36 protein-coding genes and 10 pseudogenes (1 of these 46 only partly in view) are annotated in these 57671 nt (G+C 72.1%); 29 read left to right on the top strand and 17 right to left on the bottom strand.

All coding sequences use genetic code 11. The features are described from left to right. The 5 genes and pseudogenes from BM536_RS01160 to BM536_RS01140 form a co-directional block, all read right to left on the bottom strand. Positions 1-816: the 5' portion of a TauD/TfdA dioxygenase family protein gene (locus BM536_RS01160; RefSeq protein ID WP_073491517.1), read on the bottom strand. 69 nt of this gene lie to the left of the window's left edge; the window shows 816 of its 885 coding nt (coding positions 1-816); it begins with the start codon at positions 814-816; its stop codon lies beyond the left edge, outside the window. A gap of 28 nt (positions 817-844) precedes the next feature. Next, positions 845-1663: an ABC transporter ATP-binding protein gene (locus BM536_RS01155; protein WP_073491516.1), complete on the bottom strand. Its 819-nt coding sequence runs from the start codon at positions 1661-1663 to the stop codon at positions 845-847. Further along, positions 1650-2701 (bottom strand): annotated as a pseudogene (locus BM536_RS01150) (taurine ABC transporter substrate-binding protein). Before BM536_RS01150 ends, BM536_RS01155 begins: the two are co-directional and overlap by 14 nt. Before the next feature lie 38 nt (positions 2702-2739). Further along, positions 2740-3614, bottom strand: a pseudogene (locus BM536_RS01145) (ABC transporter permease). Between the two features lie 521 nt (positions 3615-4135). Then, positions 4136-4975, bottom strand: a complete 840-nt coding sequence (locus BM536_RS01140) for a GntR family transcriptional regulator (RefSeq protein ID WP_073491514.1) — start codon at positions 4973-4975, stop codon at positions 4136-4138. A 268-nt stretch (positions 4976-5243) separates the two neighbouring features. On the opposite strand from BM536_RS01140, the gene BM536_RS01135 reads away from it, so the two are divergent. Genes BM536_RS01135 through BM536_RS01115 form a run of 5 tightly spaced genes read left to right on the top strand, consistent with a single transcriptional unit; the run spans position 5244 to position 11528 of the window. Beyond that, entirely contained in the window at positions 5244-6506 is a 1263-nt protein-coding gene (locus BM536_RS01135; protein ID WP_073491513.1) for an extracellular solute-binding protein, read from the top strand. A 36-nt stretch (positions 6507-6542) separates the two neighbouring features. Continuing rightward, positions 6543-7538 carry a carbohydrate ABC transporter permease gene (locus tag BM536_RS01130; protein ID WP_094102375.1) on the top strand — a complete coding sequence of 332 codons (996 nt, stop codon included), beginning with the start codon at positions 6543-6545 and terminating at the stop codon, positions 7536-7538. Further along, entirely contained in the window at positions 7535-8380 is an 846-nt protein-coding gene (locus tag BM536_RS01125; RefSeq protein ID WP_073491512.1) for a carbohydrate ABC transporter permease, read from the top strand. Before BM536_RS01130 ends, BM536_RS01125 begins: the two co-directional genes overlap by 4 nt. A 51-nt stretch (positions 8381-8431) precedes the next feature. Next, entirely contained in the window at positions 8432-10105 is a 1674-nt protein-coding gene (locus tag BM536_RS01120; RefSeq protein ID WP_245873210.1) for a beta-N-acetylhexosaminidase, read from the top strand. Beyond that, complete coding sequence (locus BM536_RS01115; RefSeq protein WP_073491511.1) at positions 10077-11528, top strand: cellulose binding domain-containing protein; 1452 nt, start codon at positions 10077-10079, stop codon at positions 11526-11528. The genes BM536_RS01120 and BM536_RS01115 overlap by 29 nt, the downstream gene beginning before the upstream one ends. A gap of 216 nt (positions 11529-11744) precedes the next feature. On the opposite strand, the gene BM536_RS01110 is transcribed toward BM536_RS01115, so the two are convergent. From BM536_RS01110 to BM536_RS01090, 5 genes are all read right to left on the bottom strand, one after another. Then, positions 11745-13181, bottom strand: a complete 1437-nt coding sequence (locus BM536_RS01110; RefSeq protein ID WP_073491510.1) for a DUF2252 domain-containing protein — start codon at positions 13179-13181, stop codon at positions 11745-11747. Positions 13182-13417: 236 nt separating this feature from the next. Beyond that, a complete protein-coding gene (locus BM536_RS42175; protein WP_245873209.1) occupies positions 13418-13603 on the bottom strand; it encodes a hypothetical protein in 186 nt (61 codons plus the stop codon). A 1316-nt stretch (positions 13604-14919) separates the two neighbouring features. Continuing rightward, a complete protein-coding gene (locus tag BM536_RS01100; protein ID WP_073491509.1) occupies positions 14920-15498 on the bottom strand; it encodes a hypothetical protein in 579 nt (192 codons plus the stop codon). An 83-nt stretch (positions 15499-15581) separates the two neighbouring features. Beyond that, positions 15582-16373, bottom strand: a complete 792-nt coding sequence (locus tag BM536_RS42170) for a GlsB/YeaQ/YmgE family stress response membrane protein (RefSeq protein ID WP_094102374.1) — start codon at positions 16371-16373, stop codon at positions 15582-15584. A 685-nt stretch (positions 16374-17058) separates the two neighbouring features. After that, positions 17059-18366, bottom strand: coding sequence for a helix-turn-helix domain-containing protein (locus tag BM536_RS01090; protein WP_073497749.1), 1308 nt, complete (start codon positions 18364-18366; stop codon positions 17059-17061). A gap of 865 nt (positions 18367-19231) precedes the next feature. Here BM536_RS01090 and BM536_RS42165 point away from each other — a divergent pair. Together BM536_RS42165 and BM536_RS42160 are read left to right on the top strand one after the other, a co-directional pair. After that, complete coding sequence (locus BM536_RS42165; protein ID WP_245873207.1) at positions 19232-19567, top strand: PAS domain-containing protein; 336 nt, start codon at positions 19232-19234, stop codon at positions 19565-19567. Further along, positions 19561-19794: a LuxR C-terminal-related transcriptional regulator gene (locus BM536_RS42160; protein WP_245873206.1), complete on the top strand. Its 234-nt coding sequence runs from the start codon at positions 19561-19563 to the stop codon at positions 19792-19794. Before BM536_RS42165 ends, BM536_RS42160 begins: the two co-directional genes overlap by 7 nt. Before the next feature lie 130 nt (positions 19795-19924). Here BM536_RS42160 and BM536_RS01080 read toward each other — a convergent pair whose 3' ends face one another. Continuing rightward, positions 19925-20443 carry an RNA polymerase sigma factor gene (locus BM536_RS01080; RefSeq protein ID WP_073497750.1) on the bottom strand — a complete coding sequence of 173 codons (519 nt, stop codon included), beginning with the start codon at positions 20441-20443 and terminating at the stop codon, positions 19925-19927. 60 nt (positions 20444-20503) lie between these two features. Next, positions 20504-21835 carry a phthiocerol/phthiodiolone dimycocerosyl transferase family protein gene (locus BM536_RS01075; protein ID WP_094102420.1) on the bottom strand — a complete coding sequence of 444 codons (1332 nt, stop codon included), beginning with the start codon at positions 21833-21835 and terminating at the stop codon, positions 20504-20506. A gap of 469 nt (positions 21836-22304) precedes the next feature. Here BM536_RS01075 and BM536_RS01070 point away from each other — a divergent pair. From BM536_RS01070 to BM536_RS01055, 6 genes and pseudogenes are all read left to right on the top strand, one after another. Beyond that, a pseudogene (locus BM536_RS01070) lies at positions 22305-31034 on the top strand (amino acid adenylation domain-containing protein). 49 nt (positions 31035-31083) lie between these two features. Next, positions 31084-32148: pseudogene (locus BM536_RS42155) on the top strand (beta-ketoacyl [acyl carrier protein] synthase domain-containing protein); the annotation flags it as partial. After that, a pseudogene (locus BM536_RS44195) lies at positions 32088-32387 on the top strand (hypothetical protein); the annotation flags it as partial. The pseudogenes BM536_RS42155 and BM536_RS44195, both read left to right, overlap by 61 nt. Positions 32388-32440: 53 nt before the next feature. Continuing rightward, positions 32441-34735: pseudogene (locus tag BM536_RS42145) on the top strand (alpha/beta fold hydrolase); the annotation flags it as partial. Positions 34736-34913: 178 nt separating this feature from the next. Further along, a pseudogene (ccrA, locus tag BM536_RS01060) lies at positions 34914-36142 on the top strand (crotonyl-CoA carboxylase/reductase). Positions 36143-36264: 122 nt separating this feature from the next. Next, positions 36265-36459 carry an antitoxin gene (locus BM536_RS01055; protein WP_073497927.1) on the top strand — a complete coding sequence of 65 codons (195 nt, stop codon included), beginning with the start codon at positions 36265-36267 and terminating at the stop codon, positions 36457-36459. Between the two features lie 897 nt (positions 36460-37356). On the opposite strand, the gene BM536_RS01050 is transcribed toward BM536_RS01055, so the two are convergent. Together BM536_RS01050 and BM536_RS01045 are read right to left on the bottom strand one after the other, a co-directional pair. Further along, entirely contained in the window at positions 37357-38841 is a 1485-nt protein-coding gene (locus tag BM536_RS01050; RefSeq protein WP_073497929.1) for a class I adenylate-forming enzyme family protein, read from the bottom strand. Further along, positions 38841-39089, bottom strand: coding sequence for an acyl carrier protein (locus BM536_RS01045; protein ID WP_073497931.1), 249 nt, complete (start codon positions 39087-39089; stop codon positions 38841-38843). The genes BM536_RS01050 and BM536_RS01045 overlap by 1 nt, the downstream gene beginning before the upstream one ends. A gap of 405 nt (positions 39090-39494) precedes the next feature. On the opposite strand from BM536_RS01045, the gene paaA reads away from it, so the two are divergent. The 15 genes and pseudogenes from paaA (at position 39495) to BM536_RS00975 (ending at position 52702) form a co-directional block, all read left to right on the top strand. Next, complete coding sequence (paaA, locus tag BM536_RS01040; RefSeq protein WP_245873222.1) at positions 39495-40592, top strand: 1,2-phenylacetyl-CoA epoxidase subunit PaaA; 1098 nt, start codon at positions 39495-39497, stop codon at positions 40590-40592. After that, positions 40589-40900, top strand: coding sequence for a 1,2-phenylacetyl-CoA epoxidase subunit PaaB (gene paaB, locus BM536_RS01035; protein WP_073497933.1), 312 nt, complete (start codon positions 40589-40591; stop codon positions 40898-40900). The genes paaA and paaB overlap by 4 nt, the downstream gene beginning before the upstream one ends. 37 nt (positions 40901-40937) lie before the next feature. Next, positions 40938-41753 carry a 1,2-phenylacetyl-CoA epoxidase subunit PaaC gene (gene paaC / locus BM536_RS01030; protein ID WP_211362802.1) on the top strand — a complete coding sequence of 272 codons (816 nt, stop codon included), beginning with the start codon at positions 40938-40940 and terminating at the stop codon, positions 41751-41753. Positions 41754-41785: 32 nt separating this feature from the next. Beyond that, positions 41786-42261 (top strand): annotated as a pseudogene (paaD, locus tag BM536_RS01025) (1,2-phenylacetyl-CoA epoxidase subunit PaaD). Between the two features lie 8 nt (positions 42262-42269). Then, a complete protein-coding gene (locus tag BM536_RS01020; protein ID WP_073497941.1) occupies positions 42270-43448 on the top strand; it encodes a 2Fe-2S iron-sulfur cluster-binding protein in 1179 nt (392 codons plus the stop codon). 52 nt (positions 43449-43500) lie between these two features. Further along, entirely contained in the window at positions 43501-44277 is a 777-nt protein-coding gene (locus BM536_RS01015) for an SDR family oxidoreductase (RefSeq protein WP_094102372.1), read from the top strand. A gap of 121 nt (positions 44278-44398) precedes the next feature. Beyond that, positions 44399-45253, top strand: a complete 855-nt coding sequence (locus BM536_RS01010; RefSeq protein WP_073497937.1) for a tryptophan 2,3-dioxygenase — start codon at positions 44399-44401, stop codon at positions 45251-45253. Beyond that, a pseudogene (locus BM536_RS42140) lies at positions 45243-46090 on the top strand (alpha/beta hydrolase family protein). Before BM536_RS01010 ends, BM536_RS42140 begins: the two are co-directional and overlap by 11 nt. Continuing rightward, entirely contained in the window at positions 46087-47346 is a 1260-nt protein-coding gene (locus tag BM536_RS01000; protein ID WP_094102371.1) for a kynureninase, read from the top strand. Before BM536_RS42140 ends, BM536_RS01000 begins: the two are co-directional and overlap by 4 nt. Before the next feature lie 560 nt (positions 47347-47906). Further along, on the top strand, positions 47907-48323 hold the full coding sequence (locus tag BM536_RS00995; protein ID WP_073498975.1) for a nuclear transport factor 2 family protein: 417 nt from the start codon (positions 47907-47909) through the stop codon (positions 48321-48323). A gap of 302 nt (positions 48324-48625) precedes the next feature. Then, positions 48626-48844: a hypothetical protein gene (locus BM536_RS00990; protein ID WP_073498974.1), complete on the top strand. Its 219-nt coding sequence runs from the start codon at positions 48626-48628 to the stop codon at positions 48842-48844. 784 nt (positions 48845-49628) lie between these two features. Then, positions 49629-50303, top strand: a complete 675-nt coding sequence (locus tag BM536_RS00985; RefSeq protein ID WP_073498973.1) for a LysE family translocator — start codon at positions 49629-49631, stop codon at positions 50301-50303. 244 nt (positions 50304-50547) lie between these two features. Further along, positions 50548-50682: a hypothetical protein gene (locus BM536_RS43820; RefSeq protein ID WP_281258527.1), complete on the top strand. Its 135-nt coding sequence runs from the start codon at positions 50548-50550 to the stop codon at positions 50680-50682. Between the two features lie 526 nt (positions 50683-51208). Further along, positions 51209-51631 (top strand): hypothetical protein, encoded by a 423-nt coding sequence (locus tag BM536_RS00980; RefSeq protein ID WP_073498972.1) that lies wholly within the window; start codon positions 51209-51211, stop codon positions 51629-51631. Between the two features lie 141 nt (positions 51632-51772). Continuing rightward, positions 51773-52702 (top strand): M23 family metallopeptidase, encoded by a 930-nt coding sequence (locus BM536_RS00975; protein ID WP_073498971.1) that lies wholly within the window; start codon positions 51773-51775, stop codon positions 52700-52702. 6 nt (positions 52703-52708) lie between these two features. On the opposite strand, the gene BM536_RS00970 is transcribed toward BM536_RS00975, so the two are convergent. The 3 genes from BM536_RS00970 to BM536_RS00960 all read right to left on the bottom strand — a co-directional run bounded on the left by BM536_RS00970 (position 52709) and on the right by BM536_RS00960 (position 56584). Continuing rightward, on the bottom strand, positions 52709-54334 hold the full coding sequence (locus BM536_RS00970; RefSeq protein WP_073498970.1) for a serine/threonine-protein kinase: 1626 nt from the start codon (positions 54332-54334) through the stop codon (positions 52709-52711). Beyond that, on the bottom strand, positions 54331-55128 hold the full coding sequence (locus BM536_RS00965) for an FHA domain-containing protein (RefSeq protein WP_211362797.1): 798 nt from the start codon (positions 55126-55128) through the stop codon (positions 54331-54333). Before BM536_RS00965 ends, BM536_RS00970 begins: the two co-directional genes overlap by 4 nt. 847 nt (positions 55129-55975) lie before the next feature. After that, positions 55976-56584 (bottom strand): ABATE domain-containing protein, encoded by a 609-nt coding sequence (locus tag BM536_RS00960; protein ID WP_094102370.1) that lies wholly within the window; start codon positions 56582-56584, stop codon positions 55976-55978. 93 nt (positions 56585-56677) lie between these two features. On the opposite strand from BM536_RS00960, the pseudogene BM536_RS00955 reads away from it, so the two are divergent. After that, a pseudogene (locus tag BM536_RS00955) lies at positions 56678-57465 on the top strand (MBL fold metallo-hydrolase). Positions 57466-57671 lie beyond the last annotated feature (206 nt).

Raw genomic sequence — 57671 nt, 5'->3', positions numbered from 1 at the left:
CCGGTCACCGTAGTCGCGGTTGGCGTAGTGGGCGGTGCTGCGGTTGTCCCACAGCGCGACGTCGCCCGGCTGCCAGCGGTGCCGCACGACGTGCTCGGGCTTGGTGAGGTGGGCGTACAGGATGTCGAGGATGCCCCGGCTCTCGTGCTCCGAGACGCCCGCGATGTGCGAGGTGAAGCCGGGGTTCACGAACAGGCCCTTGCGTCCGCTCTCGGGGTGCACCCGCACCACCGGATGTTCCACCGGCGTCAGCTGGGTGAACACCTCGCCCTCCCACAGGTTGCCGCGGCCCTGCCGGCGCTGGGCCAGGTAGTAGCCGAACTCGCGGGTGCCGTCGTGGACGGCGGTCAGCGTGTCGACGTACGCCCGCAGACCCGGCGACAGGGACTCGTAGGCGAGTTGGCTGTCGGCCCAGTTGGTGTCACCGCCGTTGGGCGGCAGGACCACGGCCCGGAGCACGGAGATCGCAGGCGGCCTGCGCACGAACGTCACGTCCGTGTGCCACACGTCGGCGAACCCGTTGTCCTGACTGTCCAGGGAGTACACCTCGGGGGCCACGTCACCGGAGTCGTGGACGGGATGCCCGACGGTGACCTCGCCCAGGCGCCTGCCGAAGTCGATCTGTGCGGCATCGTCGAGGCCGTGCTGTCCGCGCACGAACAGCACCTTGTACCTGACGAGTGCCTCGCGCAGGGCGAGGACCTGGTCGTCGTCGAGGCGGGCGAGGTCGATGCCGTGGACCTCGGCACCGAAGTGGGGACCGAGTTCGACGACCGGAAGCGTCGCAGCGGCGGGCCTCTCGCTGAGGATGCTCACCTACGTGTCCTTTCGTTTGCTATGGGGATCAGGCCGCCGCGGCGGCCTTGACTGCGTGGGAGACCTGCGCGCGCAGCTCGGCGAACTCCCGGGAGACGCGCAGCTCCTCCGCGTCGATGTCGCCGCGGGGCAGGGTGATCGGCAGATCCAGGGCGACGGTTCCCGGGCTCCTGGTCAGCACGACGATGCGGGAGCCGAGGAAGACCGCCTCTTCCGCCGAGTGCGTCACGAACACCGCGGTCCGTCCGGTCCGGTCGGTCACCCGGCGGACGTCCTCCTGAAGCCGCTCCCGGGTCAGCGCGTCCAGCGCCGCGAACGGCTCGTCGAGGAGAAGCAGCGGGTTCTCCGCGGCGAGCGCCCGGGCGATCGCGACGCGCTGCTGCTGGCCGCCGGAGATCTCCCAGACGCGCCGCTTCTCGGTGCCTTCGAGGCCGACCCGGGCCAGCAACTCCGCGCGGCGCTCGGGCCACCGCGCGCGGTCCACCCCCGCGTACCGCAGCGCCAGGTCGATGTTGCCGCGCACGGTCCGCCACGGGAACAGCCGCGGTGTCTGGAACACCACGCCGGCCGTCCTGCCGGGCCGCGGCTCGGCCCCGGAGACCCGCACCGAGCCGTCGGTGGGCCGTTCGAATCCGGCTATCAGCCGCAACAGGGTGCTCTTGCCGCAGCCGGAGGCGCCGACCAGGACCAGGAACTCCCCCGACGGCACGGTCAGGTCGACCGGGCCGACGGCGGTGAACACCTCGCCGCCCTGGCCGTACCGGTGGGTGACGTGGTCGAGGCGGACGGACCCGGCACGCGCAAAGTCCACCTCCTCCCGTGTGCCGGTGAGTTCACTTGACGGCATCGGACAGCCCCTTGAGGTAGAAGGCCTTGCGGACGACGTCCCCGGACGGTGCGGCGTCGATCTGCTTCTGGTCGGCGAGGAACCGGCCGGTGTCGGTGACGTAGGTGAGCAGCTTGCCCGGGCTGTCGTCGGTGCCGAGCCAGTCGGCGGAGGCCACCTGCTCCGGGGTGAGGAACACGCCCTGCTGCAGCTGCGCCCCGGCGTCCGCGGCACTGATGCCCAGTTCCGCCGCGACGGCCTTGACGGAGCCGTCGGGGTCGGACTTGAGCAGGCGCAGGGCTTCGGCCTCCGCCTTGCGCCAGGCGCCGATGGCTTGCGGGTCCCTGGCGATCAGGTCGTCCGAGACGACGGCGAGGTCGAGGGTGGGTCTGCCCGCCCCACCGATCTCCTTGCTGCTGGTGAGCTGGGTGCCGCTCTTGCGCAACTCGTCCAGGGTCGGCAGCCAGACGTAGGCGGCGTCGATGTCACCACGCTGCCAGGCGGCGAGGATGGCCTGCGGCTGCAGGTCGACGAGCTTGACGTCGGACGCCTTGAGCCCGGCCGTATCCAGCGCGGCCAGCAGGCTGTAGTGCGAGGTGGAGGCGAACGGCGTGCCGATCGTTCTGCCCTTGAGCCCGGCGACGTCGGAGACACCGGTGTCCTTGCGCACCACCAGGGCCTCGTTCTCCCCGGCGACGTCGAGGATCCAGGCGACCTTGTACGGGATCGGTGAGCTGCCGGACACCCCGCGCGCGAACGGGCTGGAGCCGAGGGCGGCGATGTCGAGGGACTTGCCGATGAAGGCCTGGTTGACACTGGCGCCGGAGTCGAACTTGATCCAGGTGATCTTGTAGTCGGGCAGCGCCCTCTCCAACAGCTTCTTGTTCTTCACGAGCAAGTCGCCGCTGGGGAAAGCGAAGTAGCCGATGCGCAGCCGCTTGGAGCCGCCGGACGGGGAGGCCTCGCCGTCGAGGAGCAACCGGTGACGGCCGCGGAGACAGCGGCCAGGGCGCCGGCGAGGAGGAGGCGGCGGGACGGACTGTGCGGGACACGGGACATGGCGGAGCCGTTTCTGTGCATAGGGAGGCGAGAGGGTTCTACGCGCGACCGCGCCAGGGAACGACGGCGCGTTCCAGCCGCAGCAGCAGGCCGTCGATGATCAGGCCGGAGACGCCGATGGCGATGATGCCGACGAGCACGACGGGGGTGTTGTTGTAGTTGGCGGCGTCCTTGACCATGCCGCCGATGCCGGGCAGGCCGTTGACCAACTCGGCGGCCACGAGGGAGGAGTAGGCCACACCGACGGCGAGCCGGACACCGGTGAGCGTCTCCGGCAGGGCGGACGGCACGACGACGTCCCTGACGACGTCCCACCGGGAGGCCCCGAGTGCCCGGGCCGCCTCGATCAGGCTCTTGGGCACGGCGGCGACAGCGGTGGTGGTGGAGACCGCCACGGGCGGGAACGCCGCCACCGCCAGCAGGGTGACCTTCGGTTCCTCGTTGATGCCCAGCCAGATGATGAGCAGCGAGAAGTACGCCAGCGGTGGCAGCGTCCGCAGGAAGGTGATCCAGGGCTCGAACAACGAGCGCAGCCAGCCCACGGTGCCCATGAGCAACCCGAACAACACCCCGAGTGCGATGCCGAGGCCGGCTCCGATCGCGATGCGGCGCAGGCTGATGCCCAGGTGCTCGACGAGGTGGTGCCGTTGTAGCCCCGCACGCCGTCGTGGGTGGTGGACACGGCGACGAACGCGTCCCACACCTTGGCCGGTGACGGAACCAGTGTCTCGCTCCACGTCCCGCTAGCCGCCAGCAGCTGCCACAGGAGGAGGAACAGCAGCAGCGAGCCGAACGGCAGCGCGGCATGGCGCACTCGTGCCCGCGCCCTTCCGGTCGTGAGGCGGCGTTCGGGCGGAACGTCGGCGGGTGCCGTCTGTGTACCGGGCTTGAGCAGGCGAGAAGTTGTGGACATGGGGCGTCCTCCATGGGGCGCCGGGACATGGGCAATTGCCGTCGGCCGACACAGGGGCGGCCGGCCCCGAGCGAAAGTGATGCTGGACGAAGGAGAGGGAGCACCCTGCGGCCAGGGTGCGAGAAGGGCCCCCGGCCGGGTGACATCACCGGACGACGGAGCGCGTCAGAATGCCTGGATCAACAACAACACGAGCCCGCGCGTCGGCACAGGTCAATGACCAGGCGTCGCACCAAGGGCTCGGGAATCATGGCCCAGTTCTACAACAGCCCCGGCTCCGCACCAAGAGGCGTCCCACCTGTTGGAACAGCGTGTCCGTCAAGGCGGTGACCAGGGGTGTCCCACCACCACAACGGCCGGGCGCGCACAGGGCGGCAGAGGAACCCGTCAAGGCCCCGGCAGGCACTTCGTGCGCGGGTTCGGCTGCATCGGATGTGCCCGTCATCCTGATCGTCGAGCCCCGAAGGACGAGAGGCGCAACCGGGGGTTACGCCCTGTACGACGCCGGTCGGGGCATAGGCTCAGGCCCCCGCCTGGACGTCCCCCCTGGTCGAGGAGGTGATCGCGTCACCGTGCGCGAAGTCGCCCGGCGGGATGCCCGGGTGGTGACCCTCCCGGTCCGGGGCGAACTCGGCGGCCGGGCCGAGGGCGAGGCGGGAGACGATCCGGTAGCGGTCGCCCCGGTAGAGCGAGTGGACGTACTCCACCGGGCTGCCGGTCGTGTCGGAGGTCAGCCGTTCGAAGAGCAGGGCCGGGGAGAGTTCGGGCACGTCGAGCAGTTTCGCCTCGGCGCGGGTGACGACGGTGGGCTCGATCGCCTGGACCGCCTCATGGACGTGCACGCCGTGGGAGGTGCGCAGATGCTCGTACAGGTCGCCGCTCTCCAGCTCCTGGGCGCTGAGGCCGGGCACCAGCTGGGCTCGGATGTGCAGGTGCTCGATGGCCATCGGCGCCCCGTCGACCAGGCGCAGCCGGGCCACGTAGACGATCTCGGCGGCCGGTGACATCCGCAGTTTGCGGCCGACCCGGGCTCCCGCCTGGAGGGTGGTGAACTCCAGCAGCCGGCTCGACCATGCGCCCGCCGCCTGCGGCACGGTCAGCGACCGGTCCCCCGCCACCAGCTCCTGGGTGATCTTGGCGGGCGCGACGAACATGCCCCGGCCGTGTTCGCGCACCAGGAGCCCGGCGGCGACCAGTTCGTCGACGGCCGCACGCACGGTGGGCCGCGATACGCCGAGCAGGGAGCACAGGGCCCGCTCCGAGGGGATCGCGTCGCCGGGGCTGCGCGACTCGATCAGCTCCAGCACGGCATCGCGCGTCCGCTCCCGTTTGAGCACCGTCCCCGGCACATCCTCGTCCATGCGTTCCCCTCCTGGCAGGCCAACATTTCTTACCAGTTGACCGGGGCGTCGACCCAACTGGCCTGCTGGTCAGGCGAAGTGTAGCGCTTAGGGCAGGCCGCCAAGGTGGCCGCGCCACGCGCACATCATCAAATCCCCCTGAAACGCAAGGGGTTGACGACCTCATTGGTCTATGCCACCTTCAACCCCCACCGAGAGGTGAGCTGTCCAGTGGGGATCACTGGTCAGGTGGTCAGGTCGGACTCAGTTCTGCTTTCCGAGGTGAACCGTGAAGTACCGCTTGCTTGCCGGTGGGTCCGTGCTCGTCCTGGCCACCGCGCTCAGTGCCTGTAGTTCGCCGTCCGACTCCGCGAACGGGGACGGACGGACGACGGTGGACGTCTGGCTGATGCGCGACAGCGTCTCGGACGCCTTCCAGAAGGAGTTCACCGCGGACTTCGAGAAGCGCCACCCGAAGATCGACGTCAAGATCCAGATCCAGGAGTGGGACGGCATCGGTCAGAAGATCACCGCCGCCCTGGCCAGCAACGACGCCCCCGACGTCATCGAGGCGGGCAACACCCAGGTGGCGCAGTTCGCCGAGAGCGGCGGGCTGCTCGACCTCAGCGACCGCACGGACGAGCTGAACGGCGAGGACTGGCTGAGCGGGCTGGCGGAGCCGGGGGCGTACGAGGGGAAGCAGTACGGCATCCCGTACTACGCGGCGAACCGGGTCGTGATCTACCGCACGGACCTCTTCGACAAGGCGGGCATCGACGCGAGTGCCATCAAGACGCGCGACCAGTGGATCGATGCCACCCACAAGCTCAACAAGGGCGGCGTACAAGGCATCTACCTGCCCGGACAGATGTGGTACGCGCTCGCCGGCTTCATCTGGGACGAGGGCGGCGACCTCGCCACCGAGTCGGGGGGCAAGTGGTCCGGCGCACTGGACACCCCCGAGGCGCTGCGCGCCATGGCGTTCTACGAGGAGCTCCAGGCGCTCGGCAAGGGGCCCAAGGACTCCGACGAGGACGATCCGCCGCAGGCCGAGGTGATGGCGCAGGGGCAGGTGGCCCAGCTCATCTCCACCCCGGGCGGGGCCAAAGTGGTCATGGAGAAGAACCCCGAACTCAAAGGCAAGTTGGCCTTCTTCCCCATCCCGGGAAAGACCGCGGACACTCCCGGCTCGGTCTTCACCGGCGGCTCCGACCTCGTCGTACCGGCCGCCGCGGCCCACCCTGACGAGGCGGTCACCTTCATCAAGGAGCTGACCGGGGACGTCTGGCAGAAGAAGCTCGCCGTCGCCATGAGCTACGTACCGAACCGCACCTCGCTCGCCTCCGCCGTGGCCGGTGACCCGGGTGCGGCAGCCATGGCGGTCGGCGCGGCCAACGGCCACGCCACACCCAACACCCCGGGATGGGCCGCGGTCGAGGCGGAGAACCCGATCAAGGACTACATGACGGCCGTGCTGACCGGGGGCGATCCGGCCGAGGAGGCGGCGAAGGCCTCGCAGGACATCACCCGCGCGATGAACGCCGGTTCCTGACCCCGCGCCATCCGATCACCAGGAGGGAGGCGTGCCGTGCCGGTCGTCGACCGACGGACCCCAGCACCCCGCACACCCCGGCAGCGACCGGCCCCGCGCCGCGCCGTACGCAAGGCCCCGCCACGGCGGCAAGGATCCGGCCGGGCGCACGGCCTCTGGCCGTACGCCCTGATCGCCCCCTCCATCGGCGGCATGCTCTGTCTGCTGGGGTATCCGCTGGTGCGGGCCGTCCTGATCTCCTTCCAGGACTTCCGGCTGCGCCAACTGATCTCCGGTGAAGCGGACTTCGTCGGCCTGCGGAACTACCGCACGCTGCTGGCGGACCCGCGGTTCTGGGAGGTGGTCGGCCGCACCTTCCTGTTCATGGCGATCAACGTCGTCCTGATCATGGTGATCGCCACGCTGGTCGCCCTGATGGTGGAGCGGCTGCGCCGGGTCGGCCGGACGGTGGTGCTCTGCTCGCTGGTGCTGGCCTGGGCGATGCCGGTGGTGGCGGCGACCACGGTGTTCCAGTGGCTGTTCCACTCGGAGTTCGGCATCGTCAACTGGGCTCTGACCTCCCTCGGTCTCGGCTCTTTCGAGCGCTATCCGTGGTTCGCCGACGGGACCGCCGCCTTCGCCATCCTGGTGACGCTGATCGTCTGGCAGTCGGTGCCGTTCGCCGCGATCACCCTGTACTCCGCGCTCACCACCGTGCCCCTGGAGCTGTACGAGTCGGCGCGGCTGGACGGGGCGGGCGCGGGGCGGATCTTCCGCTCGGTGACCTTCCCGATGCTCCGGCCGATCTTCCTGCTGGTCTTCTCGCTGGAGGTGATCTGGACGTTCAAGGCGTTCGTCCAGATCTGGGTGATGACCCGGGGCGGGCCGGGTGACGCCACCACGATCCTGCCGGTCTACGCGGTGCAGACGGCCCTCTCCAGCCAGCGCTACGACCTGGGCTCGGCCGCCTCGATGATCACCGTGGTCCTGATGTCCGGGGTGCTCGTCCTCCACTTCCGCCAGATGTTCCGCCAGGAGGACGAGACCCGATGAACACGCGCACAGCCCGCCCTCGACTCCGGCGCCTGCCGCTGAACATCGCCGCAGCCGTGACCGTCGTGGTCTGTCTCTTCCCCGTGTACTGGATGATCGCCACGGCATTCAAGCCGTCCAAGGACATCCAGTCGTCAGACCCGCGGCTCTTCCCGCACACCTGGACCCTCGACCACTTCGAACGGGCCGTGGACGCCGACGGGTTCGCACTGTTCTGGCGCAACAGCATCCTGGTCACGCTGGGGGCCGTCCTGCTGGCCCTGCTGGTGGCACTGGGCGCGGCCTTCGCCGTGGCGCGGATGCGGTGGAAGGGCCGGCGGCAGTTCATGCTGATGGTCTTCATCGCGCAGATGGCGCCCTGGGAGTCGCTGATCATCCCGGTCTACATCATCTCCCGGGACACCGACATGCTCGACCGGCTGCCGACGCTCACACTGATCTACTTCATGATCACGCTGCCGTTCACCATCGTGGTGCTGCGCGGCTTCATCGGGACGATCCCGCCGGAGCTTGAGGAGGCCGCCCAGGTCGACGGTTGTACCCGGACCGGGGCGTTCTGGCGGGTGGCGATGCCGCTGCTGGCGCCGGGCCTCATGGCGACCTCCCTCTTCGGCTTCATCACCGCCTGGAACGAGTTCGCCTATGCCAACTTCCTGATCATCAAGCAGCAGGACAACCGGACGCTGCCGGTCTGGCTGTCGTCCTTCCAGAACACCTTCGGCACCGACTGGGGCGCCACGATGGCCGCCTCCACGCTCTTCGCGCTGCCCGCCCTGGTGATCTTCCTGCTGCTCCAGCGCCATGTCACTTCCGGCTTCGCCGCCGGTGCCGTCAAGGGCTGAGGGGCCACGGCACTCCGCCGCCCACGCCCGCCAACCGAACCCGGAGACCCCGTGCCCGCAGCGCACCCCGACCTCCCCCTCCTCCCCCGGCCCAGCAACGTCTCCTCGCTGGGCGGACGGCTCACCCTCGACCGGTCCACCACCGTCCGGGCTCTCCCGGGCGCCGAATCCGCGGCCGGGCTGCTGCGCTCCCTGGTCGGCCCCGCCGCCGGGCTGCCGCTGGCCCCGTCGCCGCAGGGCCGGGTCGTCCTCGCGCTGGACGATCGGCTCGGTGGCCTCGGCGAGGAGGGATACGGGCTTACGGTCGGCCCGCAGACGCTCCTCCTGCGCGCCGCCCACCCGACCGGGCTGCTCCGCGGCGTCCAGACCGTCCGCCAACTCCTGCCCGCCGAAGCCCTGTCGGGCGGGCCGCGGGGGTCGGGCTCCTGGGAGCTGCCGTGCGTCGAGATCACCGACGTACCGGACCGGCCTTGGCGTGGGGCGATGCTGGACGTGGCACGGCACTTCCTGCCGATCGGGTATCTGCGCCGGTACGTGGACCTCTTGGCACTGCACAAGCTGAACGTCCTGCACCTCCACCTCACCGACGACCAGGGCTGGCGGATGCCCGTCGACGCCTACCCCCGGCTGACCTCGGTCGGCGCCCGGCGGGCCCGGTCGCAGAAGGGCCCGAGCGGCCCGGAGGGGGTGCACTTCGACGCCGTACCGCACGAAGGGGCCTACACCAAGGCGCAGTTGCGGGGGCTCGTGCGGTACGCGGCGGAGCGCGGGGTCACCGTCGTGCCGGAGATCGAGATGCCCGGCCATGTGCGGGCCGCGCTCGCCGCGTATCCGGCCCTGGGCAACAACCCGGCCCGCGAGCTGGACGTGTGGACCCGGTGGGGCGTCTGCGACACCGTCCTCGGCGTCCACGAGGAGGTCTTCGCCTTCTGCCGGGCGGTGCTGGAGGAGGTCATGGACGTCTTCCCGTCGCCGTACATCCACATCGGGGGTGAGGAGTGCCCGACCACCGAGTGGGAGAGCAGTGCGGCGGCCCGGGAACGCGCGGCGGCCGAGGGGCTCGCGGACCCGGCGGCGCTGCACGGCTGGTTCATGGGCCGGATCGGCGCGTTCCTCGTGGAGCGGGGACGGATTCCGCTCGGCTGGGCCGAGACCGGCACCGAACTCCCCCTGGACTTCACGGTGATGACCTGGCGCGACCCCTCGCACGCTCGGGCCGCCGCCCGCCGCGGCCACCAGGTGGTCGCCGCGCACCACCGGGCCACGTACCTGGACTACGCCCAGTCCGGGGACCCGTCCGAACCGGTCGCCCAGCCCGGTGCCCCCGTCACCCTGCACACGGTCCACGGCTACGAACCCGCTCCCGCGGAATGGGCGGAGACCGAGCGGGCGCGGGTGCTCGGAACGCAGGCCCAGCTGTGGACCGAGTACGTCCGCACGCCCGAGGAGATCGAGTACCTCAGCTACCCGCGGCTCTGTGCGCTGGCCGACCGTTCCTGGTCCGGCGGGCGCGGCGACTGGCCGGGGTTCGTCGAGCGGCTGCGTCACCACACCGCCCGGCTGGACGCCCTCGGCGTCCCCTACCGCCCGCTGGACGCGGGGTCGCTCGCCGCCCCCTACGCGTCCCCGTCCTCAGGAACAGCGCGACCCCACTCGTCACCACTCCCCCACCACCGTTCCGGAGAGGGACACGCCCATGAACACACCAGCCCACACACCCCGTGAGAACCCCCGCAGGAAAAGGCTGCGCACCGCCGCCGCCTCAGCCGCCGCCGTGGCCCTGGCCGCCACCGGGCTAGCCGCGCTGCCGTCCTCGGCGAACGCCGCGGCGGACGGGATCGTCGTCCAGTACCGTACGAGCGCGTCCGGCGCGAGCGCCGACCAGAGCGAGCCGTGGCTGAAGGTGCGTAACGCCGGCTCCACCTCCGTACCACTGAGCAGCGTCAAGGTGCGCTACTACTTCAAGGCCGACTCGGCCTCCGCGGCCTACCGGTTCGCCTGTTCCTGGGCGGTGAAGGGGTGCGCGAACATCACCGGTACGTTCGGGACGCTCGCCTCCCCGACGGCCACCGCCGACCGGTACCTGGAGATCGGCTTCACCCCCGGCGCGGGCTCGCTGGCGCCGGGGGCGGACACCGGGGACATGCAGCTCCGGTTCCACCAGGCGTCCTGGGCCTCCCTCGTCCAGTCCGACGACTACTCCTTCGGCCCCAACCGGACCACGTACGCCGACTGGTCCAGGGTGACGGCCCAGGTGAACGGCGCGACCGTGTGGGGCGAGGCTCCCGGGGGCAACGGCCCGACGGACCCCACGGACCCGCCCACCGACCCGCCGGGTGACGGGCCGCGGCTGTTCGACGACTTCAACTACAGCGCGCACACCGACCCTAAGATCAACGCGAACGGCTGGAGCGTACGGTCCAACTCCGGCGGTCCGGGGGTGCCGGGCGCGACCTGGGCGCCGGAGAACATCACCTTCGTCTCGCAGAGCGGGAACTCGGTGATGAACCTGGAGACCTCCACCGCCGGGACGGGGGCTTCCACCAAGCACACCGAGTTCCTGACGCAGTCGATGAAGTTCAAGAACGGGACGTACGCGTCCCGGGTGAAGTTCAGCGACGCCCCACGCTCGGGACCGGACGGCGACCGGATCGTGCAGACGTTCTTCACCATCAACGACCTCAAGGCGCCGATGGCGGACGACTACGCCGAGTACGACTTCGAGTACCTGCCGAACGGCGGCTGGGGCGAGCCGGCCAACATCCTTTACACCACCTCCTGGGAGACCTACCGGCCCGACCCCTGGGAGGCGGTGAACGCGCACAGCGAGTCCCGGCGGTCGTACGCGGGATGGCACGACCTGGTGGTGACCATCGACGACAACCAGATCACGTACTACGTCGACGGCCAGCACTTCGGGACGCACGGGGCGGCCTATCTGCCCGAGCGGCCGATGTCGATCAACTTCAACCAGTGGCTGATCGATCTGGAGGGGCAGCCGAGCACCACGCCCCGCGCCTACGACCAGCAGGTGGACTACGTCCTCCATGTGAAGGACCAGGTGCTCACCCCGTCGCAGGTGAACGCGATGGTCGGGGCGTACCGCAGTGCGGGCACGACGTTCCAGGACACGGTTCCGGCCGGGTAGCGGGGGCATCCACGGCGTGAGAGCCGGACGGGGCGGGGGTCGACGGCGGCCCCCGCCCCGCTTCCCTATGCCCGCAACTCGTCCGGCGCCAGCTCTCATGCTCCTGGAGCCGGGGAGGTTGCTTGGCGGTGACGACAACGACAGCGACAGGCTCCCTCGCCGCAGCAACGCGGGGCCTGTACGCGGTCGGAGGCGAGCCGGGTGTGTTCTCCCGGGTCAGGCTGCCGGGAGTTCCCCCGTAGGGAGCCCGCCCGCGCGCACCGCGTCGACCAAGGCCTGGTGGTCACGCTCGTTCTGGTCGGCGTACGACTCCGCGAAGGTGGCGAGTGCGCGGTCGAACGCGTCGCCGCTGCCCAGGTAGGCGGCGATCGCGATGCGGTCGCCGGACCGGGCGTGCGCGCGGGCCAGCGTGACCCCGCACAGTTCGCCGAACGCCCGCATGTCTTCCGGCCGCATCTTCTCCGGCATGGCGATGCCCTTCCAGTCGCGGAGCTGGCGGACGTAGAAGTCGCGCTGCTTGCCGTCGATCCCGTCCACCCGCTCCCAGCCGAGGAAGATGTCGCTGGTGGCCTGCATCAGCCGCTGGCCCGAGACCACCCGCTCGCCCTGATTGCTGTACCGGCTCGCGCCGACGTGCGCGGCGAGCACCGAGGTGTCGGCCTCCTTGGCCTGGAGGAAGAGCGGGTCCTGGTCGTCCCGACCGAGGAGCAGGAAGATCCAGCACCTGGTTCCGACGCTGCCGACACCGACCACCTTGCGAGCGACGTCGGCCAGCCGGTAGTCCTCCAGCAGCGTGCGCCGGTCAGAGGCGAGAGTGCGTCCATACCGCTCGATCAGACCGCGGAACTGGCGCTCCAGCGCGCTGCGCTCGACGTCCGGCAGCAGGTCGCCGACCGGGACGAGCAGTGGGGGATCCGCCGCGATCCTGGGCCGGCCGTCGACCGTCTCGGTGAGCTTGCCGAAAGCCTGGAGGCTGTCGCGAGTACGGGCCTTCGCCGTCGCGCGGGCCAGGTTCTTCCGCCCGCGCTTCGTCGCATGCAGCCGGCCCGAGGTCAGCGATTCGAGGAGGTCCGCGTCGATCTTGGCGTACCAGACCTCCAGGTTGCCCGTCTCCGCGAATCGGATCATCGCCTTGCGGTAGGAACGGACCGTGGCGCTCACGACGCGGGCGCGTTCGTCGTCGTCGAAGCCGTTCGCCCGGCCCGCGATGACGAGGCTCGCCGAGAGGCGCTTGACGTCCCACTCCCAGGGGCCCGGCAGCGTCTCGTCGAAGTCGTTGATGTCGAACACCAACTGCCGTTCCGGCGAGGCGAGCAAACGGAAGTTCAACAGGTGCGCGTCCCCGCACAGCTGGGCCGTGAGTCCCGAGACCGGGCTGTCGGCCAGGTCGGACGCCATGATCGCGGCGGCGCCCCGGTAGAAGCGGAACGGGGACTCCATCATCCGGCCGTAGCGGATCGGGACGAGTTCGGGCACCCGTGTCTCGGACTGGGCCCGAAGAATCGCCAGCGGGTCCGGCCGGTCGGGAGAAGGCCTGTACACGGCGTGGTCCGACCGCGGCGAGCGGCGCCGTGCCTCCTTGCCGAGGGCCGCGCGCTCCTCGGGCGTCGTGTGGGGTGCGGCGCGCATGGCCGTGGTCGCGTTCTGGGACATCGAGACGCTCCTGCCTGATTCTGCGGCCACGGGGACGCCCGGCACAGGGCGCGCCGTGCGGGGCGGGCAGTTCCTTGGCCTTGTGTCCGGTGGTGGCCGCGCGGGTCATCGATGCCTGGTGGACGGCTGCTGTCAGCCTCGCGCGCCGACACCGATATCGGCGACGGCGGCGGGGGCGGCGGCGATGCCGAACGCCGTGACGATGTTGTCCGCTGCCGTCGTGACGCGGGCGGTGCTCACTGTGAGTGCGACGGCGACCAGGACGCCCGCAGTTCTTCGACGGTCAGGCCGGCTTTCCTGGCGGGGTCGATGTGGGCCGCGTAGGAGACGGGCGGGGCGTCCGAGGCGACGGGTGGCGCGATGCGCGTGAGCACGAACATGTCCGGACCCATACCGCGTCGCTCGATCGAGTCGACCGTCATGGCGGCGCAGGTTTCCAGGACGGGGTGTCCGCTGCAGTGGACATGGCGTGTGCCCTCCTGGCGGGTTTTCGAGCCCGCGCGCTGTGAGGCGGCAAGACGGGATGTGAGGCGGAGATCCGAGTTCCGCACATGTGGGCCCTTCCCCCCCAACCGTAGGTCCCATCCGGGCCTGGCGCTCATCGCGCGCCGACGGATCGCCATGCCACGGGGGCGGGATGACCGGGGAGAGGCCCCAGGCATCCGGGGTGACGGTGCCCGTCGGCCGAGCCGAGCCGACAGGTCCTCCCTGCCGTTTCAGCATCCGGCGGCGCGGCTTGCCCTGCCCCGACTGCCGCCGTCGGTCGCTTCCCCACACGCGCGAGCCCCTCACCGACCTGCACAGATGGCCTCCGAACTGCTCATCGGGAACCTTCCACCGCTACCCCGGCGTGCACTGCGCACCTGAGAGGCGTGGAGATCGAGTTCAAGTGGCCGACCATACCGACCCGGACAGCGCCATCCCGGACAGCGCCATCCCGGACGGCCGCAGGCCCGGAGAAGGCGGCGACGCGCAAGAACGCGCCCGGAGAAGGCGGCGACGCGCAAGAACGCGCCCGCAAAAGCCAGAGCCGCCCGGCGCTACGAGCAGCAACAGGAGCAAAGGTGCCAAGCGGGCCGTGCCGAAGAAGCCCTGAGCCGTGCGAGGGGCTCAGGACTGACATGACCAACACGCCGCGCTTGTGCGCCCACCGATGCGGCCGATCACGACGACCGACGCCTGCCGGCCCGCGATCCGCCGTAGCTGGTCTCGGGTACCTCGTTCCAGATACCCGGCAGGCTCCCGTGATGGCACCGTCGGGCATCCACATACAGCGTCCGTGGCGGTACGGGTGGCTGTTCGTCTGCCCAGCCGCGGACCGGTTCCCCGTCGGGTCCCTCTCCGGCCCGGGGCGGAGACGGGTTGCTCTCCCGCCCGGGCCGGAGAAGGAGTGGGCCTGAGCCCGTCGCGGGGGATGGACACGCCGGTGGGGCCGGGGGTCGCCGTGATCATCGTCGGCGCGTGAGACAGGGGCGGTGCGGCCGACGACTGCACCAGGCTTCGGACACCGGTGGGGCTGTTCTCTTCGGCATCACCTTCGGGAACCCATAACCTTCCCAGGACGGGCCTACTGGACGGGCCTACTGCCACAGCTCGGCTCGGTGCGTGCCGTCGGCACCGAGCGGGCCTCCACCAGGCGAGGGCGCCCCTTCCGGCGCGCCCTCGTGCACGCTCAAGGGCTGCGGGGCGTGCTCGGATCCGAGTTGATCGGCTGGTCCGCCCCCCGTCGCGACGCGGATCAGTGCTGCGGGATGAAGGGGGTGGCGGCGGAGCGGGCCCGCTCCCACATGCCGGGCAGCTGCTCCTCGGGGCGCTGCTGCTCGCCGTGCAGGGCGTTGAGCACGACCAGGCATCCGGTCAGGGCCGGCACCGCCCACTGCGCGATGGCCAGATGCCGCTGGGCCGTGTCGATCTCGATCGGATGCTGGGCAGCCTCTTCGGCGTCCTGCGGGTCGGAGGAAGAGGCCAGCTCGATCTTCTTGCCCAGGACACGGGCGTAGGCAGTGGCGGCCAGGGCCGCAGCGGTGACGACGGTCTTGGCCGCGGTGGAGGCCCCCACCCCCTTCTGGGCGGCGACCCGGTGAGCGTTCACCGCGAGCAGCCCGCCGCCGCCGAACAGGTGCGCGCCGATGGCCGCGGCGTTGACCGGCGTCCACTTCGCCCACCCCGACGAGGCGATCCGCGCCCTGGCCTGGGCCGTCTCGCTTTGGTCCTTTGCCGCCCCGTTGAGACCTACCGCGCCCATGAGAGAGCCGCCGAACCAGGCTGCCAGACCCACATCGTGCAGGCTGCGGATGAGGGTATTGCGATCGGACATGAATGCTCCTTGGAACAGGGGATGGGGTGCCGACACAGACGTCGAACACCACCCACCCTCGCCCGAGCCCGGACCCGCCGCCATCACAACTGACCCGGACGGATGCACGTCGCCGTAGGGAGAAGCCAGGGCAGTCCGTGGCGGTGAGGGGGCACCGCCTGGAAGGCTGGGGCACCAGAACGTGCTGCTGGCCTTTCCGGGACGCACATCCGTTCGTGGCCGACGGCGGCTTTCGCGCCGGACAGCTCCCATGCCTTGCCGTCATTGCGGTTGCTCGCCGGCCGTACGCGTCGTCGCCGATCCGGGCCAGCAGCGCCGTACGGGCGCCGAGGCAGGCGGCCGCGACCGCCTGACCCGCCGAAAATCAACGCCCGGGAGTGGTTCGTGCCGTCCTTGACGGCCGTGAGGGTCGGCCGCGGCGGCCGCGAGGGTCCGCTGCGACGGCCCCGAGGGTCCGCTGCGGTGGCGGCGTCGCGTGGGGAGTCGTCGACGTCGTGCCCGTCCATGCACATGACGGTCGCTTCGTCCGGCAGGCGCGTCGTCGTCGGTGTCGACGATCGCCGCAATAAGGGTCCGGGCGGCCTCGCGGGATGCAGCGCGCGAGTGCACACGATCAGGTCGGACAGATCGAGGCGGTTGGCGTTGCGCTCCAGCATGCGGGGTTGGTGGGGTCGGCCGTGCAGGACGTGGGCGAGGTGGCGGCGGTCTTCGGCGAGCAGGTGTCGACGCCTGAACGCGCCGCACAGCACGTACACCACGGCGCCTGCCGGCCGGCCGGCAGGCGCATGGTCTCCCCGCCGGGCGCGGCGGGGGCGACGGGCCTTGGCGATGGCGCCGGCGAGCAGGCCGATGATGATCCACGCGATGATGCCCATGGTGCGTCTCCGCTTCGTCATGTAAAGGCTGTGTCAGTTCTTCGTCTGCACCGATCGCGCCCGAACAAACGTCTTCTCCGAAGCCGGGCCAGCCTGATCGGAGAGGAAGGGGCGCGAGAGGGGAGGGCCGTGCGTTGGAAAGCGCGAAGTCCCGGCGCTGTCGGGCTCCCCAGCCGTCCGCGTGCGCGGGTGGAAACGGAAGCCGGGCGCGGGGGGCCTGGCGCACGGGGGAGCACGGTTGGCTCCACCCACTTCACCGCGTGCGTGACCAGCTCACTCCCCACCGGCTGCCTCATCCCCATCGGCCTCCAGGCCACCGATCGGGCGAGCCAGGTTGTTGAATCCGTAGCCCTGCCGGTTCCGGCCGTGGGGACCCAGACACCGAGGACCAGACACGTACTTTCGTGAAGGCTGCGGTCGAGGAGGCCTGGTCGGGCACACCCCAGCAGAGGTGCGCCCAAGTAGCGGGCTCCGGACGACGTTGTTGGGTGTGGGCGGGCTGCATGTCCGCAGTCACACGCGGCGCCAGGGCGAGGTCGTCGCCGTGCGGACGTCGGCCGCCACCTTGCGGACGGGGCGGCGCCTCCGGCACCACCGCCGGCCCACCTCCCACGGCTCATCCGGCATCGGCCGCTTGACGATCCCCACGCGCGCGGGCCGTCGAACAGCCGGATGAGATGTCAGGTCACCGACCGCTGCCGCGCGCCTCACCCGTCGACTCCGAGGAACTGCTGGAGTGACGCTGTGCCGGTGTCCCCGTCGGTGCTTGTGGGGATCGGACGTCGGCCAGAGCGGTGGCGAGGGACTGCCAGACGTGGGCCGCCAGGTCGAGGTTCTTCGACTCCGCCGCCTGCCGGCCGAGCTGTTGCAGGGCCGCGATGCCGTCGTCGACGCGGCCCGACAGGATCATCAGCCGGCCGTCGAGGACCGACAGCCGTACCCGGTCACGGTAGGACAGGCGCAGGTCCTCCTCGGACAGCAGGGCGTGGCTGAGCGCACGGGCGTCGTCCACCTGGCCCTTGTGGAACGCGAGATGGGCCTGTAGCGCTCGCAGTTCCTGTACTTGCAGGGGAGTGCCGATCAAGGCGAGGACACATGCCGCCTCGTTCAGCCAGCGGTCGGCCGCGGCCACCCGGGGCGGCGACATCTGTAGCGCGGCGGCGGTGGCGGCGGCCCGCAGGCGGGTCCACAGGTTCAGGTCGTCCTTGCCCTGGAGGAGGTCCAGAGCCGTTTCCAGTCTGGTTCGGGCGGCCGCGTGGTCGCCCTGGCGGTTGCTGACCATGGCGGCCGTCCACAGTGCCTCGGCCGCCTGGGCCGGCGCGGCTTCGGGCAGCAGGTCCCGCTCCAGCTCGTCGACGTGCCGTCCTGCCGCATCCAGTCTGCCGACTTCCGTCTCGATGCTGATCAGCACCATCAGGGCGGCCATGGTGTCGGACACCGACAGCCCCTCGGTGCGGGCGATGGACAGCGCCTCCACGGCCGCCGGTTCCGCTGCCCGCATGTCACCCAGGGCGCGGGTGCAGCGGGCGTACTGGACGAGCGACCGCGCCCGGAGTTCCGCCGCCTCCAGCAGGTCGCTCAGCTCGATGAGTTCCAGCAGTTGCACACGCTCCCGCTCGTAGTCGCCGTCGCGGCCGGCGGCGCGGCTCAGCAGCCACAGGGCCTGCCAGCGGGCGGCGGGATCGTCGCCGGAGTCCTCCGCGACCGCGCGGCTCAGGGCCGCGGTGTCGTCCATGCCGGGTGGCGCCGATGTCACGGCTGCCAGCACCGCCGTAAGGGACCTGCCGTCCGAGGGCTCGGTCAGCGCGGACGCGTCCACGCCGAGACGCTGGGCGAGATAGGTCACGGCGCGCTCGGTGGGGCGTCGTTCACCCGACTCCAGTCGTGACAGGTATCCCGTCGACAGACCTTCGCCGACGAGGTTGGCCTGGCTCATGCCTCGTTCCAGTCGGAGTCTCTTCAGCCTGCGGCCGAAATGCGGCTGTTCGAGCATGTCCTTCCTCTGGTCCCGTTGTGCGGTCGGCGGGGCTTTCGTCCCCGGATCGCCCGCTCGGACGGATGAAGTTGTCAACACCTTACGAAGCGTCCGGAAGGGGAGCAAGCCGTTTTGTGCAGGTGAACTCCCCTGTTCAGAAGCCTCCGTCGGTCTTCCGGTCCTAGGTGTCGGGCGGTGGTCGCGCGTGCCGAAAACGCGTCAGGCGCAAGGGAGTTGCCAGGTTGTCCAGGTCACTTGGCAAACCCTTGTCAAGGCGGTTGCCGCGCCCTTAGGCTCGAAGGCGCCGTCCTGATGCGATTCCCTACTCGTCTCGCGGAGGTATTCGTGCTGCGTCACGCCCGACCGGGCTCATCGCGAAGGTCGATCGTCCGGCCGGTCGTGGTCGCCGGTTCCGCAGGTGTCGCGGGGAGAGCGGCGAACCTGGTGTCAGGCGGCTTTCCCTCAGGGTCGAGCGGCGAGATCGAATGGCCCTGACAACGTTATCGAGGTATCGGCCGTCCCGGTGCCGGTACCTCTGCTCCTCTGCTCCGGGAGTCCGGCGCCTGCCGCCGGTCTGCCCGGGACGACGCGGAACACCTGGCACCGCCACCGACGAGGTGGCGCGCCGGCACAGGGCGCCCGCCGGCACCCCGGCATCGGCGCACCCGGTCCGCTCCGCGCTCGTGACCCTTCCCAGCCCTCCACGCGCAGGAAGAAGGACGGTACGTCCGTGGCGACCACGAGTTTCCCCGACGCTTCGCCCCGCAGGAAGAACCAAGCCCCACACCCGACCCCCCGCATCCGCCGCGACACCATCAGGAGCAGCGCACCGCGTGGTTCCGCGTCACCGGGTGTCTGCACCGCACACGCCTCCCCAGGGGACATGGTCGTCCACGCTGCGGACCCGGAATTCGCCCGCCTATTCGGTCTGAGCGCCGACGAGATATGCGGGTTGGGTCTGCTCGACCTTCTCCAGTCGTCCGTTCCCGCACGGTTGCGGGAACAGTTCGCCGCACTGTCCTCGGGCCGATGCGGGCGATTCACGGAAACGGTCACTGGTCGGGACGGCAGCGGCCGCACCTTTACTGCGAAGGTGACCGGGAGGGCCGTCAGAAGGCCTTCCGGTGAAATCGCCGGTGTCGTCGTCCTTTTGCACCGCACAGGAGATGCGCAGCGGCCGGGAAATGACAATGAGCCGGTCTCCGACGACCCGTGCTGAGCGTTCTCGACGCACAGGTCCTGGAAGGTGTGGCCGGCGGCGAGTCCACGGTGCAGCTGGCCTCCCGTCTCTATCTGAGTCGTCAGGGAATCGAGTACCGCGTCGGACAGATGCTGCGGAGGTTCGACGCTCCCAACCGCCCCGCCCTGGTGGCGCGTGCGCACGCGCTCGGGATGTTCGCCGTCGGCCAGTGGCCGCCGCGCGTCCTTCCGGAGCGCGTGAAGTAGCGAGGAACGCCGGTCGTCGGCTTCCGGCGAGGCGGCCGTGGCGGTGACCACCGCCACGGCCGCCGTCGTACGGGCACAGCGCCGCCGTGCCGGATGCCGGACTCCGCCCCGGCGACCGACGGCGCCCGCCTCATGCCGCCGAGGGCTGCCACTCCTCCTGGAATCGGCGGCGGGCGCGGAAGAGGCGGGAGCGAACGGTGCCCACGGGCAGCGAGAGGACCTCGGCCATCTCCTCCTCGTTGAGCCCGTAGGAGCGCAGGGTGAGGACCTGCCGGTGCGCCCTGGACAGACGCTCCAGCACATCGCTGATGTGCACCACGTCCAGGGGGTTCGTCTCCTGCCGCGACTCCAGTTGCGAGCAGGTCTGTTCCTCGCCGTAACGCTTGGCGGTGCGAATCGCCTCGCGGATCGTCACCGAGCGCACCCAGCCGTAGAACGCCGCCGGTTCGCGCAAGGTGCTCAGGCCGCGGTAGATGGCGAGCAGGGCTTCCTGTGTGGCGTCGGCACCGTCGTCGTGGGTGACGGAACGGCAGATGCGCGCGACGTACGGCGTGATGGCGGTCAGCAGATGGTTCATGGCGTGCTCGTCGCCCGACTGGGCTCGGGGGAGCAGTGTCAGGGGGGAGGGGAGGTCGCTGACGGTGGTCATGTCGGGGTGGGGCTCCTTACGGCGCCGGGTCGGCGTGTGATTGAGCGGAAGGGGTGGTGCTCAGCCCGCGGCCGCGCGGGCGGGTTCGGTCTCCGCCGCGCTCACCAGGTCGAGGAGCCCGCTGTGCACGTCGTCGCGGAAGGCCTGCATGAAGGACTGGCTGAAGCAGGCGGTGTAGTGCGGGAACTCGATGGCGAGCCGACCTTCGAAGGAGACCACGCACGCCATGACGGGACTGCGTCCTGCCTGCGGGAAGTAGTGCTCGCGGGCCGGCGCCAGGCGGACGTCGACGGCTTCCAGTCCGCTCGGCAGCCGTGGACCCGGGACGACGCCCATGTTGGTGACGATCACCGTGGCCAGTTGCAGCCTGGGATTGTGGGGGATCTCCGGCGTGATGCGCATCTCGTGGAAGTGGTCACCGCGCGCGATGAAGTCGCTCAGGCGGGCGTGGACGGTTCGCGCCAGGTCCAGGGGGTCCGAGGTCTCGGACACGTCCAGGGTCTGCAGGTGGGTGGTGACCGCGGGCACCATGTCCGACGCGGGCAGCGGCGGCGACAGCCGGGAGCGCAGGTCGACAGGGGAGAGGCAGCCGAGCGTGCGGGGGCCGTCGCCGTCCAGGCGCCGCCTGGCGGTGGCCAGCAGTGTCGCTGCGATCAGCGCGTGCACGGAGACGCCGCGGGAGCGTGCCGTGCGGCGCAGACGCGTGGTGAGGCCCGTGTCCAGGGTCAGCCGGCAGACCTCGATGTGCCCGTCCACGGGTGCGCCCTCGTCGGCCGCCTGACCGGTGGCGGACGCACGCCGCACGTCGTACGGCACCAGCTCGACCGAGTGCCGCCTCGTCTCCTCCACACGGCCGTCGAGGTACTTGGCCGTGTCGGCGTCGTCGGCCGCGGGCAGCAACCGGGAGACGGGTCGCGGCCATCGCGGCATGCCGGACTCGGACGCTTCGGCACCGGGCTCCGCGTCGACCAGCGCCCGGTAGCGGTCCCACAGCGCATTGTGCAGCGCGATGCTGCTGTGGCCGTCCGTGACGGTGTGGTCGACCACCAGGACGAACAGGTGGCTCCGGCCGTCCGGCGCGCTGACCAGGACGGCGCGGCTCAGCGGCCCTCCGACGGGCAGAGGGTTGTTCAGCTCCGCCGCGTAGGCCTCGTCCTCGTCGCCGGTGCGGGTGACCAGCCGGGGCCGCTCGTCCTCGTCGAGCAGGCGCAGCGCGTAACCCGAGCCCTCCTCGACGATGCGGGAGCGAAGCGTCGGGTTCTCCCGCGTCATGGCGTCGAACGCGGCCGACAGCGCCTCGACGTCGACGCGTCCGCGCAGGGAACAGGACAGGACGGCCCTGCTTCTCTGACCCACGTAGAGCGACTCAACCGGACACAGCGCACGGTGCATGCCGTCAGCCTTCTTTCCGTCGTCCATTTCGTGTGCCCTCGACCCGGGAGCGGCCTGTCGCCGCCTGCTGTCCGCGGGAATCGAGGTCCCTCCGAGAGTGCACCGGGAAGCGCGGTCGAATCCATCCGAGAAGCCGGTCCACGGCGAAGTCGCGTGTTTTCCCTAGAAGTTGTCCCGGGCCGCGAACTCCCTCGCACCGCAGTCATTAGGGAAACACCTGAATTGACGCTCCGGGGCCCGTCTCGGCTTGACCGGATCGGGACCGGTATCTCACCGTGAGGTCCTGTGAATCCAGGGCTGGGCGATAGCCATCCCCCGCCCGTGGTGTGCGACCTCCCCTTTTCCCGCCCTGTGGGCCGGCCCGGCGAGTACACACGCGAGGGCGGCACGGAGCGGTGGCCGCACCCGTCCGATCCGGCCGGGCCTTCACCGTCCGGGACATTACGGCTTGTCACGTGAGGGTTGTGCTATGTCACTGCAGGAGGACGAACGTCGACCGCTGTCCGGGGCCCAGGAGGGCCTGTGGTACGCCGGGCGGCTGGCACCGGACAGCGCCGCGTACAACACCGCGGAAGCGGTGGAGATCCACGGGCCTGTCGACACCGGCCTGTTCGAGGCCGCGCTGCGGCGCACCGTCGGTGAGGCCGACACCTTCGCCCTGCGTTTCGTCGACACCGACGACGGCCCCCGGTGTCATCCCGCTCCGGACCCGGACGACTGGAGCCTGCACCGGGTCGACGTCAGCGGCGCCGCGGATCCCGAGGCCGCCGCGTGGGCCTTCATCCGCACGGACCTCGCGGCCCCCGTGGACACGGAGAAGGGCCCGCTGTTCTCGCACACCCTGCTGACCCTGGCTCCCGACCGCCTCATCTGGCTGCTGAGGGCCCATCACATCCTGCTGGACGGCTACAGCTACAAGCTCCTGGGGCGGCGCCTGGCGGAGACGTACAACGCGCTGGCCGAGGGGCGCGACCCGGACCCCGCCGGTTTCGCGCCGGTGAGCCGGCTCCAGGCGGAGGAGGAGGCCTACCGCGGCTCCGGGCGGTACGTCCGCGACCGCGCCCACTGGGCGCAGCGCCTGGCAGGGCTCCCCGAACCCGCCCGGCTCACCTCCCGGACGGCCGCCCCCGCCGCCCCCTTCCTGCGCCGCACCGCCGAGCTGGAGCCCGCCGAGGCCGACGCCCTCGACGCGGCCGCGGCACGTCTCGGCGTCTCACGCACCGACCTGCTGACCACCGCCACCGCCGCGTACCTGCACCGGATGACCGGTGCGGAGGACCTGGTGCTCGGTATGGCGACGATGAGCCGGCTCGGCAGCGCCGCCCTGCGCACCCCCGGCACCGCCTCCGACATCCTTCCGCTGCGCGTGGCCGCCGCCCCGGACACGCCCGTCGCGGAGCTGGTGCGCGCCGTCGCGGACGAACTGAAGGCTTTGCGCCGGCACCAGCAGTACCGCGGCGAGTTCCTGCGCCGCGACCTGGGCCTGCTGGGCACCGGACGCCGGCTGTACGGGCCGGTTCTGAACATCGTCCCGTTCGACGAGTCCCCGGTCTTCGGCGGCCACCCCACCACCTGGCACCACCTGTCCGGCGGCGCCGTCGACGACCTGCAGATCTCCGTACGGCCCGGAGCGCGGGCCGGCGGCATGTGGCTGGCCCTCGACGCCAATCCAGCCCTGTACGAGGAGGACGAACTCGCCCTGCACCGCGACCGGTTCCTCACGGTGCTGCGCGCACTGGCCGAGGCCGAGCCGGCCACCCCGCTGCGGGACCTGGACATCCTGCTGCCGGGCGAACACCCCCGCGACACCCCTGCACGCACGTATCCCGTCGAGCGGACCCTCACGGAACTGTTCGAGGAGCAGGCGGCGTCCGTGCCCGAGCGGACCGCCGTCACCTGCGGGGACGGACACCTCACGTACGCCGAGCTGAACACCGAGGCCAACCGACTGGCCCGGCTGCTGGCCGAACGCGGCGCGGGCCCGGGGCGCGTGGTGGCGCTGGCCCTGGAGCGTGGCCCCCGGCTGCTGCCGGCGCTGCTGGCCGTCCTCAAGACGGGAGCGGCCTACCTTCCCCTGGACCCCGGTCATCCGGCCGAGCGGCTGCGGCTGGTCGTCGAGGACGCGGCCCCTGTCGCCCTGGTCACCGAGCACGCTCACACCCACCTGGCAGGGGACGCGGTGCCCACCGTTGTCCTGGACGACCCGGAGGTCGCGGCGGACCTCGGCCGCCGATCCGCCGCGGACCTCACCGACTCCGACCGGCACGGGCCGACGAGCCCGTCCGACACCGCGTACATCATCCACACCTCCGGCTCCACCGGCCGCCCCAAGGGCGTGCCCGTTCCGCACGCCAACGTCGTCCGGCTGTTCGCAGCCGCGGCCGAGCACTTCGACTTCGACGCGGACGACGTGTGGACCTCGTTCCACTCCTACGCCTTCGACTTCTCGGTCTGGGAGATCTGGGGTGCCCTGCTGCACGGCGGCCGGGTCGTCGTCGTCCCGTACGCCGTGAGCCGCTCGCCCGGCGAGTTCCTGGAGCTGCTGCACCGCGAGGGCGTGACCGTCCTCAACCAGACGCCGTCCGCGTTCGAGCAGCTGATCGACGCCGACCTCGAACGGGACGGCGGCACGGGGGCGTTGCGTTACGTCGTCTTCGGCGGCGAGGCCCTGCGTCCGGCCCGACTGCGCCTCTGGGCCGACCGGCACGGACTGGACCACCCGGTGCTGGTGAACATGTACGGCATCACCGAGACCACCGTGCACGTCACCCACCACCGTGTCACCCGCGCCGACCTGGACGACCCGCGCCGCGGCAGCGTGATCGGCACCCCGCTCGCCGATCTGCGCGTCCACCTGCTGGATCCCGCGGGGCGCCCGGTGCCGCCCGGCGCGACCGGCGAGATGTACGTCTCCGGCGCCGGCGTGGCCACCGGCTACCTGAACCGGCCCGAGCTGACGGCCGAACGCTTCCTCGACGACCCCTACGGCCCGCCCGGAACCCGCATGTACCGCTCGGGCGACCTGGCGCGGCGCCGCCCCGACGGCACCCTCGACTACCTCGGCCGGGCGGACGCGCAGGTCCAGCTCCGCGGCTTCCGCGTCGAGCCGGGTGAGATCGAGGCCGTCCTCGCCGCCCACCCGCGCGTCGTCCGGGCCGCCGTCGTGGTCCGCCGCGCCGACAGCGGCACCCGGCAACTCGTCGCCTACACGGTGGCGGCGGGTGACGGTCCGGCGAACCCCGCCGAACTGCGCGCCCACGTCGCCGCCCACCTGCCCGAGCACATGGTCCCGGCCGCCTGCGTCCCCGTGGACGCCCTGCCGCTCACCGCCAACGGCAAGCTCGACGTGCAGGCGCTGCCCGTCCCGGACTTCGCCGCCGAGGCCTGCGGCACGCGCCCCGAGACACCGCGACAGGCCGTCCTCTGCGCGCTGTTCGAGGACGTGCTGAAGCTGCCCCAGGACACCGTGGGCATCGACGCCAACTTCTTCGACCTCGGCGGCGACTCCCTGCTCGCCACCCGCCTGCTGGCCCGCCTGCGGCACGAGACGGGCGCCGAGATCCCCATCACGGCCCTGTTCGAGACGCCGACACCGGCCGCCCTCGCCCACCGGCTGGCCGCGCGGTCCGGGGCCGCCCTGCCACGGCCCGCCCTCGGTGACGCGGTACGCCCGGAGCGCGTACCGCTGTCCTTCGCCCAGGAACGCATGTGGTTCCTCAACCGGCTCGACGACGGAGCGGCCACCTACAACATCCCGCTCCTCGTCGCGCTGGACGCCGACCTCGACGCCGAGGCCCTGGAGGTGGCCCTCGGCGATCTGGCCGACCGCCACGAGAGCCTGCGGACGGTGGTCGCCGAGCACGACGGCGTGCCCTACCAGCGGATCGTGTCCCCCGGCGAACTGCGGCCGCAACTGCGCCGGGTCGACTGCCCCGCCGCCGAGACGGCCGCCCATGTCACCGCCGCACTGCGGCACCGCTTCGACCTGACCACGCAGAGCCCCCTGGCCGCCTGGCTGCTGGGTACCGGCACCGACCGGGCCCTGCTGCTCGTGCTGCACCACAGCGCCGCCGACGGCTGGTCGCTGCGGCCCTTCGCCGACGACCTGAGCACCGCGTACGCGGCCCGCCGCGCGGGCCGGGCGCCCCAGTGGACCCCGCTGCCGGTGCAGTACGCCGACTACGCGCTGTGGCAGCGTGCCCTGCTGGCGCCCGATCCGGACGGCACGGGCCGACTGGAGCGGCTCACCGCCCACTGGCGCAGCGCGCTGGACGGTCTGCCCGAGGAGTGCACCCTGCCGGGCGACCGGCCGCGTCCCGCCGCGCCGCGCGGTGGCGGCGCGCACGTGGAGACCGTCGTGGACGCCGCTGTGCACCGTGACCTGCTGAGCCTCGCCGACCGCGAGAACGCCAGCCTGTTCATGGTGCTGCACGCCGCCGTCAGCGCCCTGCTCACGCGCTGCGGCGCCGGCGAGGACATCGTCCTCGGCACCCCGGTCGCGGGCCGTACCGAACCCGCCCTCGACCACCTCGTCGGCCTGATCACCAACACCCTGGTCCTGCGGGCCGACACGTCCGGCGACCCCGCCTTCCGTGACCTCGTCGCCCGGCTGCGCACGGCCGACCTGGCCGCACTGGACCACCAGGACCTGCCCTTCGACCGGCTGGTGGAGGAACTCAACCCGCCCCGCAGGGCCGGGCGGCACCCCCTGTTCCAGGTGATGCTGGCCCTCCAGAACAACGAACCCGCCGTACTCGAACTCGACGGCCGACGAGCCGAGCTGAGGCCGACCGCCACCGGCACCGCCAAGTTCGACCTGTTCGTGGACGTGCTGGAGCGCCGCACTCCCGACGGTGCCCCCGACGGCCTCGCGCTGCACGTCGAGTACGCCACGGACCTGTACGACGCCGGCACGGCCGAGGCGTTCGCCCAGGCCCTGCACGACGTCCTGCGCACGGTGAGCGCCGAGCCCGCGGTCCGCGTCGGGCAGCTGCCCGCGGTCCCCCGAGCGCACCCCCGCCCCGGTGGCGGCCGACACCGCGGAGCTGGAGGACGCGGCGCTGTCCGTGCCCGGCGTCCGCGACGCCCGCGCCCTTGCCGGCGCCGACGACGAGCCACCGTGCCTGTACGTGGTGCCCGGACGGGCGGACGCCGCGGAACGCGTCGAGGACGTCCTGGACCGCGCGGGCCACGGCACGGTCCGCGTCACGGCGGTCAACGCGCTGCCCCTCGGCCCCGACGGCACCGTCGACACCGAGGCGCTACGAGCCCTGCCCGCCGTCGACCGCACCGCGGCCCGAGCGTGGCAGGAACGGCTGGCCCGTGTCCCCGGCGTCACCGCCGCCGAGGTGTCGGTGGAGAACACCCCCGAGGAGCTCGGGCGCGCCACGCGGGCCTGCCCGACCGGATGCCGGAGCCCGCCTCGGCCGACAGCATCGGGAGCGCGGCCCAGATGTCCGCCGTCCCGGCGCTCAGCGAGGGACCCGAACTCGACGAACCGTCCGTTTCCGGCTGGGCACACGCCCTGCGACGCGCGGCGGAGCTGGACCGGGGCGACATCGTCCACGTGCACGCCGACGGCAGTGAACACCGGCGTGGTTACGCCTCCCTGATCCCCGAGGCGTCCCGGGTGCTGGCGGGTCTGCGGCGGGCGGGCCTGCGCCCCGGCGACCAGGTCATCCTCCAGTGCGATGTGAGTGAGGACTTCCTCGCCGTGCTGTGGGGCTGCATCCTCGGGGGCTTCGTCGCCGTCCCGCTGACCGTCCCCGCCTCCTACGACACGCCCTCGGCGGCGCTCACGAAGCTGGAGGGCATCTGGCGGATGCTGGGCCGGCCCTGGATCGTGTGTTCCGCCGCCCGCGAGGCCGGGCTGCGTGACGTGGCCGCCCGGCAGGAGTGGCCCGGGGTGCGGCTGACCACGGCCGACGCCCTGCGCGAGGCCCCGGAGGACCGCGACTGGCACCCCGCCCAGCCGGACGACCTCATCCTGATGTTGATGACGTCCGGCAGCACGGGGCTGCCCAAGGCGGTGCGGCTGACCCACCGCAACGTGCTGACCCGCTCCGCGGCCACCGAGCAGATGAACGGGCTGGACGCCGACGACGTCTCGCTGAACTGGATTCCGCTGGACCACGTCACCGGCGTGGTGATGTTCCACCTGCGGGACGTGTACCTGGGCTGCCGCCAGATCCACGCTCCGACATCCTGGATCCTCCAGGATCCGCTGCGTTGGATGGACCTGGCCGACCGGCACCGGGTCACCGTCACCTGGGCGCCCAACTTCGCCTTCGGACTCCTCGCCGAGGAATCCCACCGCTTCACGGACCGCGCCTGGGACCTGTCGCCGATGCGGCTGGTGATGAACGCCGGCGAGGTCGTCGTGGCGTCGGCCGCCCGCCGGTTCCTGCACACCCTCGAGCCCTTCGGCCTGCCGCAGGACGTGATGCACCCCGGCTGGGGCATGTCCGAGACCTGCTCGGTGGTCACCGACGCGGTCCTGCCCGGCCAACCCGACGGGAAGGAGGGCACGTTCGTCAGCTGCGGCCGTCCCTACCCCGGCTTCGCCATGCGGATCGTCGACGAGCATGGCACCGTCCTCGACGAGGGCCAGGCGGGCCGGTTCCAGGTGCGCGGCACCTCGGTGACCGGCGGCTACCACGACAACCCGGGCGCCAACGCCGAGGCGTTCACCGAGGACGGCTGGTTCGACACCGGGGACCTGGCCTTCCTGCGCGACGGCGAGCTGTACATCACCGGCCGCGCCAAGGACGTCATCATCGTCAACGGCGTCAACCACTACAGCCACGAGATCGAAGCCTGCGTGGAGGAACTGCCGCACGTGGAGCGCAGTTTCACCGCCGCTGTCGCGGTGCGCTCCGATCCCCTCTCGCCCACCGACGAACTGGCCCTCTTCTTCCACCTCACCCCGCAGGCCGTCGCACGGAACACGGCCGACTCCCTGCGCGACATCGCGGGCAAGGTCACCCGGGAGATCGGCGTCAGCCCCGCCTTCCTCGTCCCGGTCGAGCCGGACGCCATCCCCAAGACCGAGATCGGCAAGATCCAGCGCACCAGACTGCGCAAGAACTTCGAGGCGGGCGCCTTCGACGACGAGGTCCGCAGGGCACAGCTGCTGCTGGGCACCGCCGCCACCGTGCCCGACTGGTTCCTGCGCCCGGTGTGGCAGCCGGCGGAACGCCCCGGTCCCCGCACCACGCACGCCGGCCGGCACACCCTCGTACTCACCGGCGGCGACCCCCGCGTTCAGCGGCTCGCCGACCGGCTCGCCGACGCGCTGCGATCCGGCGGCGGTCTGTGCACGGTGGTCGACGACGGGACGGCGTACGCCCGACTCGGTGCCGCCCACTACCGCGTCCGGCCCGCGGAGGAAGCCGACCACACCGAGCTGCTACGACAGGTGGAGCGCGACCAGCGCCCGGTCGACGCGGTCCTGCACCTCGACGGGCTGCGTGACACCGGCTCGCCGGAGGAGGCGCCGTACGACACGACCGGCACGGAGCGGCTGCTCGTGTTCGCACGCGCCCTCGCCGCCCGGCCCGGCCGGCAGCACTCCGTCGATCTGGTGTACGTCACGGCGGGTGCCCAGGCGGTCCGTCCCGGGGACCGTCCCTGCCCGGCGCGGGCCATGGCGGGCGCCCTGCTCAAGTCGCTGGGCGAGGAGTTCGGCTGGCTGCGCGGGGCGCACCTCGACCTCGCGCCGGATGACGGCGAGGACCCGCTGCCCGTCCTGCTGGCCGAGGCGACGGTCGCCGCGGACGGCGCGGAGGTGGCGTACCGCGACGGACGTCGTCACGTACGCCGCCTCGCGGCCCTGCCCGACACACCGTCGCGCGCCGAGACGCCCGCGCACGACGGATTCACCCTGATCACCGGGGGACTGGGCGGCGTCGGCAGCGAGGTCGCGGCTCACCTGCTGCGCACGCCCGGTACGCGGCTGCTGATCGTGGGCCGCACACCGCAGGCCGAAGTGGACCTCCAGGGAACCGAATCGGCACGCGGGGAGGCTCTCCGGCGGCTGCGCGAGCTGGGTGAGGTCCGCTACGCCTGCGCCGACGTCACCGACGAACGCCAGGTGCGGGCCGCGGTGGACGCGGCCACCGCGGCGTGGGGCGTGCCGCTGGCGTCGGTGCTGCACCTGGCCGGGACCCTCGTCGAACGCCCCGTGGGCGACCTGGACGCCACCACCTGGCGCCGGGCGCTGGAGGCGAAGGCGCGCGGTGCGTGGACACTGCACCGGCTCACCGCGGACCACCCGGTCGGCTCCTTCGTCACCTTCTCCTCGGTGAACGGCTATTTCGGCGGTGCCATGAACGCCGCCTACGCCGCCGCCAACGCCTACCTGGACGCCCTCGCCCTGCACCGCCGGAGCCTGGGCCTGCCCGCGCAGTCCCTGGCCTGGAGCATGTGGCGCGAGCACGGCATGAGCCGCGGCTACCGGCTCACCGCGCTCACCGAGGCCCGCGGCTACCGGCTGCTCGACGCCCCCGCCGCCCTGCGCTCGTACGACCTGGCCCGCGCCCTGGACGAGCCGCATCTGCTGATCGGTGCCGACCGCAGCGCTCCCTGGGTCCGCAGCCACGTCGTGGCCCCGGTCCGTCAAGTGCGGCGCCTGACCGGGCACGTCGGCCTGGAGGACGGCACCGACCTGGGCGCGCTGTACCGTGCGGCGGCCGACAGTGCCGGCGCGGCCGGCCTGGGCGACGACTGGACGCTGCGCTCTGCGGGCGCCACCGAGGACCGGGACCAGGCGGACGCGGGGGAGGACCTGCGGCGGCTGGAGAGCCGGCTCGCCGAGGTGTGGTGCGTCGTACTGGGCCGCGACCGGGTGGGCCGGGACGAGAACTTCTTCGACCTGGGCGGGAACTCCCTGCTCCTGGTCACCGCCCAGGGCGCCGTCAACAGCGCCTTCGACGCCGACCTCTCGGTCGTCGACCTGTTCGCGCACCCCACCGTGCGGGACCTGGCCCGCCACCTGTCGACGCGCACCGGCACCAGGTGGGCCGGGAAGCCGTCGCCCCAGCGCGAGTCCGCGGAACAGCGCACCGCCGACCCCGCAGCACCACGGTCCGCCGAAGCCGCCCCCACCGGCCTGGACCGAGCCAAGGAACAAGCACAGCGGCAGCGTGCGGCCCGCGCGCGCCGTACCGCACGGCACGGGAAGGACCGAGGCCTTGCCTGACATCACCGAACCACACGAGCAGGAGGCCCCCGCCGTCGCCGTCATCGGCATGGCGGGCCGCTTCCCCGGCGCCGACGACCTCGACACGTTCTGGGACAACCTGGCGGCCGGCCGGGAGTCCGTACGGCCCGTCACCGACGAGGAGTTCCTCGCCGCGGGCGGCGACCCGCGCGACCTCGACGACCCCTCACACGTGCGCATGGCCTCCGTCGTCGAGGGCATGGACCGCTTCGACTCCGGCTTCTTCGGCTACAGCCCCGCCGAGGCCGCCGTGATCGACCCGCAGCAGCGGCTGCTGCTGGAGACGGCCTACCACGCCCTGGAGGACGCCGGCTGCCTCGGCGGCGACCGTGGCGACCGTACGGGCGAGGCGTTCGGCGTGTACGCGGGCAGCGGCGACAGCCGCTACTACCCCGCACACGTGTATCCGCGTCATGCCGGGCAGCCCGGCTCGGTCGCGCTCGTGCACGCGGCCACCGCCAACTCCCTGGGCACCCTCGCCACCCGCGTCTCCTACGAGCTGGGCCTCACCGGCCCGAGCGTGTCGCTGCAGACGGCCTGCTCCACCGCTCTCGTCGCCGTGCACACCGCCTGCCAGGACCTGCTCGACCACCGCTGCGACACCGCGCTCGCCGCCGCCGTCTCCCTCAACCCCTCGGCCGCGCTGGGCTACCGGCACGTGCCCGACGGCCCCTTCTCGCCCGACGGCCACTGCCGCGCCTTCGCCGCGGACGCCGCCGGCACCTCCTCCGGCGACGGCGTGGGAGCCGTCGTGCTCAAGCGACTCGAGGACGCCCTCGCCGACGGCGACCGCATTCGTGCCGTCATCCGCGGCAGCGCCGTCAACAACGACGGTCGCCGCAAGGTCGGCTTCAGCGCCCCGAGCGCCGCCGGGCAGACCGAGGTCATCCTCGCCGCGCAGGCCCAGGCGGAGGTCGAGGCCGGCACCATCGGCCTGATCGAGGCGCACGGCACAGCCACCAAGCTCGGCGACCCGATCGAGGTGTCCGCACTGACCGAGGCGTTCCGGCAGAGCACGGAACGGACCGGGTTCTGCGCGCTCGGCTCGGTGAAGACGAACATCGGCCACCTGGGCGCGGCCGCCGGCATCGCCGGGCTCATCAAGGCGGTCCTGGCCCTGGAACACCGGCAGATCCCGCCGAGCCTGCACTTCGACCGGCCCAACCCGCTCATCGACTTCCCCTCCGGCCCCTTCCGCGTGCCCACCGCGCTGGAGGACTGGCCCGCGGGCGACCACCCCCGCCGGGCGCCGTCAGTGCCTTCGGCATCGGCGGCACCAACGCCCACGTCATCCTGGAAGAGGCCCGCCCGTCGCCCGCCCGCGCCGCGCCGCCCGAGGACGGACACCGGCTGGTGCTGCCACTGTCCGCGCGGACCGCCGGCGCCTGCGCGGCCAGGCCGACGCCCTCGTCCGGCACCTGGAGCGGCGGCCCGAACTGCGCCTGGACGACGTCGCGCACTCCCTGCGCGCCGACCGGCCCGCGCTGCGCCACCGCCTCACCGTCACCGCAGCCACCCGCGAGGAGGCCCTCGACGCCCTGCGCGCCGCCGCACCGGGCACCCCGCCGCCGTCCGACGAGCCCGCCCGCGTGGCGTTCCTGCTGCCGGGCGGCGGCACCCAGTACCCCGGCATGGGAGCGGAGCTGTACCGCGACCACGGCGTCTACCGCGACATCGTCGACGAGTGCGCCCGCGTCCTGCGCCCCGCGCTCGGCACCGACGTCCGCGCCGCCCTGTTCGAGGAACAGCGGCCCGACGACACCGCCGCGTTCCTCGGCCTGGTGGTGACCGAGTACGCCCTGGCCCGCACCCTGATGGAACAGGGCGTGCGCCCGGACGCGCTGATCGGCCACTCGCTCGGCGAGTACACGGCGGCCTGCCTGGCCGGGGTCCTCGACCTGGAGGACATGCTGCCCCTGGTCACCGAACGCATCCGGCTCATCAGCACCGCGGGCGGCGCCACCGTCGGCGTGGCCGCCCCGGCCGAGGACGTGGAGCCGCTGCTCGATGACGAGCTGTCCCTGGCCGCGGCGAACGGCCCCAGCGCCTGCACCGTCGCCGGACACCTCGACGCCGTCACCCGCTTCGAGGCCGAACTCACCCGCCGGGGCGTCCCGTTCCGCCGCCTGCGCATCCCCGTCGCGGCCCACTCCCACGTCCTGGACCCGGTCCTGCCGACGTTCGAGACCCACCTGCGTCAGGTCACGCTGCGCCCGCCACGGATCCCGTACGTCACCAACGTCACCGGCACCTGGGTCACCGACGCCCAGGCCACCTCCGTGCGGCACTGGATCGACCACACCAGGAACACCGTGCGGTTCGCCGACGGCATCACCGCCCTCTGGGACCGCCTGCACCCCGTGCTGGTGGAGATCGGGCCGGGGGACACGCTGACCAAGCTGGCCACCGGGCGGCTCACCGACGAGACGCCCGTGACGGTGACCACCATGCGGCACGCCAAGGCCGAGGCCTCCGACGGCTTCGTTCTCGCGGAGGCCCTGGGGCGGCTGTGGAGCGCGGGCGTGGACACCGCCCTCCCGCCGGTGCCGGACACCGCCCGACGGGTCCCGCTGCCGCCGTACGCCTTCGAACGTCACCGTCACTGGATCGACGCCCCCGGCGCCCGCACGGACCCCGCCGCGCCCGACGCCCCCGCGGAGGCGGGGGCGGGGCCGGCCCTCGCCGCACGGCCCCGGCTGACCACCGAGCACGTGCCGCCGCGCTCCGACCGCGAACAGGCGGTCACCCGGGTGTGGGAGGAGACCCTCGGCATCGGCGGCATCGGCGTGCACGACAACTTCTTCGACCTGGGCGGCGACTCGATGCGCGCCGTGCTGCTGGCGGGCCGGCTCAAGCAGGCCGGCGTCCTCGACGTACCGGCGGCCGAACTGCTGGCCGCGCCCACGGTGGCCGGAATCCTCGCCGCGTCCGACGAGCGGGCCCCGGACACGCAGGGGAGCGCCCCCACCGCGCTCGGCCCGCTGCTGCCGCTGCGCGCGGAGGGCACCGCCACCCCCCTGTTCTGCGTCCACCCCGGTGCGGGCGTGTCCTGGCGCTACACGGGCCTGCTGCCCCACCTCGGCGGCGGCCAGCCCGTGTACGGCATCCAGGCGGTCGGCCTCGACGGCACCCGGCCGCCCGCCCCGGACGCCGCCGCCATGGTCGACGCCTATCTGGACCTGGTGCGGGAGGTGCAGCCGCACGGCCCGTACCGGCTGCTGGGCTGGTCCTACGGCGGCTTCGTCGCGCACGCCATGGCCTGCGCGCTCCAGGAGAGGGGCGAGCGGGTCGAACTCCTCGCCATGCTCGACGCACCGCAGCCGCACGGCACGACGTACGACCCCGAGGCGGCGGAACGGCAGGTGGCGGCTCTGCTGTCGCGGGTGACCGGTCTGTCCGTCGAACCGGGGGCCACGCCGCCGGACGTCGACACCGTCCTGGACCGTGTCGACGCCGGCCTCGCGGCCGACCCGTCGAGTTCGCCCGTCACGCGCGCCGAGGCGGCCGCCATCGCCACCGTCATGCGCAACAACCTGCGCATCGCACCGCAGTTCGCCCCCAGGGTCTACCGCGGGGACGTGCTGTTCTTCAGCGCGGCCCGGGAGGATCCCACGGACTTCCCGACGGACCTGGCGGTGCTGCCCGGCAAGGCCGACAGCTGGCGGCCCCACGTCGACGGCACGCTGCACGACCACCAAGTGCCGTGCGGCCACTACGAGATGACCGAACCCGAGCCGATCGCCCGGATCGGCGAGTGGTCGCCAAGGCCCTGCGCGGACTCCACGACTGAGCCGCCGGGCGGCGTCCGCCCCGAGTCCCGACCCACCGAGTACGCCCCGACCGTTCAGGAGACCCCGCGTGTCCGCGACCCAGGACCTCTACGAGCTCGGCGACGCGCCCGAGATCGGCACCGTCCCCAAGAAGATGTACGCCTCGCTCATCCGCCGCGAGCGCTACGGCCGGCCGTCGACGCCTTCCGTACCGAGGTGGTCGACGTCCCACCCGTCGGCCGCGGCCAGGTCCTGGTGAAGGTCATGGCCGCCGGCATCAACTACAACAACGTATGGGCGGCGCTGGGTTCGCCGCTCGACGTGATCACCGCACGCCAGAAGGCGGGTGCCACCGAGGACTTCCACATCGGTGGCTCCGACCTGTCCGGGATCGTGTGGGCGGTCGGCGAGGACGTGCGCGGGGTACGGCTGGGCGATGAGGTGGTCGTCCTGGCCGCCCGGTGGGACGAGTCGGCCGAGGACATCCGCCTGGGCACCGACCCGGTGGTCTCCACCAGCCAGCGGGTGTGGGGCTACGAGGAGAACTACGGCTCCTTCGCCCAGTTCGCGGTTGTCGACGACTACATGCTCCACCCCAAGCCGGCCCGCCTTTCCTGGGCGGAGTCCGCCTGCTACATGGCGACCGCGGCCACCGCCTACCGCCAGCTCTTCGGCTGGGAGCCGCACACGGTACGCCCCGGCGACCCGGTGCTGATCTGGGGCGGCGCCGGCGGACTGGGCTGCATCGCCATCCAGTTGGTCCGGCACGTCGGCGGCATCCCCGTCGCCGTCGTCTCCAACGAGGAACGCGGCGAGTTCTGCCTCAAGCTGGGCGCCAAGGGATGGATCGACCGGCGGGAGTTCGACCACTGGGGCCGGCTGCCGGACACCTCCGACGACGCCGCGATGGCCCGCTGGCTGTCCGGCGCCCGCGCCTTCGGACGGCGCTTCTGGGAGGTGCTCGGCGAGCGCCGCAGCCCGCGCATCGTGCTGGAGCACTCGGGCGCCGACACCATCCCCACGTCGATGTACCTGTGCGACAACGGAGGCATGGTCGTCATCTGTGGCGGAACCACCGGCTACAACGGTGACGTGGACCTGCGCTTCCTGTGGATGCGGCAGAAGCGACTGCAGGGCTCGCACGTCGCCAGCGCCCGCGAGGCACGGGAGATCACCCGGCTGATCGACCAGGGAGTCGTCGACCCCTGCCTGTCACGCACCTTCGACTTCGACGAGATCGGCCTGGCCCACCAGCTCATCCACGACAACCGCCACCCGGCGGGGAACATGGCGGCGCTGGTGAACGCCCGGGTGTGACGGTTGCGGCGGACCCGGCCGCGGTGGGGGTGGAGCCGGCCGCGCGCTCCGGGTGATTTGCCCCGGGCCAGCGGGGTACCCGCGGCCAGGTACGACGCACGCGCTATCGCGGGAGGTGCCCCATGGGCAAGCTGGGTGACATGGCGAGGAAGGCCAAGGACATGGCGAAGGGCCACCCGGGCCAGGCGGACAAGGGCGTCACGAGCGCCGAGCGAGCGGTCGACGGGCGGACGGGGAACAAGTACGACGCCCAGACCGACAAGGCCGCCGAAGCGGCCCGTCGTTCCTACCGGGACCGCGGTACGACGGAGCGATGACTGTCGGGACCGACCTTGCGGCCCCCGGCGCTGTGCGCCGGGGGCCGGGGGCGTGTGGTCACCTCTCGGAGTCGGCCCACCCCAGGACGTAGCCGAGCACTCCTGTCCCGAAGGGCACCACGCGTACCCGTACGGCGTGCGCCGGCTTCGGAGGCAGACAAATACGCAGGCCGTCCCCGGAGGGGCACTTCCGCAGGGCCCGCAGGGTCACCGACGGCTCGGCCGCTCGATGACCCGCTACGGACCGATCCAGGGCCTTCCACACGGCACGCGGCTTCCTTGGCCGAGAACAGCTCCGTCAGCGACCATGCCGCGTCCACCGGCCGGGAGCCGGTGAGCAGGAGCCCCTCCTCGTCCACGCGCAGGACCAGGCGTCCGCACGGTGGGGGAGTGGCCGGAACCCCAGATCGCAGCTCCAGAGCGCAGCCGAGCGGGATGCCGTGGCTCGGCATGCGGGCCACGGCGACGGCTATTCCCGCGCTGTGCGAGATGCATGCCGCCCGTCCGGGCGGAAACACCGGCAGCCGTCCCGAGCGGGGGATTTAGCAGCACCACTAGTGACCGCCGCCGGGCTCGGCCTCATCGGCGAGCCGGTCGAGGTCGGCCGACGGGACGTCTGCGGACGTGCGACTGCCACGGGGTGCGCGGCCTTACGACGTCTCTGCCTCGGGTTGCGTGGCCGTACGACGTCTCTGCCTCGGGTTGCGTGGCCGTACGACGTCTCGCTGTCGGGCGCCGGGCGAGGACCGGAACGGCCGATGTCGGAAGGTCACCCACCACGGCAGGCGGAGGAACCCGACCGGCCGGGGCCGGTGCGGAAACGCCACCAACCCCGGCGGACCAGTATCAGAGGGGCGCCCGGTCAGCGCGCCCCGCTCCGGACGGCTCCGCACACCCTCAGACCCGCAGCAGCTTCTTGATGATCTTTCCTGCGGGATTGCGCGGCACCTGCTCGATGAACTCCACGCGTCGCGGCCGCTTGTACGGCGCGAGCAGCCCCGCGACATGCGCCAGCAGTTCCGCCGTACCCGCGTCCGCGCCCGCCTCCAGGACGACGTACGCCAGCGGCACCTCGCCGTAGTCCTCGTCCGGCATCCCGACGACGGCGGTGTCCCGCACAGCGGGGTGGGTCATCAGGGCGCGCTCGATCTCCGACGGGTAGACGTTCTGGCCCGCGCGGATGATGACGTCCTTCGTGCGGTCCACGAGGCTGATGCGGCCCTGCTCGTCCACGAACCCCAGGTCGCCGGTCCTGATCCAGCCGTCGAGGGTGATCTCGCGGGTGGCCTCCGGGTCGTTCCAGTAACCCTGCATGAGGCCCGGCCCGCGCACGACGATCTCGCCGATCTCGCCGCACGGCATGTCCCGGCCGCCCTCGTCCACCGCACGGGCGGACATGCCCGGTACGACCCTCCCGCACGGGATGCGGGCGGTGACGTCCCCGGGGGCGGGGTGCTCCTCGGGGCCGAGAGTGACGAACGGGCCGCCCACCTCGGTCATGCCGTACACCTGTCGGAAGCCGCAGCCGAGCCGCTGGACGGCGTCGGCGTACACGTCGAGCGGCATCGGGGCGGCGCCGTACAGGATCTCCCGCAGCGAGGAGAGATCGGTGCCGTGGGACGCCTTGGCCTGCAACATGAAGCGCAGCATCTGCGGCACCATCCACATGTGGGTGGCACGGTGCCCTTCCACCGCGGCCAGCGCACGCTGGGGGGTGAAGCCGGGCATCAGCACCACCGTCGCGCCGGCCGCCAGGTAGGTCAGGGACACGACCATGCTGCCGTGGTACAGCGGGCAGCAGTTGACCATGACGATGTCGTCGGTGGGCCGGGCCATGACCAGCCAGCCCAGGGCGATGGCCCGGAACGACCCGCTGTCGACGGTGACGCCCTTGGCCTGTCCGGTGGTCGCCGACGTGTGCAGTACGGCGATCGGGTCGGTGTCGGCCACGGCGGGCAGGTCCCGCTCGGCGGCCAGGGTGCCCAGCGTCTCGAAGGCGGGCTTGTCGAAGGCCAGCCGGATCCGCACCGACTCCGGTAGCTCGGTGTGCCGGTCCAGCAGCTCCGACTCGCCGAGGACGGCCACCGCCCCGACCCGTTCGACGATGCCGGTGACCTCGGGCACGGCCAGGCTGTGGTTCAGCGGCACGAACAGCGCGCCCAGCCGGGCGAGCGCGAAGTAGCTCTCCAGGACCTCGATGCGGTCCTTGGAGAGCACGGCGACCCGGTCACCGCGGGCGATGCCCAGATCGGACAGCCCCCGTGCCAGTTCGGCCGTACGGTCGTGGAACTCGGCCCAGGTGACGCTGCGTTGCTCGTCCACCAGAGCCGTCCGGTCGGGGAAGCACTGACGGTTGCGTTCCAGCAGCTGTGTCAGCCACATCACGCACCGCCGGTGGCACCGGCGACGGAGTGCTCGGCGACGAAGCGCTCGTAGTCGGCGATCGTGTGCAGCCTCTCCATGTCCGCCGCGGTGATCTCCACGCCGAGCCGCTGCTCGACGAGCAGGACGAGACGCACCAGGTCCCCGGAGTCGATGCCGCTGGCGGCGAGGTCGTCGTCGTCGCCCACCTTGTCCGCGTACTCGATCGTGCCGGTGAGTTCGACCAGCAACTCCCTGATGGTGCTCATGGTTTCCCCTTTCGCCTCGGCGTGCCGACCGCCGTGCGGAACTCGACTGTCACCCCTCAAGAGGCGGAATCGGTCGGCCCCACTCCCTGGACCGGCTCGTGAGCTTTGTCACGCGCCCGGACGGCGGGCGCCAGGGATAGCCGGGGCCCGTCTCCGGCCTCTTACCGCAACGAAGAGACGCTCTCACCGCAACGAGGAGACGTGTTCCGGCACGACCGTGTTCCGGCACGGCGCAGACGGAGAAGGAGCGAGAGGAGTGAGGCGAGTGACCAGGCAGCCGGTACCGGTACGGGCCGCGGGAGGGCGCCCGGTACGCCGCGTCGCCGAGGCGCAGACCGCTCGTGCGGGCGGTGGTGCCGCGTGAGCGCACAGGCCACCGCTGCCGTACCCGCGGACCAGGCTGCCGTGCCTGCCGAGCGGGTAGCCGCACCCGGGGCCCATGACGAACTGCTCGCGCACTTCGACGCGCTCATCGCCGAGGGCGCGACGATCGAAACACGCGACTGGATGCCCGACGGATACCGTCGCATGCTGATCCGCCAGATCGCCCAGCACGCCCACTCCGAGATCATCGGCATGCAGCCGGAGGGCGCCTGGCTCACCCGGGCACCGTCCCTGCACCGCAAGTCGGTCCTCATCGCCAAGGTCCAGGACGAGGCCGGCCACGGCCTGTACCTGTACTCGGCCGCCGAGACGCTGGGCGTGGACCGCGCCGACCTGCTGGAGGCCCTGCACCAGGGACAGCAGCGCGCCTCGGCGACGTTCAACCACCCGGCGCTGACCTGGGCGGACACCGGGGCCATCGCGTGGCTGACCGACGGCGCCGCCGTCATCAACCAGGCTCCCTTGTGCCGCACCTCCTACGGGCCGTACGCGCGGGCGATGCGCCGCGTCTGCCAGGAGGAGGCCTTCCACGTGCGGCAGGGCTACGACCTGATGCGCGCGCTGTGCGAAGGGACGCCGGACCAGAAGGAGATGGCACAGGACGCGGTGAACCGCTGGTGGCTGCCGGCCGTGGCGTTGATGTTCGGGCCGCCCGACACCGAGGCGGGCGGTGCCGACGCGCGGACGGCCGCGCTGGGCGCCGCGGTCTCCCGCCGCGCGATGGCCTGGGGCATCAAACGCCACACCAACGACGAACTGCGCCAGCGCTTCGTCGACAGTTGCGTTCCGCAGGCCGAACGCCTCGGCCTGACGCTCCCCGACCCGGCGATCCGCTGGAACGAGGAGCGCGGCCACTACGACTTCACCCCCGTCGACTGGGACACCTACCGCGAGGCGCTGGGCGACGACACGCACTGGGCGCGGCAGCGGATCGCGCACCGCAGGGCCGCGCACGACGACGGCGCCTGGGTGCGGGAGGCGGCCGCCGCGTACGCCGCCCGCGCGGACGCGGGTGCCTCGCCGGCCGGAGCGGCCGCCGGGGAACGGACGGGAACCGGCGGCAGGGACGGGACGCGGTCCGGCGTGGCCGCCCCGCAGCGTACGGAGGAGCACACATGAGCCGCGACCGCGAGGGCGCACCGGCGTCCTGGGAGGTCTTCCTGCGGGCCCGTAGGGGCCTGGCCCACCAGCACGCGGGGTCGGTGCGCGCGGCCGACCCGGACGCGGCGCTGGCCATGGCGCGTGACCTGTACGCCCGCCGAGGCGATCCGCTGTCGCTGTGGGTGGTCCGCTCGGACGCCGTGCACACGGCCTCCCCGGACGAACGCGACCCGTACTTCGCCGGTGCCCACCACAAGCCGTACCGGTATCCCGAGCACTTCGCGCCGCTGACCGAGAAAGGGCCCGACGGTGACCACGCCGAGTGACACTTGGGCGGCCGCCGCCGCGGCCGCTGCGACCCCGGTGGCGGCCGAGGACACCTCCTGCGCCGCCGGCGCCCGTACCGACGCCGACCCTGCCCGCCCGGCCCACGCCGATCTCGCCGCGCATCTGCTGCGCCTCGGCGACGACGCCCTCGTCCTCGGGCAGCGCCTGTGTCAGTGGATCACACGTGCGCCGACCATCGAGGAGGACCTGGCGCTGTCCAACATCGCCCTGGACCTGATCGGTCACGCCCGCACCCTGCTCACCCGCAGCGGACAGCTCGACGGGACCGGCCGGACCGAGGACGACCTCGCCTTCACCCGCTCGGCGCGCCAGTTCACCAACGCCCTGCTCACCGAGTTGCCCAACGAGGACTTCGCGGTGACCGTGGCCCGGCAACTGGTCTACACGCACTACGCGGTCCTCCACTACGAGGCGCTGGCGGGCTGCGCCGACGCCGAACTGGCCGCCTTCGGCGCCCGCGCCGCCAAGGAGGTCGCCTTCCACCGGCTGCACGCGGACCGCTGGACCCGGCGGCTGGGACGCGGCACCCCGGAGAGCACCCGCCGCATGCAGCGGGGCCTGGAGCGGGTGTGGCCCTACACCGGTGAACTGTTCGACGAGGACGACGTGTCGCGGCGGCTGGCCGCCTCCGGCACGGTGCCCTCACCGGCCCCCCTGCGCGGTGAGTGGGAACAGCGAGTCTCCGACGTCGTCACCGACGCGGGGCTCACCGTGCCGGCGGCCTCCTGGTCGGCCAAGGGCGGCCGCTCAGGTCTGCACACCGAGGAGTTCGGCCCGCTGATCGACGAACTCCAGTCGGTGCACCGGCAGTTTCCCGGAGGAACCTGGTGAACGGGCCGCAGCCGACCAGGCTCCGTCGCTCCGTGCAGGATGTGCGCGAGCGGGTGGAGGCGATCCCGGATCCGGAGCTGCCGGTGATCGGCCTGGGCGACCTCGGTGTGGTGGGCTCGGTCGCCCCGGGCACCGACGGGGTCCTGGAGGTGGAGATCACGCCCACCTATCTGGGCTGCCCCGCACTGCCCGCGATCACCTCCGCGGTCCGGGAGGTCCTGACCGCGTGCGGCCACCCCGACGGCCGTGTACGGCAGGTCCTCTCCCCGCCCTGGACGACGGACCGCATCACCTCCGAGGGACGGCGCAAACTCGCCGCGAACGGCATCGCCCCACCCGTCTCCCCGGCTCCCGAGGACCGGTCCCCGTCGAGCTGGGCGGGGTGCCCTGCCCGCACTGCGGCTCGCGGGCCACCCGGCCGCACAGCCCGTTCGGACCGTCCCGTTGCCAGTCGATGCTGTGGTGCACGGCGTGCCGCGAGCCCTTCCCCCACCTGACCGCGCTGTGAGGCAGACCGTGAACACCGCCACCCCGTCCACCGCCCTCCGCGAAGTGCCCGTCGCCCGGGACCAGGACCAGGACCAGGACCGGGGCACGCGCCCGCGCACCGGCTGGCACAGCCTGGAGGTCACCGAGGTGCGCCGCCTGACCGCCGACGCCGTGGCCGTCGGCCTCGACGTGCCCGCCGCGCTGCGTGAGGTCTTCGCGCACCTGCCCGGCCAGCACGTCGTCGTCCGCCATCGCCGCGCCGACGGCGAACTGCGCCGCGGCTATTCGGTCTGCCCGCCCCCGCACGACCCCGCGGCGCTTCGACTGGTCATCAAACGGGGCAGCCCCGACGGCTTCGGCGCCCACGCCACCAGCCGCCTCGCGCCCGGTGACCGTCTCGAACTCTCCCCGCCCACCGGCACCTTCACCCTGCCGGACCTGCCCGGCGCCCACCACGTCCTCCTCGCGGGCGGCTCCGGCATCACCCCGCTGGCTGCCATGGCCGCCCACGCGCTGCGCCGGGACCCGGCCTGCCGCGTCTCCCTCGTCCACTCGGTCCCCACCGCCGCGGACGCCCTGCTGGCCGACGAACTCGCCGAACTCAAGGACGCGTTCGTGGACCGGTTCACCGTCCTGTACGTCCTCACCCGTGAGGACCGCGGCCAGGGTGACGGCCCGTTCAGCGGGCGGATCGACGCAGGGAGCCTGTCCCGTCTGCTTGCCGCGGTGGACGCCCGTCCGGGCTCGGACACCGCCTTCGCCCTGTGCGGTCCGCCCGGCCTGATCGACACCGCACGGCAGGTCCTCTCCGCCCAGGGAGCCGACCCGGCGCTGGTCCGCTGGGAGTTGTTCACGTCGGCCGGGACCTCACGGTGGACGCCGGAGACGGCCGAAGCGGTCCGCACGGCCGGACCGGCATCGGGCGAGGAGACCCGCGTCACCGCCCTCCTCGACGGGCGCCACCGCGTCGCCACCGTCCTCCCGCAGGACCCGGCGATCCTCGACGCGCTGCTGCGGGCGCACCCCGACGTGCCGTACGCCTGCCGCGAAGGCGTGTGCGGCAGCTGCCGAGCGAAGGTCCTGAACGGCCAGGTGGCAGCGGAAGGCCAGTACGCCCTGGACGAGGGCGACCGCGCCGCCGGCTACACGCTCGTCTGCCGCGCACGACCGCGCACCCCCGAGGTCACCCTCGACTTCGACGCATGACCCGCACCGGCGGGCAGGCCGCCGTATCACGACTGAACGAAGGAGAACCGCGTTGACCACCACCGCCCGCCACGAGGGGAAGACCGCCCTGGTCACCGGAGGCAGCCGGGGCATCGGCAGAGCCATCAGCCGCCGCCTCGCCCGTGAGGGCGCGCTGGTGGCGGTCCACTACGGCCACGATCCGGCGGCCGCCGAACGGACGGTCAAGGAGATCGAGGCCGACGGCGGTCGCGCCTTCCCCGTGCACGCCGAACTCGGAGTGCCCGGGGACGCCGACACCCTGTGGTCGGCCTTCGACCAGGCCCTGGCCGGGCAGGACGCGCCGACCGGGCTGGACATCCTCGTCAACAACGCGGGCATCACCGTTCCGCGCCCCATCGCCGACGTGACCGAGGCCGACTACGACAGGGTCTTCGCGATCAACACCAAGGCGCCGTTCTTCATCATCCAGCGCGGCCTGAACCGGCTGCGTGACGGCGGCAGGATCGTGAACATATCCTCCGTGGCCACCCGCGTCGCCTTCCCGGCGATCGTCTCGTACACCATGACCAAGGCCGCCCTGGACTACCTCACCCTCTCCCTGGCCCAGGAACTGGGCCCCCGGGGCATCACGGTCAACGCCGTGGCGCCCGGCTACACCGAGACGGAGATCAACCCCACGCTCAGCATCCCGGAGATCCGCCGTAGGTACTCCGAGGCCTCCACGTTCGGCCGACTCGGCGACCCGGTGGACATCGCCGACGTCGTCTCCTTCGTCGCGAGCGACGACGCCCGCTGGGTGACCGGTCAGTGGATCGACGCCTCCGGCGGTGCCCACCTCGGCGTGTGACACCACCTCCCGGCGCCCTCCGCCCGGCGCCCTCCGCCCGGCGGGCGTCCGGCCCGCCGGCCGTTCACCTCCCCGGCCGTTCACCACCCCGGCCGTCCGTCGGCCGCACCTAGGAGTTGCGATGAACAACTGCCCGTCCGCGCTCGCCGAGCCGGTGACGGACGACTCCCACCCTCTGACCCAGCCCTTCACGGGCGCGAGCCCCTACGACACGTACGTCCACGCGTCCGTCCTCAACTCGCTGCAACACCCGCTCACCGAAGCCCCGGACGAGATGGGCTTCCTCGTCACCACCCAGGTGATGGAACTGTGGTTCACCCTGATCGTGTACGAGTGGCGCTCGGCACGCGTGGCCTTCGCCAAGGACGACCTGCGCGCGGCCATGGACGCGCTGGTGCGCAGCCGCCGGGCGCTGACCGCGCTCAACGGCGCCTGGGCGCCGATCGCCGCGCTGACCCCCGCCCAGTTCAACGGCTTCCGGGCCGCGTTCGGCCAGGCGTCGGGCTTCCAGTCGGCGATGTACCGGCACATGGAGTTCCTCCTCGGCGACAAGTCGTCCGGGATGCTGCGCGCCCACCGAGGCGACCCGGCCGTCCACGAGGCACTCGCGGAGACCTACCGCGAACCGTCCCTGTACGACGAGGTCCTCGCGTTCCTGCACCGGCAGGGCCTGCCCGTGCCCCGGAGCGTCCGCGAGCGGGACGTCACCAGCCCGTACACCTCCGAACCCGGGGTGGTGGACGTCTGGCGGCACATCTACGCGGGACCGCAGCACCACCCCCACCTCGCGCTGGGCGAACTGCTCACCGACATCGCCGAACTGGTCACCCGCTGGCGGTTCGAGCACGTCCTGGTGGTGCGCCGCGCCATGGGCTCGAAGCCGGGCAGCGCGGGCTCCGCAGGCCTGGCCTGGCTGGAGAAGCGCGCGGCCCGCCCGGTCTTCCCCGAACTGTGGGAGGTGCGCGGTGACGTCTAGGGTCATCTCCGCCTTCGCGGCCGAGGAGGAGAAGCGGGTCCTGAGCCTGAAGCCGGTGCTGGCGCCGGTGCACGGCCGCTACGGGGACCACCCCCACCAGTCCTACGACGCCTGGCCGGCCGACGATCCCGACGCGCCGGTGGTCGTCCTCCTGCACGGCGGCTACTGGCGCTACGACCGGATGCACCTCACCCCCTTCGCGGCCTACCTCTCCCAGCAGGGCTTCGACGTCCTGCTTCCCGGGTTCCGCCGCTCCGGCGGCGCGGGCGGCTATCCCGAGACCTTCGACGACGTCGCCCGGATCGTGGACACCCTGCCGCAGGGACGGCCCTACGTCCTGGCGGGCCACTGCTCCGGTGGCCACCTGGCCCTGTGGTGTGCCGCCCGCGGACTGCTGCCCCCCGGCTCGCGCTGGCACACGCGCACCCTGCCGACGAGCGTGCTCGCCCTCGCACCGATCACCGACCTCACCGCCACCCGGCGCGACGACCTCAGCGACGGCGCCGCCCTCCAACTCCTCGGCGGCGAAGCAGTGTTCGACGAGCGGCTGCCCGAGGTCGACCCGCTGACCCTGCTGCGCGAGGCCGGCACGACCGGGGTGCCCACCGTGCTGCTGCACGGGGCCGTCGACGAGGAGGTACCGCTCACGCAGTTCAGCGACTACGCGGCCGTCCACCACGGGCTCCGGACGGTCGTCCTGCCCGGCACCGGCCACTACACCCTCATCGAACCGGGAGCACCCGCGCCCGCGCGGTCGCCGAGACCCTGCGGGAGATGTCGGCCGCGTTCGGCCCGCGGCCGTCCGACCGAGCGGGCGAGGAGGCCGCACACCGATGACCACCGCACTCCCGGCACCGACCGCCTTGCGCGAGCGGGCAGCACAGCTCGACGCGGACGACGTCCTCGCCCCCCTCCGCGAGCGGTACCTGCTGCCACCGGACGTCGTCTACCTCGACGGCAACTCCCTCGGCCCGCTGCCCGCCGCCGTTCCGCCGGTCCTCTCCGACGTGGTGACGCGCCAGTGGGGCACCGACCTGATCGGCTCCTGGAACGTCAACGGCTGGTGGGAGGCGCCCCTGCGGGTGGGCGACGCCATCGGCGCGCTCATCGGCGCCGCGCCGGGGCAGACGGTCGCGGGCGACTCCACCAGCGTGCAGTTGTTCACCGCGCTCGACGCCGCCGCCGCGCTCCGCCCGGACCGGCCCCTGCTGGTCACCGACCCCGCGCACTTCCCGACGGACCGCTACCTGGCGGACGCGGTAGCCCGCCGCCGTGGTCTCGACGTGTGCCGGGTCTCCCCGGCCGACCTGCCGCGGTTCCTGGAGACCGAGGGCGCCCGGGTCGCCGCGGTCAGCTACTCGCCCGTCGACTTCCGCACCGGCGAGCTGTACGACATGCGGGCGCTGACGCGGGCCGCGCACGAGGCCGGCGCCCTCGTACTGTGGGATCTGTGCCACGCGGCCGGAGCGCTGCCCCTCGACGTCGACACCCTCGGCGTGGACCTGGCCGTCGGCTGCGGCTACAAGTTCCTCTCCGGCGGCCCCGGCGCCCCCGCCTTCCTGTACGTGGCCCGCCGTCACCACGCGTCGCTGGAGACACCGCTGCCCGGCTGGACCGGTCACGCCGACCCCTTCGGCCTGCGCCGGGACTACACGCCCGCCCCGGGCATCGCCCGCGCCCGCATCGGCACCCCGCCGATCCTGTCCCTGCTCGCCCTCGAAGCGGCCCTCACCGCCTTCGACGGCGTCGACATGACCCAGGTCCGCGACAAGAGCCTGTCGCTGACGGGCTTCTTCCTGCGCTGCGCGGAGGAACTCCTGACGCCCGAGGGCTTCACCCCCGTCACACCGGCCGAACCCGGCCGCCGCGGCAGCCAGGTCACCCTGCGCCACCCCCACGCGCACGGACTGACCGTCGCCCTCGCCCAGCGCGGCGTGATCGCCGACATGCGCGCGCCCGACCTGCTGCGCTTCGGCGTCAACGCCCTCTACACCAGCCACCAGGATCTCCTCACGGCCTCACTGCGCCTCCGGGACATCGCACACGAGGCCGCCTACGACCCGACGCCACCGCCCCCGGGGACGGTCACCTGAGGCCCCCGGCCGCGCATCGCCTGCACAGCACCGTCGACGGCTGTCTCCGCGCGCCGACGAGCAGAGCGGGCCGCCCGGTGCGAAGCACCGGTCCGACGGGCCGACCGGCCCGCCCACCACGCCGCTCCACGGAGGACGGCCGTGCGCCGTCCCCACGAACGTCCGGCGCGCCGCACCCGACCCGTCCGGCGCGCCGCACCCGACCCGTCCGGCGCGCCGCACCCGACCCGTCCGGCGCGCCGCACCGGACCCGGCCGGCGGCCGCGCCGACTCCGAACGGCCGACTGCTCGCGGATCTCACCCGTGCCGCCCACCAGCAGCTGGGTGGCAACGTCGTGCTGGTCCGGGACAACTACAGCCACCACGTCGACGCCACCATGCGTGAGCTGATCGGGAAGCGGCCGTGGCTGACAGTCTTCCGTCCGTCCGTCCTTCCGTCCGCCAGACGGCCAGGCCGGGCCGACTCGGCGTTGCTCGATGCCGAACTCGTGACAGAGGGCGTCACATCAGCTTGCTCTGGGCGTCCTCCCGGCCAGCTTTGGCACGGTTAGGGTCGGAATATGAGTGAAGGAAATGATTCGAGCCCTCAGGCGCAGGGCGGAGATGAGGCCGACGTTCGATTCATTGGCCTCGTGCGGGACTGGGCCGATGCGATTGTCGCCAATGATCCCGTGCGTATCGCCGGCTTCATGGCCGACGAATGGGTGATCGTCTCCCAGTCGGGGGTGACCTCCAAGGAGCAGTTTCTCTCCCTCGTCGAGTCCGGGGAGCTGACCCACTCGGCGATGGACCTCATGACCCACCCCAGGGTCGGCGTCTACGGCGACATGGCCGTTGTCACCGGGCGGGTGACGAACACGGCTCACTACCAGGGCAAGCGTTACGACGCGGACGAGTGGACGACCGACGTGTTCGTGAAGCGAGACGGACGCTGGCTGTGCGTCTTGAGCCACATCACAGCCGCTGTCCCGACCTGAGCCATAGAGGCCGTCCAGTACGTGACCGGCGGGACCGCTACGGCCCACCCGATCGGGCAGCCTGGTGGCCGAATGGTGGGGCACTGGCACGGTCGGCCCCGGGGCGGGTTGTTCCTGCTGCGCGTCGGGCTGTGCGGGGTGGTCTCGCAGTCATCCCCGAGTCGGCCTGCTGTCCGTAGGCCGCTCACCACCCCCGTCACCGCTCTGCCCGGGCCTCGTCCGCCGCCACAACCGCGCGTTCATCGGGAAGATCAGTTGCTTGATCAGGGCATTCGAATGAGAACGACGGGAACACGCACCCCATGACGAACTCCAATGACGAAGCGCAGACGTCCCACACACCGGGATCCCAGCCGAGCGTCCGCCCGGGTTCCGACGAACCGCAGACGATCACGGCGCCGACACCGCCCGTCGCGTGGAGCAGTGGCGCCCCGGACCAGGCCGACCTGGCCGACGAAGAGAACGAGTCGGAACGGTCCCGCACTCGCGACGAATCGAAGACCACGCCCCAGGGCGACTGAGCCCCCTGCTCGGGAGGCGCTGGAAACCAGCAGCACGCGGCGAAGGGGGAAGCCGGCTGGCCAGAGCTGGGCTTCACCAGCCTTCGACCGCCTTGCCGGCGCACCCCGCACACCCGCCCCGGGTGTGACGTGCCGCTTTCGCTATTCCGGCGACAGCCCCTGACCGCCGCAGCGGGCTTGCCGAGCGGCCGGCCAGGGGCGCGCTGGAAAGCGTGAGCATCGCGCCGATCGCCGGAGAGTCACCGTAGGACGCCCCGGGGATCGAGTGGCGCGGTGCCCGCGCGCACCAGCACAACGGCACATTCCGCGGCTGCGACCGGCTTGAACCGGGCGTTCGTCATCGCCGCCCGGCTGCTGGAGCTGTTCTGTTCCGACGCCGCGCTGGAGGCTAGGAGCGCCGCCCTGGGCGAGTTTGGGAGCGGAGCCCCGCCGCCCGGACCGCCCGCCGGTACGGACTCCCCGCCTCGCGCGGCCGGGGTCCGGCCTGGGCCTGCCCTTCGACCGTCCGGGCGAGGCCCGTCAGGTGTGCGACGCCGACCCTTCCGGCGCGGTCTGCTGCCGAAGACGGCCGGCCCCACCACGAGGAGGCCAAGATCGCGCCCCCCGCTGGCCGTGACTCCCGAGCAGTTCGACCGCGGCCTCGACACGCGCGACGAGGCCGTCGCCTCGGTGGGCGGCATGCGGACCCCGGACCCCAGCAGCCTGACAGGGGCCGGGGACGCTTCGGCTCCCGGACCAACCCCCGGCGGCGTACCGGCCGACGGGCCCGACGAACGGAGAGCGGATGTCGGTCGACCTCGTCGGCTTTCTCGGCGTCGTCCTGGTGGCGTACGTGGTACCCGGGCCGGACTTCCTCGTGGTGGTGAGGTCGGCGGCCGAGCACCCGGCAAAAGGACGGGCTGCGGCGCTCGGCGCGCAGGCCGGGCTGTGCGTGCACATGCTCGCCGCCGCAGCCGGCCTGTCGGTGATCGCCGCCCGGTCTCCCCTGGTCTACGACGCCATCAAGCTCCTGGGCGCCGCCTACCTGGTCTACCTGGGGGTGCGGGCGGTCCTGACGACCCGGCGGTCCGCCCGCGAGCGGCGTCACGGACGGGAGACGGCCACCGACCCCCAGGACGGTCCGCCACCGCACCCCACACCCCGGGGCGAACCGGAACCGCACCGGTGGCGAGCCGGCTTCACCCAGGGGTTCCTCACCAACGTGCTCAACCCCAAGGCGGCACTGTTCTTCCTCAGCATCCTGCCCCAGTTCGTCGACGGCGGCGGCTCCATGACCCGGCAGATCTTCTTCCTCGGCATCCTCGACGTCCTCATCGGCATCGTCTACTGGTTCGCCCTCGTCACCGTCGCCGCACGACTGGGCGCCCTCCTGGCCCGCCCGAAGATCCGCCACCGCTGGGAGCTGACCACCGGCTGGCTGTTCATCGCCATCGGCATCGGCGTCGCCGCGACCACCTGATCGTTCCTCGACGGCCCCGCAAGGGGAGTCAGGTCCTGTCGGCCCTTCACAGTCGGGTGCCCGGGGTCTCGACGGCGTCCAGAGCTGCCGGCGACCACGCCCAACTCCGGTTACCGCTACGGATACGGGAAAGCCCCTCAGATCCGCCAGGAGCGGAGCGCGTCCGCGACGTCGTAGATGCTCAGCCGGGTCTCGCGGACTCATCCCCAGCGTCGGTGCCGTCGCCTTCGCCGCCCCCCGCAGCGTGGTTCGCTGCGTCCGGCCCCTCGGCCGCGCCCCACGCCTGGACCTGCCCGGCAGGATCGCCAGCCTCATCGCCCTGCTCCAGATGGTGACGGTGGCCCTGCGCCGCCGGGCACCGGGACTGCTCCCGGCCTGACGGACCGCTCACCGATCGGACCGGCATCCGCCCCGCATCTCTGGCTTCCGGGGGTCGCCGGGCTCGCGTGTCACTCCGGAATCTTCCGGATGCCGCCCTCCGCGTTCCCACGGATACCTTCCAGGCACCGGTCCGGTCACGGCGGCGAGGAACCGGTGACAGCGATCCCACAGCGCGCGAAACGCGGCCGGAGTCTTTGGGGGAACACTCGTGGGTCCACGTCCACTCGACCACGTCCTGCGCGGTGGCCTGCCTCTCGCGTCCGCGGTGCTGTCGCCGCTCGCGGCGGCGGGTTGCAGCCACGCCGCCACCCCGCGGCGTCGGCACGGGCGCCCTCGGTAACGGCCCTGGTGACGGCCTACGCCGCGGTCTGCCCGGCCGCGGGTGGCGGAGGGGGAGGCGGCTGCTCCGCCGTCATCGCCTGAATCGGCGTCAACTTGTGCCCGCCTCCCGTCGAGTGCCGGACGGACATCCGGCCACCGCGTGCCCACCCGGAAAACACCCGTACACGACGAAGGAAGAAACCATGATCGGGAAACACGTCACAGCAGCTGCGGCATCCATCACGCTGACCACCGCACTGGCCGGAGTCCTGGTCGCTCCCTCGGCACGGGCGGCGACGTCCGCACCGGCGACGACGACGTCGGCGGCGGCCGAGTGCGGGGTGCGCGCTCACGACGGTCGGCTGTGGTGCGGGAACAGCGGATCGGCGCCGACCCGGGTGGAGCCGTTCCACGAAAGCCCCATCACCGGTCTGCTGCAGTCGACGTTCAGCTACTTCACCTGCTGGTCGCCGGGCGGACTGCACGGCGGCGGCAACACGACCTGGTACCGCACGGTGCCCGACTGGAGCAGCGACGGGCGGGAAGGCTACGTGCCGGCCGACTGGGTGTTCACCCCCAGCTGGTTCGACGCCGACCCGAGCAAGTACGGCCTGCGGCGTTGCTGACGGGGGCGCCCCACGGCCCCGCCCGGCAGCGCTGACGCCCAGGGTCGTCCGGGCCTGGCCCGGTCCGGCGGCCCTGGCCCGGCCGGAACACCGTACGAAACGACCGCCCGGCATCGGGTCGGGTGGGCCAGGAAGGATTCCATGAGCACATTACGCAGCAGACACGCCTTCGGGGCAGCGCTGCCACAGCCGTTCGTCCTCGCCGTCGCGGCCGTCCTCGCGGTGTTCGGGTTGTGGACGGCTGCCGGGGCGGCCCCGGCGGCCGCCGCGCCGACGCAGGTGACCGCGGCTGCCCGGCCCGACTTCCGGCTGCCCTTCGCCTGCGGTGAGACCTGGCAGTTGCAGACGTACGAGGGACACGCACCCGACGACAAGAAGCTCGACATGTTCCGCGTCGGCGGGCAGACGCTCGGCGCTTCGGTCGTCGCCTCGGCCGCCGGCACGGTCACCGAGCTGTTCGAGCCCGGCGGCCTGGAGATCAACCACGGAGGCGGCTGGTTCTCGGTGTACCTGCACATGGACCGCATCGACGTGCGTCTGGGCCAACAGGTCTCCTCGGGTGCCCCGCTCGGCAGGCTCGGACTCGTCGGGACCACCTCGGCGCACCTGCACTACGAGCAGCTGTACGACACCAACGGCGACAACGACGGCGAGACGGACGAGATGGTGTACCCGGTGCTCCAGGGCACCGAGTACCGGCTTTCCCCCTCCGGCCAGTTTCCGCACGTGACCAGCACCAACGCCTGCGGCGGCGGTACCACTCCGGAGCGGTTCTGGGTGGACACCTTCGCCGACGCCCCCGGTTACGCGGCGGTCGACTGCGTCGGCGACACCAGCCCCCGCTGCGCGGTCCAGGGCAAGCTGCTCAAGGGCACCAACTACGTCCTGTGCAAGAAGCTGGGCGACGAGGTCCGCGTGGGGAACTCCTTCAACCACTGGTGGCTGCTCACCGACCTCGACGAGGTGGCACCGGGCGGCTCGGGCCGCGCGTACGTCTCCGCGTACTACCTCCAGCGGTGGGGGAACGACGAGGCGAAGGACAACGACGGGCGCGACATCCGGCTGTGCTGACCGAGGTCAGCCAGGAGAGGGCCGGGCCGGACACTCAGCGAGTGCGGGGCGATCCTTCGTCCGCACGGCCGGCAGCCAGGCCGTGGTCCGGCCCTTCTCCGCCGTGAGACGCACCCTGTACCACCGAAACGAGAGCGTGCCCGCCTCGTCGGCGACCGGCACCCCCCGAGGGAGCTGGCAGTCGGCGGTCAGCACGTCACCCTCCCACACCCTGGTCCGCACGACGTTGTCGATGTCGTACGGCAGCAAGGGGTCGATCGCGAGTCCGAGGCTGCACAGACTGTCCCGCTCGTCGAGCCGGTCACACGACCGCTCGGCGTTGTACACCTTGATGCGGGCGTTCGACACGATGCTCGGCCCCGGCCCGTCCTGCCCGGACGCGGCGCCGTTGCCCGGTGACCGGTCGTCGCCGAACTGGAGCCACCCGACGGCGCCCAGACTGCTCGCCGCCACCGCCACCGCCATCGCCATCGCCATTGCCAGCGTGGAAGCTGCCAGGACCGTGCGTCTGCGCCGATCTCCCGAGGGCGTCGAGGACCGCTCTCCCTCCGCCCGGATGCGACCCAGCAGGCTCTCGACGGTGTGCGCGGCGCGGTCGGTGTGGGCCGGACTGAGGCAGTCGGCCGCCAGATCGCGCCAGAAGGGAGGCACGCGCAGATCCATCCGCAGCGGGGCGCGTCCGTCGGCGTACTCCTGTGCGGCAGCTCCACGGGCCGCCGGCGTGGCCCCCGGAAACGGCGAGACGCCTCCGGTGAAGACCTGGTGGATCATCACGCCCAGCGCCCAGATGTCGGTGCTCTGCCGCACCTGCACGCCCCGTTCGCCCAGCGACGCCTGCCAGCGTTCCGGCGGCAGGTAGTCGGGGGTGCCCAGGGGAGGGATGTAGGCATGGGTGCCGGTCAGCTCCACCGAGAGGCCGAAATCCGCCAGCCGTACCGATCCGTCCGCCATGATCAGGACGTTGTCGGGTTTGAGGTCCCCGTGCACCCAGCCCAACCCGTGCAGGTGCGCCAGCCCTTCACAGACTTCGGTGAGCAGCCGCGCTCCCTCGCGCACCGACAGCGGCTCCTCCCCGGACGGGGTGGAGGACCGCGCGTCGGACGACGAGGGGACGGTCCGACCGGTGGGGGACGCAGCCTCCAGGCGTTCGCGCAGGCTTCGTTCGGCCCGCTCCATCACGAGCACCACGGCCCCGTCGAAGGCCGGCCCGGCGGACTCGCCCAGCGTGATGGAGTCGAACAACCGGATCAGCCGGGGATGCCGGGTGCGCCGGCTGAGTTCGGTCTCGCGCCGGGCGGTCTCCACCAGTCCACGCGCCTGACGCGGCGCGAGCCCGGCAGTGGGCAGGAACTTGAGGGCGACGTCCGTCGGAGCCGCCTCCCCGTCGGCGGCCGACCCGCCGTCATCCCCGTTCACGTGGCCGTGGCCGTGGCCGTGGCCGTGGCCGTGCCCGTGGCCGTGCCCGTGGCCGTCCTCGTCCCCGTTCACGTGGCCGTAACCCTCGCCGCCCGGAAAGTCCGCACGCCTGGCCGCGTACACAGTCCCCCATCCACCGGCCCCGATCAGGTCGGTGACCTGCCACTCGCCGACCCGGTAGCCGGCCGGGACCACCTCCACGGATCCGCTGCTCACGCTCCCGCCACCCCCGGCCGGTGGAAGGCGGGTCTTCTCGGCGGTAGGAGACCCAGGTGCTCCTCGCGCACCAGCCCGAAACGCAGGGCGAGTCCCGCCACCGCCTCCCGCTTGCCGTTGCGTCGCACGCCCTGACCCGGCCCGGTCACGGGGGCGGTGATCCGCAGCTTCTCGTCCGCCAGATAGTCGATGTGGGAGCTGACCGCCCGGGCGGTCAGCCGTTCGCAGCCCGGCCGGCTCCGCAGCCGCTCGACGATCTGGGGGGTGGTCGCCACCGCCACCGTGGACTCGTCGCGCAGCCTCGGCTCGCACAGTGCGACCAGGACGAGGAAGTAGGTGGAGGTTTCGTCCAGGGAGAACCCGGCGAGCGTCCCGGTGCCCGCCAAGTCGGCCATGCCGCTCGTCCCGAGGTACGCGTGGTCGGGGGCGAACACCTGGAAGCTGACGGCGGCACCCCGGGCCGGCAGGACGACGCGGGCGAACTCGAAGGGCACGGGCGCTCCGGCCCTGCGGGGCGGGACCCTGAAGTATTCCCCCGCTCCCTCCGGGTTCTCCACCAGGTAGGTCTGGGACGTACTGAGGTTGCTCAACTGCCAGTGGTCCTCCGTCACCCGGATCTCTCCCGCGAGCCGGGAGACCGCCGGACATGCCAGCCGTAGATCGACGGGGACGGACGCGGAGCCGCGCCCGAAGCGGGCGACGTCCCCCGGACCGAGCCGGAGGCTCACCGGCTCCGAGGCGGGCGTGATCTCCGTCCTCTCCTCCGACGGTAGGTGGACCAGTACGCCGCTCATGGTCTCCTTCTTCTCCTCGGGATGCTGGCGCCCGTGGTCCCCGTCCGGACGGAGCACGCACGGGCTGCGTGGTTCGGCCCAGCGGACGGGACCGGGTGGGGATCAATGGTCGGTTGAACTGGTCGGTTGATCGAACTTCCGTGAGAGCCACAGGCGTTCAGCTCGCTCCACCCATTAAGAGGCCACGGCGGTAATACCGGTTCCCGGCCGTGGGCGCTCCCGGCAGCGCCGGGCCCGAAGCGGTGGACCGCTTTCCCGAGGGGCCGTTGTGGGGTTGTCACCGGTACGTCCCACGCACGGTCCCGGCATGCTGTTCACGGTCACGTTCGGTCCCCTGTCCGAAATCCCTACGCCCGAGTGCGGCGGCGCCCGGCCTCAGGCCAGGTGGATCAGTCCGGCGACCAGGGCAGCGCGCAGATCCCTCACATGGCAGCACCTTCTGGCCGCCCGGGTCCGTGCCCTGATGGACCTTCAGTAACTGGCGGGATCCTCTCTCGCTCAATTCAACGGCGTCCCTACTCAGGATCCGCGATGTGTGTGAGTCAAGTCCGCCCCGCCGCGTACCAGTTTTATCTCTCGTTGCAGCGCGACCTGGATGCGAGTTCCACGCTCAAGTCGTTGTAAGAACGACGCAAGTTGGGGTGACTCACGCGAGGGTTTCGTGAGTGGTTGTTCAACGGCTTCTGCTGCGCTTGGTCGGACTCTGGTGCAGATCCGGCCAGGTGGAGTCCAACTGCTCGCCCAGGCCGACGTCGGCAGGGCGTCGGCCGCCCGATGCTGCACATCTCTGTGCCTGGGGCCACCATGCTCATCCCTGGGTGTGACTGCTACGTGCACCGGTGGTGCGTCAGCCCGGGGCGCCGCTGCGCCGGGCGTAGGCGCGGGCGGCACGGGCGCGGTCGCCGCAGCGGGTGGAGCACCAGTGGCGCCGACCGTGGGTGCGCAGAAGGAACCGGTCGCAGGGTGCGGAGCCGCAGGCGGCGAGGATGCCGGCGTCGGGACCGGTGAGCAGATCGGCGGCGTCGGCGGCGAGGGCCGCCAGTGCGTGGCTGACGGCCCGGTCGGTGGGATGTGCCTGGATGCGGCGCAGCCCCTGGGCCTCGTCCCAGGCGAGGAGGGGTGCGGTGGGTACGGCAGTGAGTGCCTCGTTCACCGCGTGCAGGGATTCCTCGGGCGGGGTGGTGGCGTCGACGCGGGCGGCGAACAGGGCGCGTACGTGGGCGCGCAGCGTACGCATCCGCTGTGCGCACACCTCGTACAGCTGCACGTCCGGGGTGGTCAGGCCGTGGGCAGCGAGCCAGCGCATGGCGGATTCCGGGGCGGCAAGCAGGTCGTAGCTCTGGCCGGCGGGCAGGGCCGCGGCGGTGTCGGCGAATTCCAGGGAACGGTACCGATCGGCTCCCGGAGCGGGGGGCAGAGCGGTCTGCGCTGTGTCGGTGGTCAGGGTGTCGCCCATACCTCTCATGGTAGCGCTTGCAATTTTCCGTGATGCCCGCCTAGCCTGTCCTCACGTTTAATGAAGATGTTTTTCGTGAGAAGCGGAGATGTGATGTCCCAGCTCAACACCGACCAGTTCCCGGTCCGCACGTTCGGTGGCCCCACCGCTCTGTTCGAGTACGGCGGTCTGCGCTTCCTTACCGATCCGACCTTCGACGGTCCTGGCGACTATCCCTCGCTCGGCCCGACTCTCACCAAGACCGCCCCATCCACCGCCACTCCCGCCGATCTCGGCCCCGTCGACGTGGTGCTGCTCTCCCATGACGAGCACGCCGACAACCTCGACACTTCCGGCCGGCCCTGCTCGCCGACGTCCCACTCACCCTGACCACTCCCGGCGGCGGCGAACGCCTCGGGAAGACTGCCAAGGGCCTGGCGGACTGGGAGACGGTCGAGCTGGAGCGCCCCGGCGGCGGCACCATCACCGTCACCGGTGTTCCCGCCATCCACGGACCCGGCCAGCGCGCGGAGGTCGAGCCGTTCACCGGCCAGGTCGTCGGCTTCGTCCTGACCGGTGAGGGTCTGCCCACGGTCTACGTCAGCGGCGACAACGCCTCCCTCGACGCGGTCAAGGAAATCGCCGAGCGCTTCGCCCCGGTGGACACCGCCATCCTGTTCGCCGGCGCACCCAGCTTCCCCATGCTCTTCGACGGCAACCCGCTGGTCCTGGACAGCGCCCAGGCCGCCGAGGCCGCCCGGATTCTTGGCGCCCGCCGTGTCGTCCCGGTCCACCACGACAGCTGGGCCCACTTCACCGAAGGCCGCGACGAGCTGGAAGTCGCCTTCACTGCCGCCGGCCTGGCCGACCGCCTGGACCAGGACTGGGCGCAGCGCGCCTGATTCCGAACCGCCGCCCAGAAGCTGAAACCTCCGGCCAGGGCGGGGCTGGACCCCGGGCCGCAGGCCGCGCGGCGCCTGATTCATCGGGCTTGGGTGTGGAAGGTGGAGCATGGGCTCCCGCCCTGTGTCCCCCGAGCGGGGCGGGAGCCCGCGGCCTACCCCGGCTCGGGGGCTGGGTTGTAGGGGGCGTGGTGGTGAGGGGACAG

The organism is Streptomyces phaeoluteigriseus, assembly GCF_001896135.2.
Taxonomy (GTDB): domain Bacteria; phylum Actinomycetota; class Actinomycetes; order Streptomycetales; family Streptomycetaceae; genus Streptomyces; species Streptomyces phaeoluteigriseus.
The sequence above is the reverse complement of the archived record's forward strand: the minus strand, read 5'-3'. Positions and strand labels throughout refer to the sequence as shown.

Coding starts and splice junctions, on each gene's coding strand:
- paaB (WP_073497933.1), top strand. CDS start 40,589: ATGAGCCGCGACCGCGAGGGCGCACCGGCGTCCTGGGAGGTCTTCCTG.
- BM536_RS01055 (WP_073497927.1), top strand. CDS start 36,265: ATGGGCAAGCTGGGTGACATGGCGAGGAAGGCCAAGGACATGGCGAAG.
- BM536_RS01115 (WP_073491511.1), top strand. CDS start 10,077: ATGAACACACCAGCCCACACACCCCGTGAGAACCCCCGCAGGAAAAGG.
- BM536_RS01110 (WP_073491510.1), bottom strand. CDS start 13,181: ATGTCCCAGAACGCGACCACGGCCATGCGCGCCGCACCCCACACGACG.
- BM536_RS01080 (WP_073497750.1), bottom strand. CDS start 20,443: ATGACCACCGTCAGCGACCTCCCCTCCCCCCTGACACTGCTCCCCCGA.
- BM536_RS00985 (WP_073498973.1), top strand. CDS start 49,629: ATGTCGGTCGACCTCGTCGGCTTTCTCGGCGTCGTCCTGGTGGCGTAC.
- BM536_RS01045 (WP_073497931.1), bottom strand. CDS start 39,089: ATGAGCACCATCAGGGAGTTGCTGGTCGAACTCACCGGCACGATCGAG.
- BM536_RS01100 (WP_073491509.1), bottom strand. CDS start 15,498: ATGTCCGATCGCAATACCCTCATCCGCAGCCTGCACGATGTGGGTCTG.
- BM536_RS01075 (WP_094102420.1), bottom strand. CDS start 21,835: ATGCACCGTGCGCTGTGTCCGGTTGAGTCGCTCTACGTGGGTCAGAGA.
- BM536_RS42170 (WP_094102374.1), bottom strand. CDS start 16,373: ATGGGCATCATCGCGTGGATCATCATCGGCCTGCTCGCCGGCGCCATC.
- BM536_RS00980 (WP_073498972.1), top strand. CDS start 51,209: ATGATCGGGAAACACGTCACAGCAGCTGCGGCATCCATCACGCTGACC.
- BM536_RS01000 (WP_094102371.1), top strand. CDS start 46,087: ATGACCACCGCACTCCCGGCACCGACCGCCTTGCGCGAGCGGGCAGCA.
- BM536_RS00990 (WP_073498974.1), top strand. CDS start 48,626: ATGACGAACTCCAATGACGAAGCGCAGACGTCCCACACACCGGGATCC.
- BM536_RS01050 (WP_073497929.1), bottom strand. CDS start 38,841: ATGTGGCTGACACAGCTGCTGGAACGCAACCGTCAGTGCTTCCCCGAC.
- BM536_RS00960 (WP_094102370.1), bottom strand. CDS start 56,584: ATGGGCGACACCCTGACCACCGACACAGCGCAGACCGCTCTGCCCCCC.
- BM536_RS01155 (WP_073491516.1), bottom strand. CDS start 1,663: ATGCCGTCAAGTGAACTCACCGGCACACGGGAGGAGGTGGACTTTGCG.
- BM536_RS01090 (WP_073497749.1), bottom strand. CDS start 18,366: ATGCTCGAACAGCCGCATTTCGGCCGCAGGCTGAAGAGACTCCGACTG.
- BM536_RS00975 (WP_073498971.1), top strand. CDS start 51,773: ATGAGCACATTACGCAGCAGACACGCCTTCGGGGCAGCGCTGCCACAG.
- BM536_RS01010 (WP_073497937.1), top strand. CDS start 44,399: ATGAACAACTGCCCGTCCGCGCTCGCCGAGCCGGTGACGGACGACTCC.
- BM536_RS42175 (WP_245873209.1), bottom strand. CDS start 13,603: ATGACGGTCGACTCGATCGAGCGACGCGGTATGGGTCCGGACATGTTC.
- BM536_RS42165 (WP_245873207.1), top strand. CDS start 19,232: ATGGTCGTCCACGCTGCGGACCCGGAATTCGCCCGCCTATTCGGTCTG.
- BM536_RS01125 (WP_073491512.1), top strand. CDS start 7,535: ATGAACACGCGCACAGCCCGCCCTCGACTCCGGCGCCTGCCGCTGAAC.
- BM536_RS00965 (WP_211362797.1), bottom strand. CDS start 55,128: ATGAGCGGCGTACTGGTCCACCTACCGTCGGAGGAGAGGACGGAGATC.
- BM536_RS00995 (WP_073498975.1), top strand. CDS start 47,907: ATGAGTGAAGGAAATGATTCGAGCCCTCAGGCGCAGGGCGGAGATGAG.
- BM536_RS01140 (WP_073491514.1), bottom strand. CDS start 4,975: ATGGACGAGGATGTGCCGGGGACGGTGCTCAAACGGGAGCGGACGCGC.